General features: G+C 33.0%; 55 protein-coding genes and 4 pseudogenes (1 of these 59 running past the window's edge). 17 read left to right on the top strand and 42 right to left on the bottom strand.

Annotated elements, in window-relative coordinates; translation table 11 throughout:
• From JOOMADRAFT_RS17495 to JOOMADRAFT_RS17485, 3 genes are all read right to left on the bottom strand, one after another.
• On the bottom strand, nucleotides 1-1,767 hold the 5' portion of the coding sequence (locus tag JOOMADRAFT_RS17495) for a TonB-dependent receptor (RefSeq protein ID WP_008615772.1). The gene continues 903 nt to the left of window position 1, outside the view; the window shows 1,767 of its 2,670 coding nt (coding positions 1-1,767); its start codon is at nucleotides 1,765-1,767; the stop codon falls past the left edge of the window.
• 11 nt (nucleotides 1,768-1,778) lie between these two features.
• The gene (locus JOOMADRAFT_RS17490) at nucleotides 1,779-2,576 is read right to left on the bottom strand and encodes a GLPGLI family protein (protein WP_008615771.1); all 798 of its coding nucleotides are present in this window, start codon (nucleotides 2,574-2,576) and stop codon (nucleotides 1,779-1,781) included.
• 97 nt (nucleotides 2,577-2,673) lie between these two features.
• Nucleotides 2,674-2,892, bottom strand: a complete 219-nt coding sequence (locus JOOMADRAFT_RS17485; RefSeq protein WP_008615770.1) for a hypothetical protein — start codon at nucleotides 2,890-2,892, stop codon at nucleotides 2,674-2,676.
• 202 nt (nucleotides 2,893-3,094) lie between these two features.
• Between JOOMADRAFT_RS17485 and JOOMADRAFT_RS17480 the strand changes: the two genes are divergently transcribed.
• The 4 genes from JOOMADRAFT_RS17480 (at nucleotide 3,095) to JOOMADRAFT_RS17465 (ending at nucleotide 7,420) form a co-directional block, all read left to right on the top strand.
• On the top strand, nucleotides 3,095-3,433 hold the full coding sequence (locus tag JOOMADRAFT_RS17480; RefSeq protein WP_008615769.1) for a PadR family transcriptional regulator: 339 nt from the start codon (nucleotides 3,095-3,097) through the stop codon (nucleotides 3,431-3,433).
• Entirely contained in the window at nucleotides 3,430-4,026 is a 597-nt protein-coding gene (locus JOOMADRAFT_RS17475) for an HAAS signaling domain-containing protein (RefSeq protein ID WP_008615768.1), read from the top strand. The genes JOOMADRAFT_RS17480 and JOOMADRAFT_RS17475 overlap by 4 nt, the downstream gene beginning before the upstream one ends.
• A 106-nt stretch (nucleotides 4,027-4,132) precedes the next feature.
• On the top strand, nucleotides 4,133-6,685 hold the full coding sequence (locus JOOMADRAFT_RS17470) for a carboxypeptidase-like regulatory domain-containing protein (RefSeq protein WP_040880261.1): 2,553 nt from the start codon (nucleotides 4,133-4,135) through the stop codon (nucleotides 6,683-6,685).
• Nucleotides 6,686-6,697: 12 nt separating this feature from the next.
• Nucleotides 6,698-7,420 carry a GLPGLI family protein gene (locus tag JOOMADRAFT_RS17465; RefSeq protein WP_008615763.1) on the top strand — a complete coding sequence of 241 codons (723 nt, stop codon included), beginning with the start codon at nucleotides 6,698-6,700 and terminating at the stop codon, nucleotides 7,418-7,420.
• Between the two features lie 169 nt (nucleotides 7,421-7,589).
• On the opposite strand, the gene JOOMADRAFT_RS17460 is transcribed toward JOOMADRAFT_RS17465, so the two are convergent.
• The 7 genes from JOOMADRAFT_RS17460 to JOOMADRAFT_RS17440 all read right to left on the bottom strand — a co-directional run bounded on the left by JOOMADRAFT_RS17460 (nucleotide 7,590) and on the right by JOOMADRAFT_RS17440 (nucleotide 15,276).
• Complete coding sequence (locus JOOMADRAFT_RS17460) at nucleotides 7,590-10,244, bottom strand: TonB-dependent receptor (RefSeq protein ID WP_008615761.1); 2,655 nt, start codon at nucleotides 10,242-10,244, stop codon at nucleotides 7,590-7,592.
• On the bottom strand, nucleotides 10,244-11,020 hold the full coding sequence (locus JOOMADRAFT_RS17455) for a GLPGLI family protein (RefSeq protein ID WP_228482309.1): 777 nt from the start codon (nucleotides 11,018-11,020) through the stop codon (nucleotides 10,244-10,246). The genes JOOMADRAFT_RS17460 and JOOMADRAFT_RS17455 overlap by 1 nt, the downstream gene beginning before the upstream one ends.
• A 99-nt stretch (nucleotides 11,021-11,119) precedes the next feature.
• On the bottom strand, nucleotides 11,120-11,299 hold the full coding sequence (locus JOOMADRAFT_RS20235; protein WP_008615748.1) for a hypothetical protein: 180 nt from the start codon (nucleotides 11,297-11,299) through the stop codon (nucleotides 11,120-11,122).
• A 173-nt stretch (nucleotides 11,300-11,472) separates the two neighbouring features.
• Complete coding sequence (locus JOOMADRAFT_RS17450) at nucleotides 11,473-12,138, bottom strand: response regulator (RefSeq protein WP_008615747.1); 666 nt, start codon at nucleotides 12,136-12,138, stop codon at nucleotides 11,473-11,475.
• Between the two features lie 15 nt (nucleotides 12,139-12,153).
• Nucleotides 12,154-14,136 carry a tetratricopeptide repeat-containing sensor histidine kinase gene (locus JOOMADRAFT_RS17445; RefSeq protein ID WP_008615746.1) on the bottom strand — a complete coding sequence of 661 codons (1,983 nt, stop codon included), beginning with the start codon at nucleotides 14,134-14,136 and terminating at the stop codon, nucleotides 12,154-12,156.
• A 97-nt stretch (nucleotides 14,137-14,233) separates the two neighbouring features.
• Complete coding sequence (locus JOOMADRAFT_RS20230; RefSeq protein WP_008615745.1) at nucleotides 14,234-14,404, bottom strand: hypothetical protein; 171 nt, start codon at nucleotides 14,402-14,404, stop codon at nucleotides 14,234-14,236.
• Between the two features lie 254 nt (nucleotides 14,405-14,658).
• Nucleotides 14,659-15,276 (bottom strand): LytR/AlgR family response regulator transcription factor, encoded by a 618-nt coding sequence (locus tag JOOMADRAFT_RS17440; RefSeq protein ID WP_228250550.1) that lies wholly within the window; start codon nucleotides 15,274-15,276, stop codon nucleotides 14,659-14,661.
• Between the two features lie 329 nt (nucleotides 15,277-15,605).
• On the opposite strand from JOOMADRAFT_RS17440, the gene JOOMADRAFT_RS17435 reads away from it, so the two are divergent.
• Together JOOMADRAFT_RS17435 and JOOMADRAFT_RS17430 are read left to right on the top strand one after the other, a co-directional pair.
• Nucleotides 15,606-15,989: a hypothetical protein gene (locus JOOMADRAFT_RS17435; RefSeq protein WP_008615741.1), complete on the top strand. Its 384-nt coding sequence runs from the start codon at nucleotides 15,606-15,608 to the stop codon at nucleotides 15,987-15,989.
• Nucleotides 15,990-16,004: 15 nt separating this feature from the next.
• Nucleotides 16,005-17,174: a hypothetical protein gene (locus tag JOOMADRAFT_RS17430; protein WP_008615739.1), complete on the top strand. Its 1,170-nt coding sequence runs from the start codon at nucleotides 16,005-16,007 to the stop codon at nucleotides 17,172-17,174.
• Here the strand turns inward: JOOMADRAFT_RS17430 and JOOMADRAFT_RS17425 are convergent.
• The 16 genes and pseudogenes from JOOMADRAFT_RS17425 to JOOMADRAFT_RS17355 all read right to left on the bottom strand — a co-directional run.
• Nucleotides 17,155-18,897, bottom strand: a pseudogene (locus JOOMADRAFT_RS17425) (efflux RND transporter permease subunit); the annotation flags it as partial. The gene JOOMADRAFT_RS17430 and the pseudogene JOOMADRAFT_RS17425 sit on opposite strands and share 20 nt — an antisense overlap.
• 99 nt (nucleotides 18,898-18,996) lie before the next feature.
• Complete coding sequence (locus tag JOOMADRAFT_RS20775; RefSeq protein ID WP_394359004.1) at nucleotides 18,997-19,176, bottom strand: DUF6660 family protein; 180 nt, start codon at nucleotides 19,174-19,176, stop codon at nucleotides 18,997-18,999.
• A gap of 207 nt (nucleotides 19,177-19,383) precedes the next feature.
• On the bottom strand, nucleotides 19,384-20,715 hold the full coding sequence (locus tag JOOMADRAFT_RS17420; RefSeq protein WP_008615736.1) for a tyrosine-type recombinase/integrase: 1,332 nt from the start codon (nucleotides 20,713-20,715) through the stop codon (nucleotides 19,384-19,386).
• Nucleotides 20,716-21,170: 455 nt separating this feature from the next.
• Nucleotides 21,171-21,368 (bottom strand): annotated as a pseudogene (locus JOOMADRAFT_RS20005) (DUF4138 domain-containing protein); the annotation flags it as partial.
• Nucleotides 21,369-21,453: 85 nt separating this feature from the next.
• Nucleotides 21,454-21,762 carry a type II toxin-antitoxin system RelE/ParE family toxin gene (locus JOOMADRAFT_RS17415; protein WP_008615735.1) on the bottom strand — a complete coding sequence of 103 codons (309 nt, stop codon included), beginning with the start codon at nucleotides 21,760-21,762 and terminating at the stop codon, nucleotides 21,454-21,456.
• Complete coding sequence (locus JOOMADRAFT_RS17410) at nucleotides 21,762-22,025, bottom strand: addiction module protein (RefSeq protein WP_245547716.1); 264 nt, start codon at nucleotides 22,023-22,025, stop codon at nucleotides 21,762-21,764. Before JOOMADRAFT_RS17410 ends, JOOMADRAFT_RS17415 begins: the two co-directional genes overlap by 1 nt.
• A 4-nt stretch (nucleotides 22,026-22,029) precedes the next feature.
• Nucleotides 22,030-22,446, bottom strand: a complete 417-nt coding sequence (locus JOOMADRAFT_RS17405; protein WP_008615733.1) for a hypothetical protein — start codon at nucleotides 22,444-22,446, stop codon at nucleotides 22,030-22,032.
• 68 nt (nucleotides 22,447-22,514) lie between these two features.
• Nucleotides 22,515-22,910, bottom strand: a pseudogene (locus tag JOOMADRAFT_RS17400) (DUF4138 domain-containing protein); the annotation flags it as partial.
• A gap of 194 nt (nucleotides 22,911-23,104) precedes the next feature.
• Nucleotides 23,105-23,518 (bottom strand): hypothetical protein, encoded by a 414-nt coding sequence (locus JOOMADRAFT_RS17395; RefSeq protein WP_040880253.1) that lies wholly within the window; start codon nucleotides 23,516-23,518, stop codon nucleotides 23,105-23,107.
• Nucleotides 23,519-23,914: 396 nt separating this feature from the next.
• Nucleotides 23,915-24,718, bottom strand: a complete 804-nt coding sequence (locus JOOMADRAFT_RS17390) for a DUF4138 domain-containing protein (RefSeq protein ID WP_008615732.1) — start codon at nucleotides 24,716-24,718, stop codon at nucleotides 23,915-23,917.
• Nucleotides 24,719-24,804: 86 nt separating this feature from the next.
• Nucleotides 24,805-25,752: a conjugative transposon protein TraM gene (traM, locus tag JOOMADRAFT_RS17385; RefSeq protein ID WP_008615731.1), complete on the bottom strand. Its 948-nt coding sequence runs from the start codon at nucleotides 25,750-25,752 to the stop codon at nucleotides 24,805-24,807.
• 11 nt (nucleotides 25,753-25,763) lie between these two features.
• Complete coding sequence (locus JOOMADRAFT_RS17380; protein ID WP_008615730.1) at nucleotides 25,764-26,378, bottom strand: conjugal transfer protein TraK; 615 nt, start codon at nucleotides 26,376-26,378, stop codon at nucleotides 25,764-25,766.
• A 24-nt stretch (nucleotides 26,379-26,402) separates the two neighbouring features.
• On the bottom strand, nucleotides 26,403-27,245 hold the full coding sequence (locus JOOMADRAFT_RS17375; protein WP_008615729.1) for a hypothetical protein: 843 nt from the start codon (nucleotides 27,243-27,245) through the stop codon (nucleotides 26,403-26,405).
• Nucleotides 27,246-27,248: 3 nt separating this feature from the next.
• Nucleotides 27,249-27,842, bottom strand: a complete 594-nt coding sequence (locus tag JOOMADRAFT_RS17370) for a hypothetical protein (RefSeq protein ID WP_008615728.1) — start codon at nucleotides 27,840-27,842, stop codon at nucleotides 27,249-27,251.
• A gap of 8 nt (nucleotides 27,843-27,850) precedes the next feature.
• Nucleotides 27,851-30,259, bottom strand: coding sequence for a TraG family conjugative transposon ATPase (locus JOOMADRAFT_RS17365; protein ID WP_008615727.1), 2,409 nt, complete (start codon nucleotides 30,257-30,259; stop codon nucleotides 27,851-27,853).
• A 271-nt stretch (nucleotides 30,260-30,530) separates the two neighbouring features.
• Nucleotides 30,531-30,818: a hypothetical protein gene (locus JOOMADRAFT_RS17355; RefSeq protein WP_008615726.1), complete on the bottom strand. Its 288-nt coding sequence runs from the start codon at nucleotides 30,816-30,818 to the stop codon at nucleotides 30,531-30,533.
• 254 nt (nucleotides 30,819-31,072) lie between these two features.
• Here JOOMADRAFT_RS17355 and JOOMADRAFT_RS17350 point away from each other — a divergent pair, with 254 nt between their 5' ends.
• Nucleotides 31,073-31,870 (top strand): GIY-YIG nuclease family protein, encoded by a 798-nt coding sequence (locus JOOMADRAFT_RS17350; RefSeq protein ID WP_083833520.1) that lies wholly within the window; start codon nucleotides 31,073-31,075, stop codon nucleotides 31,868-31,870.
• A 324-nt stretch (nucleotides 31,871-32,194) separates the two neighbouring features.
• On the opposite strand, the gene JOOMADRAFT_RS17345 is transcribed toward JOOMADRAFT_RS17350, so the two are convergent.
• Complete coding sequence (locus tag JOOMADRAFT_RS17345) at nucleotides 32,195-32,707, bottom strand: hypothetical protein (RefSeq protein ID WP_008615725.1); 513 nt, start codon at nucleotides 32,705-32,707, stop codon at nucleotides 32,195-32,197.
• A gap of 172 nt (nucleotides 32,708-32,879) precedes the next feature.
• Here JOOMADRAFT_RS17345 and JOOMADRAFT_RS17340 point away from each other — a divergent pair, with 172 nt between their 5' ends.
• The 4 genes from JOOMADRAFT_RS17340 to JOOMADRAFT_RS17325 all read left to right on the top strand — a co-directional run bounded on the left by JOOMADRAFT_RS17340 (nucleotide 32,880) and on the right by JOOMADRAFT_RS17325 (nucleotide 36,119).
• Nucleotides 32,880-33,752 carry an AraC family transcriptional regulator gene (locus tag JOOMADRAFT_RS17340; protein WP_008615723.1) on the top strand — a complete coding sequence of 291 codons (873 nt, stop codon included), beginning with the start codon at nucleotides 32,880-32,882 and terminating at the stop codon, nucleotides 33,750-33,752.
• A gap of 18 nt (nucleotides 33,753-33,770) precedes the next feature.
• Complete coding sequence (locus JOOMADRAFT_RS17335; protein WP_008615722.1) at nucleotides 33,771-34,355, top strand: Crp/Fnr family transcriptional regulator; 585 nt, start codon at nucleotides 33,771-33,773, stop codon at nucleotides 34,353-34,355.
• 77 nt (nucleotides 34,356-34,432) lie between these two features.
• On the top strand, nucleotides 34,433-35,230 hold the full coding sequence (locus JOOMADRAFT_RS17330) for an alpha/beta hydrolase (RefSeq protein WP_157136789.1): 798 nt from the start codon (nucleotides 34,433-34,435) through the stop codon (nucleotides 35,228-35,230).
• Nucleotides 35,220-36,119 carry an EamA family transporter gene (locus JOOMADRAFT_RS17325; RefSeq protein WP_008615719.1) on the top strand — a complete coding sequence of 300 codons (900 nt, stop codon included), beginning with the start codon at nucleotides 35,220-35,222 and terminating at the stop codon, nucleotides 36,117-36,119. Before JOOMADRAFT_RS17330 ends, JOOMADRAFT_RS17325 begins: the two co-directional genes overlap by 11 nt.
• 46 nt (nucleotides 36,120-36,165) lie before the next feature.
• On the opposite strand, the gene JOOMADRAFT_RS17320 is transcribed toward JOOMADRAFT_RS17325, so the two are convergent.
• The 6 genes from JOOMADRAFT_RS17320 to JOOMADRAFT_RS17295 all read right to left on the bottom strand — a co-directional run bounded on the left by JOOMADRAFT_RS17320 (nucleotide 36,166) and on the right by JOOMADRAFT_RS17295 (nucleotide 40,588).
• The gene (locus JOOMADRAFT_RS17320; protein ID WP_008615718.1) at nucleotides 36,166-36,828 is read right to left on the bottom strand and encodes a P-loop NTPase family protein; all 663 of its coding nucleotides are present in this window, start codon (nucleotides 36,826-36,828) and stop codon (nucleotides 36,166-36,168) included.
• A complete protein-coding gene (locus JOOMADRAFT_RS17315; RefSeq protein ID WP_008615717.1) occupies nucleotides 36,825-37,367 on the bottom strand; it encodes a hypothetical protein in 543 nt (180 codons plus the stop codon). Before JOOMADRAFT_RS17315 ends, JOOMADRAFT_RS17320 begins: the two co-directional genes overlap by 4 nt.
• Nucleotides 37,368-37,371: 4 nt before the next feature.
• Complete coding sequence (locus tag JOOMADRAFT_RS17310; protein ID WP_008615716.1) at nucleotides 37,372-37,650, bottom strand: helix-turn-helix domain-containing protein; 279 nt, start codon at nucleotides 37,648-37,650, stop codon at nucleotides 37,372-37,374.
• Nucleotides 37,651-38,087: 437 nt separating this feature from the next.
• On the bottom strand, nucleotides 38,088-38,930 hold the full coding sequence (locus JOOMADRAFT_RS17305; RefSeq protein ID WP_008615714.1) for an RteC domain-containing protein: 843 nt from the start codon (nucleotides 38,928-38,930) through the stop codon (nucleotides 38,088-38,090).
• 92 nt (nucleotides 38,931-39,022) lie between these two features.
• Nucleotides 39,023-39,823 (bottom strand): AraC family transcriptional regulator, encoded by an 801-nt coding sequence (locus JOOMADRAFT_RS17300; RefSeq protein WP_040880248.1) that lies wholly within the window; start codon nucleotides 39,821-39,823, stop codon nucleotides 39,023-39,025.
• Between the two features lie 96 nt (nucleotides 39,824-39,919).
• Nucleotides 39,920-40,588 (bottom strand): hypothetical protein, encoded by a 669-nt coding sequence (locus tag JOOMADRAFT_RS17295; protein ID WP_157136788.1) that lies wholly within the window; start codon nucleotides 40,586-40,588, stop codon nucleotides 39,920-39,922.
• 340 nt (nucleotides 40,589-40,928) lie between these two features.
• Here JOOMADRAFT_RS17295 and JOOMADRAFT_RS17290 point away from each other — a divergent pair, with 340 nt between their 5' ends.
• Nucleotides 40,929-42,614: an AraC family transcriptional regulator gene (locus JOOMADRAFT_RS17290; protein WP_169313499.1), complete on the top strand. Its 1,686-nt coding sequence runs from the start codon at nucleotides 40,929-40,931 to the stop codon at nucleotides 42,612-42,614.
• Nucleotides 42,615-42,766: 152 nt separating this feature from the next.
• Here JOOMADRAFT_RS17290 and JOOMADRAFT_RS17285 read toward each other — a convergent pair whose 3' ends face one another.
• Nucleotides 42,767-43,798, bottom strand: a complete 1,032-nt coding sequence (locus JOOMADRAFT_RS17285) for a hypothetical protein (RefSeq protein WP_008615700.1) — start codon at nucleotides 43,796-43,798, stop codon at nucleotides 42,767-42,769.
• Between the two features lie 327 nt (nucleotides 43,799-44,125).
• Here JOOMADRAFT_RS17285 and JOOMADRAFT_RS17280 point away from each other — a divergent pair, with 327 nt between their 5' ends.
• From JOOMADRAFT_RS17280 to JOOMADRAFT_RS20810, 4 genes and pseudogenes are all read left to right on the top strand, one after another.
• Nucleotides 44,126-44,668 carry a hypothetical protein gene (locus JOOMADRAFT_RS17280; RefSeq protein ID WP_008615698.1) on the top strand — a complete coding sequence of 181 codons (543 nt, stop codon included), beginning with the start codon at nucleotides 44,126-44,128 and terminating at the stop codon, nucleotides 44,666-44,668.
• On the top strand, nucleotides 44,655-46,469 hold the full coding sequence (locus JOOMADRAFT_RS17275; protein ID WP_008615696.1) for a tetratricopeptide repeat-containing sensor histidine kinase: 1,815 nt from the start codon (nucleotides 44,655-44,657) through the stop codon (nucleotides 46,467-46,469). The genes JOOMADRAFT_RS17280 and JOOMADRAFT_RS17275 overlap by 14 nt, the downstream gene beginning before the upstream one ends.
• A gap of 3 nt (nucleotides 46,470-46,472) precedes the next feature.
• Nucleotides 46,473-47,255, top strand: coding sequence for a LytR/AlgR family response regulator transcription factor (locus JOOMADRAFT_RS17270; protein ID WP_008615695.1), 783 nt, complete (start codon nucleotides 46,473-46,475; stop codon nucleotides 47,253-47,255).
• A gap of 44 nt (nucleotides 47,256-47,299) precedes the next feature.
• Nucleotides 47,300-47,536: pseudogene (locus JOOMADRAFT_RS20810) on the top strand (IS1182 family transposase); the annotation flags it as partial.
• Nucleotides 47,537-47,731: 195 nt separating this feature from the next.
• Here the strand turns inward: JOOMADRAFT_RS20810 and JOOMADRAFT_RS17260 are convergent.
• The 8 genes from JOOMADRAFT_RS17260 to JOOMADRAFT_RS17220 form a co-directional block, all read right to left on the bottom strand.
• Nucleotides 47,732-49,258: an ATP-binding protein gene (locus JOOMADRAFT_RS17260; protein WP_008615693.1), complete on the bottom strand. Its 1,527-nt coding sequence runs from the start codon at nucleotides 49,256-49,258 to the stop codon at nucleotides 47,732-47,734.
• A complete protein-coding gene (locus tag JOOMADRAFT_RS17255) occupies nucleotides 49,259-50,056 on the bottom strand; it encodes a hypothetical protein (RefSeq protein WP_008615692.1) in 798 nt (265 codons plus the stop codon). It abuts the gene before it with no gap.
• A gap of 5 nt (nucleotides 50,057-50,061) precedes the next feature.
• On the bottom strand, nucleotides 50,062-51,306 hold the full coding sequence (locus JOOMADRAFT_RS17250) for a DNA methyltransferase (RefSeq protein ID WP_008615691.1): 1,245 nt from the start codon (nucleotides 51,304-51,306) through the stop codon (nucleotides 50,062-50,064).
• Complete coding sequence (locus JOOMADRAFT_RS17245) at nucleotides 51,306-53,561, bottom strand: hypothetical protein (RefSeq protein WP_008615690.1); 2,256 nt, start codon at nucleotides 53,559-53,561, stop codon at nucleotides 51,306-51,308. Before JOOMADRAFT_RS17245 ends, JOOMADRAFT_RS17250 begins: the two co-directional genes overlap by 1 nt.
• A 1-nt stretch (nucleotide 53,562) precedes the next feature.
• A complete protein-coding gene (locus JOOMADRAFT_RS17240; protein ID WP_008615689.1) occupies nucleotides 53,563-53,793 on the bottom strand; it encodes a hypothetical protein in 231 nt (76 codons plus the stop codon).
• 979 nt (nucleotides 53,794-54,772) lie between these two features.
• Nucleotides 54,773-54,988 carry a hypothetical protein gene (locus tag JOOMADRAFT_RS17235; RefSeq protein WP_008615688.1) on the bottom strand — a complete coding sequence of 72 codons (216 nt, stop codon included), beginning with the start codon at nucleotides 54,986-54,988 and terminating at the stop codon, nucleotides 54,773-54,775.
• A 9-nt stretch (nucleotides 54,989-54,997) separates the two neighbouring features.
• Entirely contained in the window at nucleotides 54,998-55,639 is a 642-nt protein-coding gene (locus JOOMADRAFT_RS17230) for a DUF4145 domain-containing protein (protein WP_008615686.1), read from the bottom strand.
• A 287-nt stretch (nucleotides 55,640-55,926) separates the two neighbouring features.
• On the bottom strand, nucleotides 55,927-56,232 hold the full coding sequence (locus JOOMADRAFT_RS17220) for a helix-turn-helix domain-containing protein (protein ID WP_008615684.1): 306 nt from the start codon (nucleotides 56,230-56,232) through the stop codon (nucleotides 55,927-55,929).
• A gap of 995 nt (nucleotides 56,233-57,227) precedes the next feature.
• Here JOOMADRAFT_RS17220 and JOOMADRAFT_RS17215 point away from each other — a divergent pair.
• Nucleotides 57,228-57,656 carry a carboxypeptidase-like regulatory domain-containing protein gene (locus JOOMADRAFT_RS17215; protein ID WP_040880241.1) on the top strand — a complete coding sequence of 143 codons (429 nt, stop codon included), beginning with the start codon at nucleotides 57,228-57,230 and terminating at the stop codon, nucleotides 57,654-57,656.
• The last annotated feature ends 15 nt before the right edge of the window (nucleotides 57,657-57,671 follow it).

Raw genomic sequence — 57,671 nt, 5'->3', positions numbered from 1 at the left:
TTTTGAAATATCAGAATTCAATAACAAGCTTTCATAAATCACAGGAACACTTAATTTAATATCAAATTTTTCGGCCAGTGAAAAATTATCCTGTAAATGCAGTGCTAGTAAGTTTTGGCGGTAGCTAATATCGTTATTGAAATTTTCACTATCATAATCATTCAAACTTGAATTTAAATTTGAATTTAGATTTCTATAAATACCAGATACTTCAAATCGATGTACTTTTTTAGCACCCAGTAATTTTATAGCTAAAGAGGTATTCTTTTGAGAAAGATCGAATCTTTGAAATAATTCATCTGAATTAAAATTTTCCATTCTTTCATATCTGGGCGAGGATAATAAAAGATGCTGTGCATTATTATTAGACGTATAATTTAAATTTGTTTGGAGTGCATAAGAAGAAGAAAACCGTTGAATGTGTGATAGGTTTAAATAACTTAAATCGCTTGTTTGGTTATCCTTGGATAAAACAGAGTCAGAAGCCATCGTATTAGTCCTTATCGTTTGATTTAGACTTCCCGACGGAGAATCCCTAAAAAGAATACCGGTAAAGGAAATCGCAGAAAGGCTGTCCAGATCATAATCGAGCTTTATCCTAGCCATTTTCTCCCGCTTTCTTTTTAATACTTTACCATCCTCGGTAATAGTCAGCTGTTGCTCTTCATTTAAAAATGTTCTTTCCGATAAAAAGGGCATTGAATTTCTGTCGGCAAAATAGTAGCCATACATATTCAACTTTAATTTATCTGAAACGGATGTATTTAATTGTAAAGCCTGAAGTTTAGCTTCATTTTGTAAATAACGCCGCTTATCTATGTTTGGAATATAAATCTCTCCATTGGTAATGGGAAGGCTTATATCCCGTGAACTATTAGTTGAAGTGGATTGATTATCCAACAAACCTATATTAGACTGAAAATCTGTATCATTAATTACATCATTACCAATATTGTTTAGATTAGTTATCGATCCTATTTTTAAACCATTTATAAAAGAAAAAAGAGTCGCGTTTGTCGTATAGCGTTCCTTCACTCCTGCCCCAGCTTCTATGTTCCCAAACAATGATGCCCGAAAATTCTTTTTAAAGTTAAGGTTAAGAACAACATCATCGGATTTTTCAATACCACGTAATAATTTTTCATCGTTATGATGTTCAATGGCTTCTACACTTTTAATAAGTTCAGGGGTAATATTTTTAGAAAGTAATTGGTAATTTTCAGAAAAAAAATCGTCCCCTTCCACCATTATTTTTTTTATTCCTTTACCATTGAATGAAATAGTCCCTTTATCAGATACTGTAATGCCCGGTAGTTTTTTTAAGACATCTTCAAGATTTCTTTCGTTTCCTTCTGCAAAACTTTCAATAGCATACGCGGTAGTATCTTTTTTTATTCTAATAGGGGGAGTATTTTTAATAACAACTTCCTGAAGCTCTAGGGCTTTATCATATAATTTCACAATTATTCCCGATTGAACGGAATCAGCACTAATAAACCGCTTTTTAAACCCCAACTGGTTGATTTCTAAAATCAATCCCCGATTCTTAAGGATTAATTCAAATTCACCTAATTCGTTGGTTTGTGCAAATGCAGAAATAAGAGAATCATTCTTTACGTCAATTGCAAGAATATTTGCATAAGGAATAGGATCATTTGACTTTGCTGAAATAACGCTACCGTTTACTGGAAATTCTTGCGACCAACACCCTATTGGGAAAGCACAAAAAAGTAATAAACAAAAAAGTAGATTTTGCTTGATGATCATTTACTTTCGTGCTACTTTTCTATTTCTGGATAAAATTTAATATTTACGCTACCATCATTTTCCCTAGCAACGGTTTCCATATATTTTAAGTATTTATCCTTTTTTTGCTGATTGGTTTTTAAATATTCCTCTAAGCTTAGCATATTCTCCTCTTCCACAGGAAATTCAAATTTCTCTGATGGAATTTCTGCTGGAATTTTAAGTTCTTTTAATTTGAACATAAAATCGAGGTTTTCGCTATAAGCTTCTAATATTGCTCCTGGCAAGCCATAAAGTTTCCAAGGGCCTACCTGAAAAGGAATTTTAGGGGTAAACCATACAACCCAATTCCTACCCTTGTATGTAGCAGTTGCTTTTGTGCAATTATAATCACCAATATTTTTTTTCTCATTGGTTATATTCCAAGAAATCTTTTCTAAATCTTCTTTTACATTAACGTAACTTGATCTATTAAAATAAGTAACCCTGCTTAAAATATAGTTATTTGATTTATCTTTAAGATAAACCCATCCAATGGGATCCCAGTTATCTCTTGGGACTTCTGTCTTTTCGTAATTACCATCAGAATCGGTTTGTACACGGGTAACGTATTTATTTTGTAATTGTTGATAAACAGAACTTTTTGGATTAAAATAGAGGGTTCCTTCTTGGATAATATACTCATAAGGATAGCCATTCTCATTAGGTGGTGAAGCTACAGAAGACTTCCCTGAATAGGCAGTATATTTTATATAACCTTCATTGTTTTGCGAAAACAAGGAAAAATTCAAGCAAAATACAAGTAACGTGAGTACAAATCTAATATTCATTAGCTTTTGGATTTGATTTTATAAAAATAGTAAGGCATTTTTAAAATAAAAGGGCATCTTAAGAGAATGCCCTCTTATCGCTATTAAACTGATGGATTTAGCTGGTAGCTGCATCACAACCAGCACCAGCTATTTCTGCTGCTTTCTGGAAAGTGTCGGCGGTTCCCGATGCCGATGTACCATTACCACAATCTAAGGTAACTGTCTTTTTTTGTAGAACTGTTACATCAACTTCTGGATTTTCGGCTTCAATACTTGAGAATCCAGCTGTACTAAATAACAATGCAAACGCTGATAGGTAAACTAATTTTTTCATAATTAAAATTTTAAAGATTAATAATTAGCGGATATTTTCTCCGCGATACTCAAATTCTTGGCCAAGAACTTAACTAAAACTATTAATATTAATCCATAATCATCTTGCAAAAGACCACGTTTAGTGCGTGGTAAAACCACGTTCTTCTTAAAAATGCCACCTAAGCATTGTATTACTATGTATATTGTTTTACATTTGTAAAATGAATAAAAGTTTTGTTCTTCGTTGGCAATCTCAAGTTAAGAAAGGGACGCTTACATTTATCGTTCTTAATATCCTTGATAAGAAAGGAGAGCTTTATGGATATGAATTAATTGAAAATGTAAAGGATAAGACTTCTATTATTATTGCAGAGGGGACATTATACCCATTAATGAACAGACTTAAAAAAGAAAAGCTGGTCACTTCAAAATGGGTAGAGCAAGAATCAGGAATTCCTAGAAAGTATTACTCGCTTACAACGACAGGGCAAAATACTTTACTTGAAATGAAAGACTTTTGGAAGATGTTGGAAAAATCAATCAATACGATATCTAAATGAAAGAGATCACGTTTAAAAATAAAAGTTCAACTTTGATTTACAGGGATTATTTAAATCGTCTCAAGAAAAATTTAAAGCACTCTTCTGCTAAAGATCGTAAAAATATATTGATGGAGTTTAATAGCCATATTTTTGAAGGAATTCAAAGATATGAGCATACTGGAGTTAATGAGACTGAAAATTTAATGGAGGTGTTGAATAAATTGGGGGATCCCCAAGATGTTTTAAAACCAATGATCGCTGAAAAAAAATTAGAAGAGGCTACAAGGACTTTCAATCCTATTCACGTTTTTAAAGCATTGGTCTTAAATATTACTAATGGGGTTAAGTATATTTTCTTTGCGTTTCTTTATTTAGTGCTCATTGGCTTCTTATTCGTCATTGGTGCCAAAATCAGCAATCCAAAAGAGGTTGGCTTATATTTTAAGGACGGAGGATTTTATTTATTAGGAAAAATGAAGCCTCAATTAATGGAATCGATAAACGCAAAAGAAGTCCTGGGAAATTGGTTTATTCCATTTTTTCTTTTGCTAACAATACTTTTATACATCATCGTAACTTTTTTAATGCGAATTACTGCTAGGAGAAAGTAGAATCAAATAATATAGTAATCGTATGATATTTTTTGCTCATATACATAGTAATACAATGTACTATTTTATAAAATGCTTTAAACTGAGTTTATCAGTAACCTTCCTTATGGCTTCTACCACAATATTTGCTCAATCCAATCAAATTGAAGGGACTGTAAAAAACGAAAACAATCAGATTATAAACGGAGCTTCTATAGTTCTATATGATGGAAATAAAAATATTCTTGATTACTCTATTACTGATCAAGATGGAAAATATTCTATCAGCTCAAAGATTCAAGTTGATAACTATTTAGAAGTTTCTTACCTAGGCTATAAAAAGAAAATAGTTAAGCTTCTTTCAATTAATACTGATAAAGCTATTATCTCTTTGGATATCACCTTAACCGAAGAAAAAAATCATTTAGATGAAGTTGTATTACTAGTTAAAAAAGAAGAAAAGGATACTGTAAATTTTGATCTACAAAAATTGAATCTTCAGGATAATGATAAGCTAAAGGAAATACTAGAGAAACTACCAAATTTACAGGTAGGAGAAGATGGTGTTTTAATATATAAAGGAAATAATATCAATAAAATTCTGGTAAACAAAAAAGAGACTTTTGAAAATCAAAATAGTCTAGCCTTAGAAAATATTGAAAATAGACTTATTGAGGGCTTAAGTATAATTAATAATTACCAAGATGAATTTTCTGTTGATTTCGATTTACAAGAAGAAACCGTTTTGAATATCGAAACTAAAGAAGAATTTAAAAATGTTATTACAGGGGATTTACAGACGAAATATGGGCATAAAGATAAATATGAATTCAAGGGTTCTGGTTTTCTATTTTCTGAATCGCTCAATGCTTTTTCTACAGCAAATTTCAATAACATAGGCAAGACAGTGGTGAACTATAGGGAATTAGGAGCCGTATTCAACGAAAAGCAAAATTTTTCAATCTATTCACAAAGATCATTGCAAGCCTTATTTTCTACTAACGAAAATCTTAGGAAAGATGAATACAATAGTATCAACCTCACCCTTAAAAAAAATTCATCCAAATTCAAGTCAAGCTTGCTCCTCTACTATATATCTCCTAATAGGATAAACAGCACAACACAACAACTTTCATCTTTAGATGATACACCTCTATTGGAAGGAAATAGTGCTTTACAGGCAAAATCAAATTCCTACTTGGGCTATTTTAAAAGTCAATATAAAAAATCCAAAAATACCGTATTTACTATACAAGGTAATCTCAATTTCATTAACGCTGACGATAAAAATACAGAAAGAAATATTCTATATAACAATAATCAAACTACCGAAGAAAATAACCTCTTTTCAACTTACAATTCGAAAATTTTTTCAGGATTTGCTCAGCTTGCAGTAACCAGTAAATTATCAGATAAGATCATATGGAATTCAGAAGGAAGTCTATTTGTGGAAAAAAATAAGCTAGATGATGACATCTTCCTTAACGCTAATTTATATCAAACACAATATTTTGATTTTTCAAAATACAACTATAATATCCAATCCTCTTTATCATACAATCATAGTGACCAATTTACCCCTTCCATAATAATTGAATATAATGGTCAAAAAAGCCAACTCGACAATGATGATTTACCATCAATATTACGGAATGTTCATACTACGGATATTATTACAAAAATAGCAGGAAGAAATGTATTCGGTAAAATAAACTATTCTCTATCAACCGGAATCAGACTAAATCAGTTTGAATTAAACAACTCAAAATCAATTGAGGAGTTTTTAATCCCATTAAATATGGTTTCCGAATATGAAAGAGATGTATGGAGAATCGCTGCAAGTATAAAAAGAAGTTTTGAATTCAATGATCTTTATTATGGTCTAATAACCCTCCAACCCTTTAATCGGATCGTTCAGGGTGATATAGGCTTACTTGAAAATCTTCGTATTAAAAATAATTATCATTTAGGTTACTATTATAACAACATATTTGACGCTGAATCGTATTCAATTTCAACGAATTATAGTGATATAAAAAACCCTATTGAACTTCAATTTATTAATCAGGAGAATGGTATTTCAATTCTTAGGGCTTATAAAACTGATTACTCTAAAAAATTTAATATTAATGGTAAATATGCTAAGACCTTATTCCCTATCAATTTTCCTCTAAATACTAGTGTTGGTTTAAGTTATCTAAAAGAAAAATTTCCAGCTTTAATAGCGGATGGACAAGAAGTACTAAGTAAACAAAACGCTATTTCACCAAAATTTGAAATAGAAAGTCTAAATGATTTTCTCTTGAATGTACGGCTTTCATCTAGCCTAAAATACTCTAATAACAGAGTAGGCAATAATAATTATTATTCGAGATATAGCAGATCTACTGCATCGCTACTTCTTAAGAATAATAAATGGGATGGAAAGCTAAGTTTCATTTACGACGATAACCTGGTAGATAATCAAAAATTTCAAAGAAAGAATATAAATCTTGATCTTTCTTATACCTGGCAGAAGTTGACGTTTAGTTTGGAATCTAGACATCTATTTGAACTACTTAACATATTCCAGAATGAAGCTTACAATTTTGAAATTTATTCTAATGAAGGCGTTGTCACTACACTGATTAATAATGCCTCTCTCAACTATTTAATATTAGGACTTAAGTATAACTTTTAAAAAATGATCAAAATGAAAACAACAAAAATCTATCTATTTTTATTGACATTCACTATAAGTTTAGTGATGAAAGCTCAGGAGAGCAATGAAATTCTACAGGTAAAATATACTACGAATAGTGTATCCGAATTTTTAGTGAATATGCTTAAAAAGCAGATTCAAGATCCTGACGAATATAATAAAGTAATGCAACTAATGTCAGAGTATAAAAACTATAATACTTTATATTATGACAAAAAGAGTAAAGAATCATTATATGTTTTAGATTCTATCCATAAAATCCCTGGGGTAAGTGTATCCGGGTATACTGAGTTCATTAAAAAAGACGCTGATGGATCTTTAAAAGGCAAAGAGGTTTTTATGGAATCTGAATTTTCATTTACAGGAAATTCAAAAGACCTTAAATGGACGATAACGTCTGAAAAGAAAGACATTGAAGGATATAGTTGCACTAAAGCAATTTTAGAAAATATGCCCGGATTATACGTTTGGTTCACGACTGAAATTGCAATAGATGCTGGCCCCTATATTTTTTATGGTTTACCGGGCTTAGTGTTAGAGGCAAACAGTTTTTTTCAAAATGTTTCAGTTACTTCGGTTTCTTATACCCAAAAATCTGAGTTTGATTCAATGTTTGAAAAAGATAAATTCAATTTAAATGAAAAAGCTTATTCCCTCGAAGAGATTTTTGTTAGAAAAAAGAACTTTAAGAATAAAGTGGAAAAAGGAAAATAAACAATTCGTCAAAAGAAATATGATTAATATAAATTCCCTGGAAGAATTAATCTCTAGGGAATTTATTTTATTACCCCAATAAGGACTCTGATTTAAAACAGGTTTAGAACGAATAACCGTTGGGAGGCAAAAGCTATATCCTTATCAATTAATAAAGAATAAGCGGCTATTAAAACCTATATTTTACACTGAAAAAAATATAACGAGGAAGTAATCTGATATTTGATTCATACGTGGTGAATTCGTCAATTACTACCGTGCTAAAATTCTTTTCATTTCCCAAATTATTGAAAAATAATTTATACGAAAAATTAGAATCTGGCTGGAATTTTAAAGTACTGTTTAAAAAATAATAGGAACTATTTGGCATCTTATAATAATCATTCTTGATGTTCAAATTCCATTTTTCAGACAGTTTATAATTCAAAGCTAAAGAGTAATTGCTCCATTGAGTTTTTGATATTACATTGTTATAATCTGATTCGCTTAAATTTAAGTTGAATCGAAATCTAAAATTTAAGGGAATTTTAAAATAGGTTGTACCGGAAATCAAATAATTCGACGAATAGGTTTTTAAGTCATTAAAATCCTGTGAATTGGCCTGAATAGGTTGTATCCCCCAGTTTTGAGATGTTCTTAGATTTGTAGATAGGTTTAAATCATCAAAGAAAGAGGTAAAATCTAAATTAGCAGATATACGGTTAGAACCTTCAATAACTTGATAAGAGAAGAACCTAAGATTCTCTCCTATTTGATTTGTAGTCGAATAATTACCCTTAAAATCGTCGTATTTTATTCTAAAGGTAAGTGCTTGGGACTCTAACTCGTTAGCCCATTTATAATAGAATTTGTATACATCTTTTTCCACTAAATATATAGTATTAGTACCACGCACCAAAGAATTATAAGTATTTAATTGATAATTCTGAAACAATAAGTGAGAATCTGGAACAGCATAAGTATTTTCATAACCAAAAACAAAACGTCCTATTTTTAATTTTCGGAGATCTAAGTCTATTTGTGGATTAAAAATCCATTTCTCCTTTTCGTTAGAATCAGTGGTAAGGTCTAATCTTTCCATTGAAATCCCTAGTGTAAGTTTCGCTTTTTCTGAAAATTTATAACCGATACTTTCTTTTAAATTAAACGTTCTACGTTTATAATTTAAATCATTTTTTAGGCTATCTACTTCAAAATTTTCCGAGGGTGAACTTAACTTAGTTTGCCTATCTTCCTCAAAGATCTCATACCCTAAGGATAATCGATTAGTGAAATTTCCAAATTCTGAAAATAGATTGGTGTTAATTCCAAAAACATTTAGTTCATCTTTATTATTTTGATAAATTTTTGCCTTTTTGGTAAAATCAAAAAAATTGTTTAAGCCAAGAGAATTAATTGTTGCATCTTGGGAGAGTTGGGTTTGACCAACGTAGGTATAATTATGTAAAACTGTATTTTTCCCTAATGCATAGCTGTAGTTTAAGTGATTGTATAATGCGTATTCTTTCTTATTTAAATCTTGATTTACGCTATTATTATTGAAAATAAGTTGATTATCAAATTTTTCAGGTTGATTTTTATAAGAGAATAAATTTCTAAGGTACGAGCGCTCTCCTCCTGTATATTTTATTTCCAATTCTCCTGAACCAATACTATTTTTATGGTCAGTATCACTATCTTCAATATATTCCACAGGATTTTCTTCTACATTAAAAATAGATCGTGAATAAAAAAGTTGTCTTTGATTATCTTGAGCGAATGAGCCGGTAGCACGTATTTCAATATCCTTTTCAATTTTTGTTACTAATCCTATCGAATTCAAGAAAGCTTTATTAAAAATACTTTGATCGTCTTTTAATATTTGGCTTTCGTTCTTGTTGATCGAAAATACAGATTCTATTTCTGGTTCTATCTCTACTTCACGATATGCCGAAGTTAAATTTAGGGAAGATGGAGTGCCTTTTAATTGATCTACTGCCTTGTTTCCTAAATTATTGTAATCCCCCAGATAAAAGAATTTTATTTTTTTTCTCAACAAACCAATATTGGCAGTACCTCTAATCCTTTCTTCTAAACCAGCTCCCAAAGAAGCGTTTCCAAACCAGACGTTTTTAAATTCGTCCTTTAGTTCTAGGTTTAATGCAACATCATCAGAATCCAATACTCTTGCCAAAACAGGATTATCCTGAAAATTATCTATAATTTGTACTGCATCTAAGGTTTTCGCATCCAAATTTTTAGAAAGGACCTGATAATCATTAGCAAACATATCATCTCCATCGATCATAAGTTTCTTTATAAATTTACCGTGAGCTTTAATAGTTCCATCTTCGAGTACTTCTATCCCAGGTAGTTTTTTTAGAACATCTTCAACATTTTCTTCAGATTGATCTATAAATGGAGCGGTTTTTAATGTGGTAACATTACCATTTGTTGAGATTTTTTCATCCGGCTTTAGAACTACCTCATTTAAGTGTTCTATTTTATCTTGTAGAATAAAAGAAAGAGTATATCGCTTTTTATCAGTATTAAGAGCTACTTTTTGAATATGTTCTTCGAATCCGAGCAAATTAACAGCTATGTCATAGCTATCAGAAATTAAATTTGTTGGAGAGATATTGAATTTAAATTCCCCAGTATTGTCCGTATATAAATAATCTATGATTTCATTCTCAGAATTTGAAAGTACTATACTGGCATTTTCCAAAGGTTTATTACTCGAATCAGTAACTTTACCTTCAATAATAACTTGTGAGTTTACACTCCATAAAAGAAATAAAAAAAAAATAAAAAACAGAAGAAGTGTTCGGTACCCTTTTGCCATTATTCAAAAGACTCTATATAAATATCACTAAAAACTGGTTTTTTAGGCTTCTCAGATTCTTTTCGTTCAGCTCTTAAAACCATTCTATTATAGGCTCTTTCTATACTGTTACGCAGCATATTTTCAAAATCTTCAATGGTTTGCCATCCCTCGTCTTCTCCTTTTGGTCTTTGTACTTGAGAAATATGAGCTTCGTTTTCCGTGGGATATTCTAAGCTTTTAAAATAAATTAACATTTCGTCTCGTTCATCACTAGCTTCTAGTATTAATCCTGGCAATCCTTGTAATTTCCAGGGGCCATACGGTAAAGGAACCTCTAAAGTATACCAAGCAGTATAAGTACGCCCTCTAAATTCGCCTATGGCTTTATGCGCCTTGAAATCACCTATTTTCTTGGTCTCAGATTTTAACTTCCAATTTATAACCGGTTTTTTTTCTGCTATATAGATATTACCCCCAAAACGTTGGCTCCACCATAAACTATCTTTTTTTCGGTTAAAGAAAACCTGTTCTCCATATCTAAATGTTTTATTACCATTATAAGCCACCACTTGCTCCCCTTCTCCTCGATATATTGATTTATTTTGAGAAGTTGCTTCTTCCAGAGAATCTTTTGCAGTTACGTAATAAGATTTTTCCTTATTAAATACCAAATAAGCGTTTAAATCGGGACCGGCAGCACTTTTCATTCCCGGACTTTTTATTTGCCCATAATAAACAATACCTTTTTGACTTTGCATTTGTTGGGAAATGCAAAACAAAAAAATTGATAACATAAAATATTTCATAAATAAGATTCTTTATTTAAAAAAAGTGTACAATCTGAAAAATTTCAAATTGTACACCATTTAACTATAAGTTTTTATCACTTAAAATTAGTCACACATATCCCAGGCCTCTTGAATGGAATCTGCCTCCCCTGCATATACTCCATCACAATAGACAGGGAAAGAAGCAGCCTCTTGACGAACTTCTTTTTTGACTTCTGTTGGAGTAGATGCATACATTGATGAGAAAAATACACCCATTATTCCTAAAAATACTAACTTCTTCATTTTAATAAAATTTTCATTAACTCTACTCTCTTTATAGGATTTTCGAGATTCTCCCCTACACGCGTGCTAGTTATTTATACAAAACTATAAGAAGGTAGAAATAGTACCCTGATTTAAACCACATTTAGTATGTGGTAAAACCACGTTTAATAAAAATGAAAAAGCTGTTTGATTTATATATATCCACTTTCTCTCGCTTTTTCTAATAGCGCCTTATTTCCCTGCCCGCTAACTCCAAAAATTTCTTTTAGTTTTCGCTTTCTGTCTTCGACTGCCCTTAAAGAAAGATGTACATATTTCGTTAGGTCTTTAGTCTTTGTTCCCAAAGAAAGCTGATAAAGCATAATTCTATCTACTTCATCTATTAAGGAGGTATTCAGACTAATCTCTGAATGGAGTAATTTTGAAATTTTTGATCCATAATATGGTGGGGCAATAATAACTTTCGACAAACATCTTTTGAGCTCTTCTGAAGTGGTTTCCCCTTTCATAAGGAAACCGGCAGGATTAATATTCAGTAGTAAATTGTGAAGCCGAAACGGATCTGCCAAAACGGTTAGGATTATTATTTTTACTTCAGGAAGTTCTTTTTTTATTTTAATTCCCAAATCTTCACCTGATAGTATTTTATTATTCCCCTCAATAGGAAAGTTGATATCCAAAAAAACGATATCAAATTTCTTTCCCTTTAAAATTTCCCAAGCCGTATCACAATTATCAGCAGTTTCGACAAAAATATCATAATCTTCAGATTTTATTTTAGAAAGTACATTTTTATATCCTTCTAGGATCATATGATGGTCGTCAACGAGTAAAATATTTATCTCTTCCTTCTTCATAACAACACTGTGTTTCTATATTTTTACTACAAGCTTTATTAAAGTACCTTCAGAACTGGTGGTAATCGATAATTTACCTTTCATAGTTCGGCTTCGGTTTTTCATATTTTTAAGGCCTATCCCAACCGAAGAATGATCAGGATCAAAGCCTTTTCCATTATCTCTTATTTCAATAATCAGTCTGTTTTTTAATTTATTGATACCTACTTCTACCTTTGTTGCCTGCGAATGCCTAATCGTATTGGCAATGGCTTCCTGTATGATTCGGTAACTATTTATTTTTATATTATCCTCAATAGATTCCCAATCAATTGGATGGGGAATTTTTAACTGGACATTGATTCCCTCTGGTTGCTTACTTAAAAATTGTTCCAACAATAATGTAAAGTCTACATCAATTTGCGAATCTTTATTAAGTTGATGGGAAATCAACCTTATTTCTTCAGCAATTTTTTGAATTTCACGAATATATTCCACTCTTTTTTGCTTGCTTTCCTTATCATCATCGTCATTTAAAGAATCAAGGCTTATCCTCAATCCAAATAAACTTCCCAGAATTCCATCGTGTAATTCCCTCGATATACGCTGCTTTTCTCTTTCGCGTTCTTCTTCAATTATTTTTTGCTGCGATAATACCAAATTATATATCTCCTGGCCGGCTTTTTGTTTTTGCGAAATCAGCTTATTTTTTGATCGCTGATCATTAATGATATATAACAGTACAAAAATAAGAAAAACCGTTAAAGATATAATTGATATTCTGATCATTTGTTTATTCAGTCTTTCTGTCTCCGAAATATATTCATTGGTCTCGAAACGTATTCTTGCAAATTTATTTCTTACTGCCCTTTCCCTTTTTTGGAGGCTATCGTTAATCGCTATATAGCGTTTAGTATAAACTAATGCACTATCTTTTACTACCAAGGAAAGAAAGCTCAATGAAGCGAGTAGATCCCTGGTATTTTGACTATTCCTCGCAACTTTTTTTGCTGCTAGGGCATAATTAATGGCTTTGGCCGTATCTCCCCTTTGTAAAAAATAATCAGCTAAATGTAACTGGTTGACACTAATTCCGGCCTGTAAATCAATATCTTTCCTTATCTGTAAAGCCTTTACAAATTGTTTATAAATTCCCATCGTATCCCCTAAATGAAGTTTTGCATTAGCTTCATTATCAATGAGCATTGCATATAATTTAGGGTCTGAATTTTCTATATTTTCATCAAAGCTCAACGCTTTTCTAAAATATTCAATTGCTTTGGTATAATTGCCTTGATTATGATACACAAGGCCTAAATTATTCCATATGGAGGGCAGGTACCGGTTAGCTCTAGACTTTTGAATATACTCTATACCTTTTTCATAATAAAAAATAGCTTTATCATATTCTTCCAGTTCATTTGATACGATTCCAAGATTATTATTGGCTTGGTATAATAATTTAAATTTATCTAAAGGCTTTAAAAGCGTAATCGCATTGGTAGTAGTAACCTCACTACCTGTATAGTCCCTAATATTTTTCTGTATAATCGCCATATTTAATAACAGGCTTCCAGAATTGAGATCATCATCTAAACCTTCGTATATTTTATGAGCTTTATCGTAATAATAATAAGCACTATCTTCTCTATTATTGGTATGGTAAAATTGTGCCAAATCCCAATAGGTTCCGGCAGTGCCTATAGAATCTTTTAAAGAAATAGCTATATCCCTAGCTTGTTTATTAACTTTTAGAAACATTATCGAATCTTTTGACTTTAGATAGCGAAACGATAGGTCAAGAAACATTTTATTTTTTAAGCTATCCTTATCTTCTCTAATAGCTGTTTGATAGGCCTTATTCAAGTCGTTTTTTTGATCAGGGCGACTTTCTGTATTTTCAGTTTTTGATAGAGGATTTTTTTTTACTAAAATAGTTTCATTCTTATCATCCTTCTTGGTACAAGACGAAAAAAAGCCCAGGAGAACAACAGCTAATATGACAAGATAGGATTTCACAAATAAACCTCTAGAGATAAGAAAATGGTAAATTTACAAAAAATAATAGAAGACCTTGCTCATCACAAGGTCTTCACAAGAAATCTAACTTTTAAGATTAGTCTCCATCGTTTTCTTTTCTCTCTACGACTTCATCATCTTGATCTCCTGTACTAGCAGTAATTTTTTGGTTTTCACTTATCGAATTATCGGGTAATTCTTCCGGCTCACAGGAATAAGCTATCAAGATTAAAAAAGTAACACATAATAGGTTTTTGAAAGTTTTCATAGTTTGATGGTTTATGATTAAACAATAGTTTTGCGACCCTAAAGACCGCGGAATGGCTTAGTGTTTAATCACGCGTGATCGAAACCGGATAGATTGACCAGTTTCTTAAGAAGCTTCTTTCTTAAACCAAGAGAAAATTACTTCAAAGAATCAAGTAAAAATATTATATACCTCACCGTTTAGTAGAATGATAATTTCTGTGAGGTGTTGATAAGTATGTATGAGCAATTGAAGATTTATAAAAATCCTGAAGTTCAATTAAAAGAAATAGCCTTTTGTTCCAACAATTCTTCAATAGTCTGAAGGTTATGCCGGTAAGATCTTGAAAAAGGTAGGCTAATTTTATTATGATCTAAAAAACATTTCAACTTTCCAAAATTGATTCTGGAGATATGTTTTTTGTTGATGATATAGCTATGGTGAATTCTAACAAAACTATCGGGTAATATTTTTTCAAAGGATTTTAAAGTTTTAAAAGCACTGATTGTTTTTCCCTCTATCATTACAAAATCTGTAGCGTTATTATCGGCTTTTAAGAAAAGTATTTCTTCTACTTTTAAAAGCGTATAATCTTTATAGGATTTTAGGCATAAGGTATCGTTTAATGCATATTGTTCACTCTTTAGCAACTGAAGGATAATTTTACGAATTTCAAGTTCTTTCCCTGGCTTAAGAATATAATCATAGAATTTACCTTTTAAAGCTTGATATGCCTTAGATATATCCTTGGATAAAGCGATATATTTAGGTCTGCTAAAAATATATTCATTGATTTCTTTGCAATAAGAAAACACGTCTCCAATCTCTTTCTTAGGATAAGAATCTAGGTCAATAAATACAACTTCAGGGGCAAACTTCAATATAAAATTCATCCCCTTTTCGTAGTCATTAGTTATCCCTAAGCATATAAATTCAGGAAATTCTTTAAATCTCTCACAAAGGTTTTGTGATGTTATATCATCGCTATTTATTATATAATAGGAACCTCCCAACTTTTTTAGTTCAAAATTAGAAACACCTTACTCGAAATGATTTGGATTTGCCACATATTTTACGTGGTATACCCACGTAATTAAAAAACAAAAACGTGGAAAAACCACAGTAAGCCCGTGGCTATTAAGTTTTATATGGATAGGTGATGTAATAAATTGCTTACAAATATAAACTTCCCCTATTAGGGACATTAAAAGTGTTATCTAAAATGAATAAAAATTTCACCAATAAGTATAGCCATCAATTGATAATAATCTTGATATGTTGTCTTACTTCCTGCAAAGCCTTGGAATACGGACATAACTATCCTGCTACCAGTAAATTTAATGATATTGAAACCTTAACGTATAGCAAAGAGGATTTTATTACTACTTATGGTGAGCCTACCTGTAAGACCATAGAAACTTTAGATAATATTCCCAATGAAAAACTTTTCTATGTAGAAAAGCTCAAAAATGTCGTGGTCACTACTCAATTTATTTTTATTAATGATACAATTAAAAAAATGGAAATATTCAAAATTGAAGAAAATATTCAGCCCTATATGGATTCCCTAAGACGCGAAATCCGAATTAACAGACTCAAAGAATAAATAAAAACCAATATTATGAAAAACAAATTACAATTAGTTTTTTTATGCTTATTTTTAATAAGCATTTCGTGTACTACCGAAGACCCAACTGAAGACATTGAATCAAATGAAAAAATGTCTACTGAAATCAATACTCAACAAGAATTAAATTCTCAAATTCAAGTAGTTGATAGTATCATCCCGCTTAATGAAGAAGACTTCCCGAAAATTGCTGAAAATTCTCAGGCAATGGTTGCCAGTAGCACTTGGGATGAGTTATATCAATTAGATGGAGTGAAGTTTTTTCTTAGAACACAAGATAGTTATCTTGGAAAAAATTCGTTACAAACTCACGGTCCCGGTGCTGAAATAACTTTTGAACCTAACTCTGATTCATCTCCTGCACAGTTATTTTATCTTGAATTTTTGCCTGCATCTAGTGGGATCCAGTACCTATTGTATTCTTATCAAGAGAATAAACCAATTGGCATTGGTGCCTACGCAAGCGATCCTGACACTAAGGTACTCTATACTTCTTCTAGCGCTAATCCTAGCAGTTACTTTGGGTTTTCGTGGGATTTTATCAGTAGCAACGGAAAAGGTTACAAAATTGAAAATCGAGACATTATTTTCCAAGGATCTTCAGGAAGCTTTTGGGATATTTATTATGGGGTAATCACAAATAGTCAGGGAAATGTCACGCTTTCTAAAGATAATAATACGTTCTATCAAAAATTTAATATCATACCAGACGATGAATTCACTATACTTGATATGGATATGGATATTGACAATGCACAAATTGTTTCATCTGAACCAACTGTACTTTCTCAAAAATCAATCGAAAACCCAAGTGATAATACAGGCTCAAGAACCATTACTTTTACGGAAACGCAACAGGATCAATATAATTTTAAAGAATCTTCTAGTGTATCTTATCAATACACAGCAAATGTTAGTGCAGGGTTTAGCTTATTCAAAGTTATTGAAGCAAATACCTCATTCACGGTTACCACAGGTAATTCAACTACCTTGGAATATGGAAATAGTTCTACCAAAACAATCACTTTATCAGACAGCTATACGATCGCAGTTCCACCACACACTAGATCCCTATGTTCTTTTAGAGCAATGAAACACTCGGTGAGAGTTCCATATACAGCTACTTTAAAAGGCTTAGAACACCATCGCCTTCATCAATACTAGGGATAAATTCTCCACCCATTTTACTGAAAGTAAATCCGGCACCCACAAGTAATAATACCGCTATCACCAATACGATAATACGATGGTTCAAAGATTTTAAGATCACCGGCTGATAGCCATTATTTATTCGGTTCATCATTCCATTGCTGAAAACAGAAATTTTATCCTCTACTTTATGGAACCAGTTCTTCTTTTTTGTAACCGGTTTCATTGTAAGCGAGGTAATCATCGGCACATAGGTTAGGCAAAGGATAATGGCACCGAGTACGGCAAATCCGAAGGTAAAAGCCATCGGGCGGAACATTTTTCCTTCAATCCCTGTCAAGAATAAAATAGGGGTAAATACGATCAGGATGATGATCTGTCCAAAGAAGGCCGAATTCATTACCGTACTACTCGCATCATAGACTACTTCGTCCATTTGTGGCTGGTCGAAATTTTGTTTACCGGCCTTGATGCGTTTTTCGATTTCGTGAACCGTTCCTTCGACAATAATAACGGCCCCGTCAACGATAATCCCGAAGTCGATTGCCCCGAGGGACATCAGGTTGGCCCAGACCCCAAAAGCTTTCATCAAAATAAAGGCAAACAGCAGGGAAAGCGGAATTAATGAAGCGGTAACCAAGCCTCCACGGAAACTACCGAGGAGCAACATCAATACAAAAATGACGATAAGTGCCCCTTCAATCAGGTTTTTCTCGATAGTGGCCGTAGTCCTTCCTATAAGCTCACTTCGATCTAAAAAAGGAACGATCTTAAGTCCTTCCGGTAGCGATTTCTGCACTTCTTGTATTCGGTCTCTTACCGTATTGACTACCGAATTAGGGTTGTCGCCCCGTAGCATCAGCACCATACCTCCCACAGCTTCGTGACCATCTTGGGTAAAGGCTCCGTAGCGCACCTGATTTCCAAAATGCACATTTTCGGCCACGTCTTTTACCAAAATGGGCAGGCCATTTTCGTTTCTGATTACAATCTGCCTAATATCGTCCAACGAACGAGCCAGGCCTTCACCACGGATAAAATTGGCCATCTTGTTTTTTTCAATATAGGCACCACCTGTATTTACATTGTTTTCTTGTAGGGCATCGAAGACTTCCGTCATTGTCACATCCATTGCGTTCAGCTTGGCGGGATCGATAGCGATCTCATATTGCTTGATCTTTCCTCCAAAGGCATTGACTTCCACAACACCTTCCGTTAGGGCCAATTGGCGTTTTACGATCCAGTCCTGTATGGTTCGCAGTTCGGTAGGGGAATATTTGTCCTCGTAGCCTTCCTCAGCTTTCAAGGTGTATTGATAGATTTCCCCCAATCCGGTAGTAATAGGTCCCATTCCGGGACTGCCGAACTGTTCGGGGATCTCGGACTTGACCTCATTGAGTTTTTCCGCAACCAATTGACGGGGCAGGTACGTGCCCATATCTTCTTTGAAAACAATGGTCACCACCGAAAGCCCAAAACGAGAAACGGATCGAATTTCGCTAACGCCCGGCAGATTGGCCATCGACAACTCTACGGGATAGGTTACAAATTGCTCGATGTCTTCAGTGGCCAGGTTGGGCGACTGGGTGATAACCTGTACCTGATTATTGGTAATGTCGGGCTGTGCACCCAAATTAATGGTGGACATTGAATACAGACCTACTCCTATTAGGGTAAGTACCAATAGTCCAACGATAAGCTTGTTCCGAATGGAAAAAGCGATGATTTTATTAATCATAAAAGTTGAAGATTTAATTCAGTTTTTGAAATGTAAAAAAGTGGCCAGAGGAATCTTGACCTGTCAAAAAGGATATAGCTATCCTATAAAAAAGCTGAATTAAACCCTGGGAGGATCTAAAAGGGATGAAATAGGCTCTTCGCCCAAACTTTCAAAATGAAGAAAAACCTTAGATGATATTTCTGTATTAATAGGTTTAAAATTCACTGAAGCAAATTCCACCGTATGTACGTGACAGCAATGGCAGGTACAGAAGGGGGGGGCAAAGCTCAGAGGCACTATGGTTATGATCTAAATTATAAGTAGCCATTACCTCTGTTTGTGAATTATCGCAAAAAGCATCTGTATCAGAACAGGGAAACGCATTAAGCGTCAATACATAGAGAGCAAATATGAATGTTAATAATTTCACATTACAAAGATAACCAAATTGTGATGCACAGGGTGTGCAAAAGTCAATGATCAGCTTTGTAACTTCATTAGGTCTCAAAAATTAATAACACTATCCAAGGCATCATCCGCATCTCGGTGAATAAAATTGGCTTGATAATTCAAAGTGGTTTTTAAATCACTATGACGATAGAGCTTTTGTAACATTAATGGATGAATACGATCACCCGCTATATTACCAAAGCTATGCCTAGCGATGTGGTTAGATAAGTTCTTATCAATCTCACATTCTTTTGCAATTTGTTTTAGGCATTTATTAAAGACTTTAGTGACACTTTTCGTTCGTATATAGATTTGTTCAGCATCATTAGTATCCGTATTTCTAAGGAATGGAAAAACATAACCTTTATTAAGTTTTTTCTCTTTTTTATAATGTTCCAAAATTTTTTTTGCCTTCGCAGGAATTTTAAGGCTGAGTGCTTTTTCATTTTTATTCATTATATAATAAAGTCGATTATCTTTAAAATCCGACCATTTTATTTTCACAACATCAGAAATACGAATTCCGGCAAAATAAAAAGAAAATAACCATACATTATGAGTGTGCCAAATAGAACTATTTTTCTCCAACTTTAGTTTTTCTATTTTCTCGATCTCTTCCGTACTTAGCCCTATTTTATTACCAGAACCAATTCTAATTTTCTCCTTATCACCAGCAAAGGGATAAAATTTTCGCTCAATAATTCCTTCCTTAATAGCTAAATTGAAAAGAGTTCTAATTAAAATAAGTTGATTAGTAATAGTTCTGGTTTTTTGCCCTAAATAAGAATGACAAAATGTTTTATATTTATTAATGAAAACTTCATCAATATCCCGGAACGCTAGAGCCTTACTATTTCTAAAATAAGCAACACCATCTAACCAGCTATATTTGTTAAGTCTTGCCTCACTAATTCGGTGCAAGCGGCGCTCATTGATTGACTTAATAATGGCTGATTTATTCTTATTCCTTTTTAGATTTAAAAATTCCTCGAGGTTATAAAGAATAGATAGTTCAGCTTTAGCGACGGAAAATGTTCCTCTTTCATATTTTTCCATTATACGCTCTGCGGCTAGTTCAAAAAAGGATTTCTGTCCATAGGTTCCTTTTAACTTTTGCTTTACCTGCTTTGGGCTAACCTGATCTTTTGATTCAAAAAATATGTCATTCACTTCGCTCAATTTCTTCATTAAAAAATTGTTCAGCTTTTGTGAATTTGGATGACTTCTCTTTGCCTTTCCTGCCTTTTTATCCCAATCCTTCTCGAAAACATATTGACCAATCCACTTATAATTGGTTTTATAATTTTCACTAATTCTCAAAGCAAGAGGAATTCTACCATCCTTTCTCATCATATTCTTCCTTAAAACAATCTTGACATTGGCCATAATCTTTCATTAAAAATCTATATAAATATAAATAATCAATTTAAAAACTAGTACAGAATAAGTACAGAATAATTTGATTTTAACACTATTTGAATAAAACCATAAAATATGTAATTAACTGATAATCATATTTTTTAATATATTTTAGTTTGTTTCATATAGCTATTTGAATAGGTTCATAACCCGGAGGTCTCGGGTTCAATTCCCGATCTCGCTACGAGGAATAACAAGGGTTTCAATTTCTTGAAACCCTTTTTTTATGCATTAATTCTGCTAAGGTAAAACATAGGTAAAACATTTCACTTTTTTCATATTATTTGTTTAATATTGATTTTGAATGATAAACCAGGTCTTTTTTTGAATCTTGTGAGCAGATTAAAAGATCAAGATTCGCCAATAAAATTAAATTACTGACGAACCTTGAATATTTTTAAACAAGTAATAACGTGTAATCTTCAAAGTCTAGTTGACAAAATCACCTTCCTGCTCCCATTCAATTCCTGTAATTCCACCAATAATTTTTCTTTGTCTCCCAATACATATTTTGGCAGTACATATACAAATCTAAGTGACTGACCATTCCATATCTTATTGGGATAATTACAAATGTATATCGGTTTCATTTCAAGTCTTTGGTAAAAAGCTTTTCGCTTCGCTTACAATGCGGTGACGCGCGGAACAAAACAAAAGACAGAGGATTTTGAGGAACGATAAAACTGGGTTTTGTTTTGTGGGGATTTATTTCTTGATTCTTTCCCTAATTATTTCGGGATTTCTACGTGTGTGCAAAACTCCAAAAACTATGATTTGCTTTTGTTCTTCTTCAACTAAATAGAAAATTGCGTAAGGAAAACGAGTTACCAAAGATTGTCGTAACTCTTTATATTTCCGTTGATAATGTTCTGGATATTCGCCAATATAATCGATTTCTTTATTGACTTCTATTTTAAATTCTTGGGCTAATGTTTCACTTTTTTCGTGATACCATTTCTTTGCCTTTCGTAAATCTGTATGTACAATTGGCAGTAACTTAATTTTATAACTCATTACCAATCGTTCTTTACATCTTTCCAATCCAAAACATCATTGGGATTGTTTTTATAGCTTTCTAAACGATTATCTAATTCTTTTTTGTGTTCCGTAGAGATTTCTTGGTGCTCTTCTTTTTCACGCTTTAAAACACGCTCCAAAGTATCGATAATGCTTTCTCTGTCAATACTGAACAGTTCTTGTATAAAATGATATTTTCGTGCTTCTAAATCCATAATTTCTGTATTTCGAGTATAACAAATGTACAATTTTTGTTCCATATTTTTAATCCTCATAATGGCTTTTCTCGTACAGAATATCCAATAAAATATATTCTTCCTCTGCTTTAGTGTTAGTAACTGGTTTGTAATAGAATTTATAATGAGTCTTTTCTATATCCGATTCTATTTCACGTTCGTTTTCCGGAAATTCAAGGAAATCTGAATTTTGAATAAAATCACTAAAAATTTCCTCGATTTTCTGTGGTCTATTGGAAACAATAACGTCCACATCTATTGATAGTCTTTTGGGAGAAGAAAGTAACAGTACCTCCCTTAAATATATAATATCCAGCCTACTATTTTGAAGATGTTCCAACAAGTATAGTGCCCGTACTACTTTTTCGACTAGTATAGGATCGGATTTATGTTTTATTGCAACATCATCTATCCATTTTATTGTTAATGAATCCGGGTGTATCATTGTTCTAAGATTCGGCAGTAAAAATAATTTACTGCCGAAGTTTAATATTTTTAATCCATCTATAATTTTTAAAGTCTAGTTACCAATTTGACTTTTCTCCCCCCATTCAATTCTTGCAATTCCACCAATAATCTTTCCTTGTCTCCCAGTACATATTTTGGCAGTATATATACAAATCTAAGTGACTGACCATTCCATATCTTATTGGGATAATTACAAATGTATATCGGTTTCATTTCAAGTCTTTGGTAAGAAGCTTTTCGCTTTTTATTCCCACTGACACTGTAAACTTTTAAAAAATCAGTTTCAAAAGTAATACCCGAAGTATTGGATACTTCCATAACTAAATAAGTTTCAGATTTGTGATAAACCGTTTTCTGAAGCTGTAGTTTAATTCCATTCCTTTTTTAAGACGCTAATCTTTTGGGGTTGGTTTTAAGTAAGTCAGTACTGAAGTATTTATAGTTCCCTAACCTTTTTCCATACATTAGTGACCTCTAAAACTCTATTAGGCGGTAACCGTGGTAAATTATTATATAGAGTATTCCTATTAAACGAAGGTAAATATTACCATTTTTTACCTCTGTTTTGGTATTCGAGTGTAAATATTACCTTCGTTTATGCTAGATTTAAGAGGTTTCATAAAATGAGTTCATGTTTACTCCAGTATTTCCCATTTCCCCCGTGTACCTCCAACACGTTTGATTTTTCCTTCTTCTTTTAATTTATCCAAATGATATTTGACCCCATCTTCCGTTATATCTTCCAAAGCAAGTGCCAACTTTTTTCTACTCATGGTTGGATCTTGCCGAAGTAACTCTACAATTTGGGTAGTTATTTGGGTAGTTATTTGGGTAGTTATTTGGGTAGTATTACTATTTGATTTTAATGGTATAATAGTTCTGAAAATATCGTCTTCAATAAATTGTGGTTTGGCACCAGGAGAATAAATACTAGAATACTTAAAGGTGTTTCTAATTCCAGAACCCAATTCGTCCACACGCCCAATTTCCTTAAAAAATTTTGCAATCATCGGATTTTTAGGAAACGGAGAAAAGTTGACGGGGTTCATTAATTCCTTTCTAAACAAAACACATGCTAAGCTACAAAACTGTTACCGCCAACTATAAAACAAATTGAAGTTTAATAAAGCACAAAGAATCAAAGTCCGGTTTCTTGGCATTGATGAAAACCATAAGTCACTTCTAAAACTTGCAAATTATCATTATTTATCAAGTATTTTTCACGTATGCAAAGATTACTGAGATTAAAGGAGCTAGTCATGTTGTGTTTCTTTCACATCCCAAAGAAATTGCAAATATTATTCTTTCCGCTACATTTTAAGTGAACACATCAATTAAAACCATAAAAAAGGACTCTCTTTAAATTATCTTATCCATGATTATATTTATTCGAATTATAACAAAAATTATAAATAACAACTTTCCTCAAATATTTAAGTATTTACCTAGAAGTGACAGGATTTTAAAACCACCTTCCTACCCCCATTCAACTCCTGCAATTCCACCAATAATTTTTCCTTGTCTCCTAGCACATATTTTGGCAGTACATATACAAATCTAAGTGACTGACCATTCCATATCTTATTGGGATAATTACAAATGTATATCGGTTTCATTTCAAGCCTTTGATAGGAAGCTTTTCGTTTCTTATTCCCGCTGACACTGTAAACTTTTAAAAAGTTAGTTTCAAAAGTAATACCCGAAGTATTGGATACTTCCATAACTAAATAAGTTTCAGATTTATGATAAACCATTTTCTGAAGCTGTAGTTTAATTCCATTCCTTTTTTTAGAAGCTAATCTTTTAGGGGTGGTTTTAAGTAAGTATTTACTGAAGGATTTATAGTATACCATACTTTTCTCCATACTATCCAATGCTAACTGTTTTGGTTTTGATTTTACAGAAAGCGGTACTTCAGTACCTATACTTTCTGTTCTTGACACAAAATAATTTAGTTTAGGTAGCTGTTCTGCATATTTTAAAATATATGAATACACCTGCCCATCATCAGTAACAACTAACAAATTACTTGCTTCCCCACGCTGCGCTTGTAATAACCCGAAATACTGTTTTGTCTCCCGATTATAGGTAAACACAAAATGAGAAGCCCCTGTAATTCCTTGACGGATAGCCTGTGGAAAAAACAGCGCCACACTTTTCTTATTATTAGCATACAATGTATCAAATACAACTTGTGCATGTAAAGAACTTGATACAATTAAGGTTATAAGTATAATTATTGTTTTCATGTCTTTATATTTAATGTTTTTCAAATGTCAAATGAAACATCCATACAATCATCTCTTTATATGCTCAAGAAATAACAAAGAATGTCTCATTGCTTGAGTTTTAATATTAATTGATAATTGTCTATTACCGTCACCTTCACTTGTCGGTTACTCCTTCTTAAAAGTTGCTTGATACCACTTACTTGTGGTACTCCAGCTAGGTTGATATCATCTACCACATCACCAACGACTTGTTTTCGTACATCCTCCTGAAAACTGTTTTCTATGTAAATTCCTTTACTACCATCATCCAAATCATACGCTTCAAATTGGACGGCTCGTCCATTAAGGTTTTCAATTTTTAAGATAGTTCGGTTTGGTTTAAAACTTACAAAACCATACAGTAAGGTATTTTTTTCAAGAGTGATTCCATCTACTTTGGCAGATTTGGATAGCCGCATACGTAATCTATAATCTTGCTTTACGGTTTGCGTACCGTCTACTCGCACCCATAATTCTTCATCTGTATTACGTATATGTTGCTCAACGTTTTCTTCTGGATTTGAAGCAAAAAAGAGTTGATGTTCCAAAGCCATCGCTTTCATTTTCACTTCCATCGCTTTAACAGCTTTCTTGGTTAATTTCACTTGTCTTTTGGATAGTGTATCCCTAACAACAGATACTTCGTAGGCATTTTGGAAACGCTGTAGTTTTTGGTATCGCGAAGCACCTAATTGATAGACACTATCGATCATTCTTTTTTTCATTGTATCCGATAGCTGTTTGTCATAATAGCCCGCACTATCCAGGTACTTTTCCTGATAGACACTTGGAGGTACTGTCTCCTCTTCTCTCTCTAAAGCGTCTACGGCCTCTAATCGTGATTCAAATTCTGGTGTAGTTTCCTTCAGTTTTGGAACTTCAACCGATGCTTTCCCCACACTAGGCTCTTGTGTTCCGCCAAAAGTCAAAATACCATAAGCTCCTATAAACAGTAGCACACAGAGCACTAACCCCATGAAAATCAACTTCTTTTTATCTTTAATCATGTCCATATTCCTAAAATTTAATTCGCTAGTTTTTGCAAGCTATTTTCATAGAACTCGGTTATTAATAGTCCGTGTGGGTTGTGGGGAAAATTCCGTTCGATTCGCAAAAGCTTTCCTGTAGTTATCAGCTTATAGTGATCGGTTACCGTCCCTCTTTTAATTTCAAAGCGTACCTGGGTTTGAAATTTAAAAGGCTTCGTATCTAAATCCACTTCGGTATGTATTTCGGTAACCTTTTGTACCAATGCATATTGCAGCAGACGGTTATATACGCCTTCCGCTTTCTTTTGCTGGTATACTTCATCCACTGAGGTATCTCCCAGCCAAAGTGCTTTTGCTATTTGTTCTTTGTAATTACTCGCACTCAACTGATAAAAACACCGATGAAAACGTGCTAAATGTGCCAGCGCTTCTACTTTTAAATTCGTTCGCTCTTTGGCTATCTTTAAAGGAATTACTTGCCCTTCTTGACTTACCACGAAGGCATTTCTTAATGTTTCTTTATGAAGTTTGATAACTACTAAAATAGAAACCACTGAAGTTATCACACTTCCAATAATAGAAGCTAGTACAATCCATCTGTTTTGTCCCAGTATCTGATAGATATTTTTATAAGGGGTTTTAAGTTTCATAAGCCATTATTTTTTTCTAATTCGTTAATTCCCAACAAACAGCCTAAACACAAAAGAAGTGGCTCTTTTATAAAGTTTAAATTTGATCAGCACAATAAATCCAATGGTTGCAAGTTCAATAAATGGTGCAAAAAATTCTGATCCCCAATCAGTTCCAAAAAGAGCATTCCAAAAGTTCCCACTGATCTCTCGATAGAGATTATTCACAAAGACATTCACTAAGAAAAAGGCTGGAACGAGCATGTACACCCCTGCATAAAGCTTAAAATAATTATAGGCTAAGCCTCTAAACTTTTCAAAAACTGACAAACTAATTACCAATGGGAAAAAAGCCTGCATAATCCCCAATAAAAAATAGCGCTCTGCTAAAAACAAGGGATAAATAAACAAGTCCATTAACCACAGGAAGACTGACAGGATAAAGGACAAAATTTTCATCCCATAGAGTGGCGTTACTAGGGATTCATACAATAACGCCAATGCCTTTTTGGCGGCTTCCATAGCGCCCACCTCCCGCTCTATCTCTACATCCTGCAACTGCAAAGGAAGGAGCGCTGGAGCCATATCCTTATAATTACTTTCCACAGCCACTAAAACAGCATCAAAAAAACCGAGTATTTGTGATGAAAAAATCACCAGTAATACAATTGTAAAGTTTTTGACCAACTCTCCAGGAGAAAGTCCCCAAGTATAGCCATCGCGGTCTACAACCCCTTCCTGGTATTTTTTAAGTATATTGATTAAAAACAAAAGCACTGCAAATGTTTTTACCCCAGTAATGGTATACCTTGAAAAATCACTGTCTTTAATTACCTGAAAAACAGCATCCACATATTCGAGCCCTATATTTAAAAGAATCCATTGCATCCGTTAATAGTTAGCGATCCTACTGTTAACAGTCGACTGTAGTTTCCGAAAAGAAATGATTTCTTGGTAGCGTCGCATTTTATTTTCAATCTCTGCCACCATCTCCTTGGATTCTTGTTCTTTCTCTTGTAAAAGCTGCACCCTATCAGCATCCGTCATTTTTAATAAATCGCTCGATAGAATCTGTTCCACATAATCTAGACTCGCTACGGCGTTTATCATAATAGCATCAAAGGAATCAGCTATCCGCCCTACTTCATCAGGTTTGATATAAGGAGAACTTAATACATCACTCAAATCTGATTGCACCATTTCAAATAACCTTTGGTTGTTATTGGTGAGTGCTTTTAAAGCATGAAGTTGTCGAATTACCGAATTGACCTTTTCCAAATTTTCTTTTTGTTTCTTTAGAAAATTAACGGTTTGCATCAATTGCGAGGTTTGTTTCCCAGATTCAATCAATTGTTTTGCCAAACTGATAAAGTTGGTATTATCATACACAGGCATGCCTTGGCTGTTGCCTGCAGTCGGCAGGTATAAAAAACTCAAGATCAATAACCCCATTGGATAGCATCGTATTTTCTTTTTAGTTTTCATGAGTACATCTATTTTTGATTACATTTTACAAAGCGTTCTATAGCCTCTTCCATCGACCCTAATTGATCATACAACCGCATGATTTCATCACTTTCATTCCCATCGGTCAAATAAGCTGCGTACACCGCTGGAGGAACTTCCAACCGAAACACATTGCTCTCCTTTCCTATCTTTATAAAGATCTCGGTGTATTTTCGGTCTCCGGTAAAGTTGTTTTGAAGGGAGGAAAGCTGATTTAAATCATGGGCAGCGAGTTTTAGCCTTTTGATGAGCTCCTCGTACCCTTTTTCATTGCGAAGGCTGTAAATGACTTGTGTATTTTCCAAAATACTAGCCGAGGTACTGTTCTTTGGTAATTGATTGATGGATTGCAAAATGATTCCAATAGCTCCATTTTGTTTACGAATGGCTTGGTAATAAAATTCCACGCTCTCCAATACATTTTTAAATTTTAGTTGTTTAGCAAACTCATCAAAAAGAATAATTCCTCGTTCGGAACGGTTTCGCCAGATGGTACGCTGTACAGCAGTTTTGATTAATTTAAGCATGACAGAGAGCACCTCTTTATTGTCTTTTACTTCATCCAGTTCAAAAATGATTAGGCGCTTGTCTTCGATTCGAAAACTCTGATCTTCATTTTGACTAAAAAGAAAACCGTAGAGGCCACCCGCTACATATTCGGATAAGATATGCAAGAATTGATACGGACTAAAGTCTGTTTCTCGAAGCCCGAGATCAGCTAAGATTGTTTCCTTTTGCGCTTTAACAAATTCATATAAACTAGCCAGGGAATGTCTTTTTCGTATTTTTTGATAATAATACAATAGTACTTTCTTAAGCGCTACTTCTTTACTTTTAGAAGGGACGGCATCTCCTGCCATGAGCTCAGAGAGAAACACCATCAAATCTTCCAGTCGTTCAGGTGTTAAATCTGCTTCACTAGCCATATAAAATGGATTGATACCTAAATTTTTCCCTTGTTCATAGCGCAATACCACATGATCCTCAGGATATAATTTGGCAAATTTGGTATAAGAACCACCCAAATCGATGATGACCAGACGAACACCACTTTCAAAATATTGACGTATGATATTATTGGCTAAAAAGGACTTCCCTTCACCTGTTGGGGCAAAAATGGCAAAGTTCCGTGCTTTGATCCGCTTCTTATGCGTATCCCAGACATCCTTTACAATCGGAATATTAAACTGTCGATCATTAAAGATTATCCCTGTAGCATCTGATTTGTAGTTGGTATTGTTGAGCAGTAAACATAACCCGTGCTTTAAATCCGTGACATACATATCTGCATCTGAAAAATTAGATGAAAAGCAACAGTAACTATTCAGTAGGTAATTCTTTTGTTCTTCTCCCTTTGGATAATAAGGAATGATATCCAGCTCCTTAAAGGCTGTCTTTATTTTAGCTCCTATATTCCTTAGATTTTCAGCCTGCTTTTCCCAATACAACACATTAAGATGCCCACGAATAATCCGGGCATTGTCATCGGCATTGATCTGATCTAAGATGTGCTGGATTTTTCCCAGTACCACTTTGTTTTGTGACCCAAAATTGGAGCTTTTATGAAGTGCTTCGACTTTCTTATCAAGCAACTTGCGCCACTTGTGTTTATCATCCAAGTACAAGATTTGGTTAACCACATGGTTTTCATTAAGAGTAAGCCCTAAACCATCAATAAATCCTTGATGAAATACAAAATCGTCCGTAGTGAATTTATCATTGGTTATACTAGACTGTACACTTTCACCAAAGCACAATTCGCTGTTAACAGCTAGGATATCAAAATAATGTTCCCCACTGTTGATAGGTTGTTTGCTAAGAAGTGTATCGGTATCAAACCCCGTATTAAATCCATTAAAATAATTATGGGTTAAACTTTCTATTTGTGAAGCCTTAAGCGGTACAATTTCTATTTTTCGACTGTTATTGATAAAAGCAACCGAATCGTTTACCGAGCCGATAAAACTTTTCACGTTATCATCTAATTCCTGAACGATACTTTTTGAAACACTTCTAAAGGGATTGACATATTTTGGATTGTTAAGTGCCTTGTTTTTGGTTAAAATAAAGAACAAAAAACAAGTATGCTCCACATAGCTACGTCCTTTAAAGTATGTATGTGTTGCTTTTTCTAAAAATGTTTTATTAGGGAGCTGTTCTGAAGAATAGGCTTTTTTAAGGTATATATCCTGCTTATGAACCACCGTTCCTACAGGTAAGGATTTCAAGGCTTGAAACCAAGTACCATGTATCTCCTCAAAGTCCTTTTCTGATAATGAATAGATTTCCAGTAAGTTCACCTCATAACCTAGAACCACATTTCCATTGTTGGCAAAAATTATATGGTCTTCAATCGCTACAATTGGCCAGTTTGTTGCTATATCAATTTGCTTCATAATCAATTTTGGAATTTCGTTTATGACTCATACGATCAGGAAACACACTCTTTATTTGAAAGCAATTGGGATTCTTGGTAAACCAACTCAAAATGATATACAATACACTATTAAAAATCAAAGTACCCACAACCATCCCAAAACTGAAGGAAAATATAATGACTAACAGCGAAGCCACTATGCATATCATCAGTACGGCAAATAAGGAAATGGGCAGCCCAAAAATGACCGCCTGTTTCCGAATGTTTTTATAGACTTCGAATCGTTTCATTTATACTACGATGGAGATTAAATAAGTAAATATGCCAACGACAGCGCCAGCAATAAGGACAAAGACCAACACACGAGTAATCCCCTTTTTAAGATCAGCATTCTCTCCAAAGAAATGTCCTGCATTGAATAAGAATCCCACCAAGAATATTACTCCAAGGATTATGGGGAATATGGTTCGAATGGTATTTGAAATATCATTGACTGAATCTTCAATTCCACCAATCTGCGCTAATATGGTATTGGAAATCAGCAGGAATAATAGCGTGAAATAAGTTGCTTTTTTCATAACGGAACGGTTTAAATTTTTGATTCGTTTTCGTTAGTAAAAAAGTACAACTATTAAACACTTAAAATACTTATAATCAATTATTTGTGAATAAAATACAGCTTAAAATCAATTGCTACTATTTGATAATAAAATGACTTAAACTATAGGATTTTTGAGAAGCTATTTGTTGATATGTACGGATGCCGTATTTTTACAATTGGAAAAAAAGGGCGATTTTGAGTGTACTAAACACAATCTTTTTATAAACAACCATAAAAATACGCATTGCAATCGATATACATGATCAAATAGCATCCTTACCAAAAGCAGCTGGTGTTTATTTTTTTTATGATGCTAAAAAAACTATTATATACATTGGAAAGAGTATCAATATCCAACAGCGTGTAAAACAACATTTTTCAGGGAAGGATCGCAAATCTCAAAAGCTACAACACTTTACTAAGTATGTGAGTTATAAGCTTATGGGAAGTGAACTTATATCATTGCTCTATGAGTCACATCTTATTAAAAAACACCATCCTATTTACAACCGTTCGCAACGCCGAAAAATTTATCAATATGGGTTGTTTCTATCGAATACGAATGGATATCAAGCCTTAACTATTGGAAAGATATCCTCAACGTCCAAAGTAATTACTACGTTTTCCACCCTGAATGAAGCCAAAGAAATGCTTTTTCGCATTACAGAGAAATATCAACTTTGTCAAAAAATTAATGGGTTGTATAAAACAAAATCATCTTGTTTTCAATACCAACTCAAAATGTGCTTTGGTGCTTGTCTATCCATGGAAGCTCCAGATAGTTATAATCAGCGTGTAAATGAATTTGTAAGCAAAACCAAGCTTCAAGACTACACGAGTCTAATCGAGCTAGAAGGGAGATCTGAAGATGAATTGGGATTGGTATACATTAAAAACGGGAATTATAAAGGCTTTGGTTTTTGTCCAATGAACACTCCAAAACAAACGCAATTAAAGTTTATAACCCCATATGAAAACAATCGTGATATTCAAAGAATCCTAGTGCGGTATATAACCAATCGACCCTAAAAGAATTCAGCTTCTTCAAATCCATCCCATTAAATACCCACCCGTAAGCAGCGATGTCCTTAATTCTCATATTAACTCGGATACCTCAGAAGTCATAAAAGAAGTAAGTCATCAGGAATTAACGTAGACTAAAAACATATAAATACAACAAAGTATATCGGGAGAAATACAAACTTTATGTAAGGAGCAAAAACTTTAGTATTAGCACTAGTCTAGCTATTACTCATAATCATTAAAAGCTCAATATCAAATCATGGCTTTGGTTATGCTAAGGAAATTAAAACAGTACATTTGCTTTTAGATTACTGAAACGAGTAACAAAGGCTAATTAGTTAATTTAAAAATTACAGTTGGCAAGTTTATCTTTTCTAAAGATGATTCAACGGAAACAACTTCAAATCCATTTTCTTTAATCAATTCCAGAGTCTCCTTTCTAACAGCTAGTATCTCACCATAAACAACATCGTAGTTTTGTTGAGAAGCAATAGCTTTCACCTTTTCTAATAGTGCGTTAAGACCAGATGTATCCGTATAAAACATTTTGTTTATAAATAGAGGTCTATCTACATTCTTAAATAAAGTTCGCTTCTTTGGGGAGGTATTCAATTCTATACTCCCTATGGGCTGTTCTTTATTAAAAGCCATTATAGTTTGCAGCGTAAAATCGTTTTGACTATGAACAAAGGTATTTTTCTTAAAAACTGTATTTAAATAGTGATTAAGCTCTTCTTGCTTATTTTCATCTTTATACAATGATGCATATGTTTTTTTAGCTTGAAGAATAATCCAGTTGGCATATTCATCTTGAAGTACTGCATATTTTGTTTTGATTTCCATCAGTTGCTATCTTATTTTTTAATCATATAGTTATCTCTAAAAGTTTAGACCTTCTACCTATTAAATAAAAAGGTCTTTGCTTTATATCTTCAAAATTACAGCGATGCACTGAGAGTCATGTTGGATAAATAGTGTAATTATTTGTACTTTTAGGACATGTAATAACTATTTTATGAATGAAATTCCCATTATTGATATTCATCAAGTCGAAAAAACTGAGAATGCAACTAATTTTCATATCAACAGTTTGAATAAACACCTAAAAGAAAATGAAGAAAAATTTGCCGCCTCCCATAAGCATAATTTCTTCATCTGTGTTTTGTTTACAAAAGGTAGTGGCAATCATCAAATCGACTTCCATACCTACGCAATTCAACCAGGAAGTGTATTTTTTATAAAACCTGGACAAACACATCATTGGGAATTTAAAACTCAACCAGAGGGGTATATTTTTTTACATACGCAAGACTTTTACGAGAATCCTTATTTGAAGGAAAAACTGAATCAATTCCCTTTTTATAATTCAACTAAAAACCCTCCTCTTTTAATCCTTTCACAGCAAGAAATTGATGATATAAGACCTCTTTATGAAGAGTTAATGCGTGAATATAATAATAATTCAAGCTTTAAAAACTTAAAAATATTTAGTCTTATTACTCATATGTATATTGAATTATCAAGAATTTATATACCTTCAGAAAAAAAGATGAGAATAGTTACCCCAATCCATATGGAGATCATTACAAAGCTTGAATCCATTCTTGAAGCACATTATAAAAATGAAAAATTACCTAAGTTTTATGCTAGTAAATTATTTGTGAGTACTAAACATTTAAATAGAATTATTAAGACTTCCCTTAACAAGACGACCACCGACTTAATTACGGATCGAGTGGTGCTTGAGGCTAAACGGCTAATGGTGCATTCTAAAAATTCATTAACCACCATTTCTCATGAATTAGGGTATCAAGATTACGCTTATTTCTCAAGGGTCTTTAAAAGAAAAACAGGAATATCGCCAAAGAAATTTATAAAGGTGATGTAGCACTAATTTTTAAAACACATGGTCTTGATTCAAAACTTCAAAAGAGAACTAACTAAATATTATCCATTTTCTAAGGATGTCCTAGATGCTTTTATAGCTATACTAAACCCTCGAACGTTAAAGAAAGGTGACTACTTCTTAAAACAAGGTCAAGTGCCAAAATCTTATGCTTTTATTAAACAGGGATTGTTTTCCTATTATCATACCTATGAAAATGGAGATGTGGTTATTAAAAAATTCTTTTCAGAAAATTCATTCATCGCTTCCACGGCTGCATTGATCCAAAATGAGGCTAGTTTATTTTCAATTCAGGCATTGGAAGAAACCAAGCTACTGGAATATCAGAATACTGATTTTAGACAGATCATGAAAAAGTATCCAGAAATTGCGTACTTCCACATTAATTACTTAGAGAAAAACTGGGTGGTGGCCAAAGAGCCTTTAGAGATAAATTTAAAATACAAAACAGCGAAAATACGTTATGAGCAATTCCAAACTGAATATGCAGCCATTGAAAGTCGTTTGAAACAACACCAAATTGCATCTTACCTCGGAATCACGCCAACCCAATTAAGCAGGATTAAAAAAGCAATCAAAAAATAATTTGTTTTCTCAACATATGTAAATGTTTTAAGAAAGATGACTCTCTACTTTTGTGGATGCATTTAAAACAAGCAAAAGTGAAAAACTCAATGGTATTCTTTGCCTTTATACTTCTAATCTGTCCAAAGGCTTTTTCTCAGCATATTGATACGCTAGAGGTGTATAGTTCGTCGATGAAAAAAAACATTAAGACTATTGTTATTACTCCTTCAAAAAGTAAAAACACGCCAACAGTTTATATCCTGCACGGCTATAGTGGATATCCAAAACGGACGCTAAAAAAAGATATTCCTTCTTTATTGGAGCTTAGCTTAAAATATAAGATGATTTTTGTTTTACCTGATGGGAATTATGATAGCTGGTACATTGATAGCCCAATAAAAAATTCGAAATATGAAACCTTTATAACAGCAGAATTAGTTCAGTATATAGATGATAAATATGATACTGAAAAATATCAAAGAGCCATTATGGGATGGAGTATGGGCGGTCACGGTGCTCTATATTTAGGTGCTCGACATCCAGAAATTTTTTCAGCAATCGGAACTATAAGTGGGGCGATTGACTTTCTTCCTTATGGAGAAAGATATGGAGTGCGCAAAGTTTTAGGTCAGAATAAAAATATTTGGAAGAATTATACGGCTATTTCACAAATAGAGAAGCTACATAACACGAACCAAAAAATACTGATAAGTTGTGGATTTGATGATCCTTTTATTGAACAGAATAGAAAACTTCACGAGCAACTAATTCAGTTACACATTCCACACAATTATGAAGAAAGTCCTGGAAAACATAATGCAAAGTATTGGTCGATAGCAGCTAAAATACAACTTTATCACTTGAACGAAACTTTCAAAAACAATGAACAGTAATATAAAAGGTCTTTTTTACATAGCATTTGGAGCATCAAGTTACGGAGTATTGGCCACTTTTGTAAAGTATGCCAACAATAATGGTTTTGGTACAGGAGGACTTACGTTTTCTCAATACCTTTTCGGTGCTTTACTACTTAGTATAGTATCGGTGTTTTATCCACACAAATCCAAGAGCTCAACAAAGAATGTAGTTGTATCAAAACATCCTAAGCTAAAATTGATCCTTTTCGGAACGACCTTAGGACTTACCAGTAGTTTTTACTACCTATCCATACAATACGTTCCTGTTTCTGTGGGCATCATTTTGTTGATGCAAACCATCTGGATGGGCGTGGTTTTGGAGTTTTTTATTGCCCGAGAGCTCATTAATAAAATCAAAATCATAGGTGCTATGGTCGCTATTGCAGGCACTGCATTGGCAGCCAAAGTTTTTGAAACAGATTTAAACATCAATTTTACAGGGATAGGATTCGGTTTATTAGCAGCATTAAGTTATACAGGAGCCATGTACGCTTCTAACAAAGTTTCTCTGGAACTTCCCATAATTACTCGAAGTAAATACTTGGTATATGGTGGCCTTCTAGTGGTCATTTTATTTTGGAATGTTCAAATTCTCAATGAATTTAATTGGTTACTATTTCTAAAATGGGGCGCTTTTCTGGGATTATTCGGAACCATTCTTCCCCCTATTTTATTCAACAAAGGCTTTCCTGAAATCGGTACTGGGGTGGGAAGTATAATTGCTTCTATAGAAATTCCAGTTTCAGTTTTTAGTGCTTATGTAATCCTCCAAGAAGAAATCTCTGTATTGCAATGGGTAGGAATCGTTATCATTTTATTTTCAGTGGTACTAATTAATTTAAAGAAAGTTAAGAAATCCGATTAATTCCAAACTCATTTCCCTTGCTTTATTTTTATAAAATAGATTCTTTCTATTTCCGCTTATCCCCACTCCCTTTATCAAAAGCTACCAGATTAAAAAGTTCACGCATTCGACTGCGCACACGATTTCCATACCGTTCTTCCAGCTCTTTCGCATTTAAATTAGTGGTGGCATGTGTTTTCACCTTATGTCCCAACAATAGTTCATGTCTAGACAACAAGATTTCTCCCAACACATTACAATCCTTTCCAAAATGGCGTCCTATAGGCTCTACTCCTAGATCATCAAAACAATAAAATCGGTGATCTCCATATTGTTCAATTATTCGATACCCGATATTGTTAAATCCGAAAACAATATTTCGAGAAGGAATGAGCTCATACGGCTTTTGATGGGGTACTAAATGGCGCATCAGTTTCATTAAGCTGGTTTTTCCACACCCTACAGGTCCGGATAGTAAAAGCCCTTTTCCGAGATCAATTCCCAATTTCTTGCAAGAAGCTTCATCTCGGATATAATACACAAAAAGCTTGTATAAAATAGGGTGATCTTCGTTGTAAATCTTAAACTTCTTTCCAAATAAAAGTTTCCCTTTGGCATCAAGGTATATCAGCATTTTTTTAAAATCATACAAAACGAGTCCCCCACGAAATTCACCCAGATGAAATTCAACACCTCCCTCCTTTATGATATGTGGTTGATATTTTCTCACAATGGCTCGTTGTAATTTTTATCCGTACTAATCTTTAGGTGATCCAAAAATTGGCCAACAGGCTGCTTGGTTTTATTTGTACGCAATTTTTTAAATTTAGAATTTTCAATAAAATTATGTTTGCCCATATTTTTATAGTTTTCTAAAGTTTGTATAGGTTTGTTAATAGATACCACGGCTGGTTCATTACTTGTCCCTATATTGGTACGCCTAGGGTACATAACTTGTCTATCGGTTGTCCCAAAAATGGTCATGCAAATCATACTCCCTTTAAATGGATTATGTGAGGGGTTGTATTGTAAATAGCCCCAATAATCTAGTTCTTTTATACACCGATGATAGGTAGTCTTGGATCCTATCTTTGAAAGTAGCATGACTTCCCCTCTTATTACATGAAAACTTCGCATAAAATGAGCGGCATTCCACAATTGGAATAAAGCCATATATAAACTAATATGTGTCGGGTTTAACCGATTATCTTCGGTGAACTTTTCATAGGTAGCATTAAGCTGTTTAATGTAATTTACTCCTGCTGCCATACGCTTAAAATCCGTTTCTGATTTTATTGTTTTCCAACACTTGCATAATTTCCTTGTAATCATAATACAACACCCCTCCTATTTTGGTATACGGCAGTGTCCCATTGATTCGTAAATTTTGTAGTGTCCCTGGTGAAATTCCCAACAGTTCGCGAACTTCATTGGATTTGAGCCACTTTTTAGAAGGCGTTCCGTTTTGTTCCTGTAATACTTGTTTGATTGCATCCAACAGTTCCAATTTAAACTGATACAGATCTTCGGTAGTAATAATTGTTGCTCCCATAAAATTTATGTTTTTAAAAACAAAGCCGCCATTTGTAAACGTATTTATAAACCAATGACGACTTTGCGTTGATTTAGCTCACGAACATTCATTTTTTATTAATTAGGTGTTCGTGAAATTGAAAATTTGCTTACCAAATTAAAATTCAGCTGGGCCAATCTTCGATTTGACTTTCGTGATACAAATTTGGATGGAGTCTATGAGAATCTTTCGGTATACGTTCGTAGTTACGAATACATTTTAACACATTTTATTTGGGGTACTTTCGTTTGATATGGCTTACCTATTAGCAAGAATATGTAAGAAATCCAATCCATTTTCATCTTGTTTGTATGCGCAATAAAAAATCGTAGTGCCATCGTAGTTACATACCAATTTTCTATAAAACACCAATATAGTATCCCTAAAAAATACCATTTTCACTAAATTGACATACACTATAAAGCATCGTCTTCTTGCATTTTTTCTTGTAAATCAGTTACCAATTCTTGTAGAAAACGTGCCCGATTTCCTTTGCGAGCCTTCATCTCTGCATAGGTTTTATAAAAATTACCCAAGTTGATATGAAACACTTTCTCAAAAATAACAGCGATACTTTTTAAGTCCTCTTTACCGTGATTAATAGCACCATTGGAATACAGCGCATAAGCTAATTCTATAAGGGCTGTTTTAGAGGCCGTCCACTTTAGTGTTTTCCCTTGAACTCCCTGTAAATGGGTATGGTTTGCTTGCAACTTTAAGTGCTGGCATTCAACTTCTATAAACCTAGCATACAATTGCGTGGTTTTAATACGTGTCCATAACATATCATATGGGGTTGAAAAATCCCTATCCCAGTATCGGTTTTCTTTTAAATTAACATGGACTTTTTTTAACTTTCTTGTAAAATAGTATTCATCCATATCACTACGATTCCGTTGCATATAATAAATCAGTTCTCGGTGTTTTGCGTAAAACTTATTGATTTTACGCAATTCTTTTTTCAAAAATTGTTGTTGCTCATCAACATCGAGTTGTGGTAGTAGAAGTTGGTACGTTCGTACTTTATAGAGGTAATACAAATAAGATTCTGGAGGTGTTTTTTGCATTTTAAAAAAATGGATTTCTTCTAATTCATTTTGAAACCCATCGAGGAGCACCTTTCGTTTAAGGCGCTGCAGAGATTGATAGCATAGCTCAATTCCTTCTTCTAATTGATCAAATGATTTGAAGGATGCTAATTGTAATTCGTTACATTTCTTTTGAAACCGCTCAACAATTTCCTGATACGTTTCCACCATTATCTTTCATTTAATAGTGATTTATGGAAGTGCTTACCCTTTTTTACAGCAGTACGTCCCCTCTTGTTTTCCTTAGGTTAAAAATTGTATAGCTACATTCTTTTCATAAAAGCACTCGGTGACATCCCTGTATACTTAGCGAAGAAAGCTGAAAAATGATGCACCGAACTAAATCCCATATTGGCTGCAATTTCTTTGAGAGACTTGTGGGTATAAAACAACTTTTTAGACTCCAAAAGGATGGTATGCACAATAAAATAGCGTGGAGGCTGCCCACTTATTTGTTTGACGACTTTTGACAAATAATTGGTACTTATACATAGCTTCGCTGCATAGTATCTGATACGATGCGCTTTGCCTTTACTTTCTTTTACTTCCATTAGAAATGCTAAAAACAACTGCGTTTGTCGCGAGGCATTTGCATAAGGTTTTGGCGTCAAGTTTTCATACAATGCAAAAAACAATAACTGCCAAGCCATGGAAAATGGTTCTTCATCCATTTTCAAAATAGATGGTATTCTTTGTCTTCTATACCATAGATAGCCCAACAATCCTACCATTAGATGTTCTTGTTGCTTGTCTAAAGAAATGACAACAAGACGCTTCTTCGTGCTATATAAAAACAATAACGGAAACGATATTAAGAACCGTTTTATGTAATCAAGACTACTGACAGCTACATATGCCAACTGCACATGACCATGTATGTTAAGGGTAAGAAAATGAGGAGTTTCAACAAGTAGACACTGTCCCCTTTTTAGGATTTGCAGATCCTTATTAATATGCACTGTTAGTTGACCTGCATGCACCAAACATAACAAATAACAGTTGTTATATTGTTTTGTAAATGCTACGTCTCCTTGGAATTGGATTATAAAAAAATCCATAGCCATTATTAAATGTGGGTTTTACCTCCATCTGCTGTAATAGGTATATTATACAAAGGGTTAAAACAGTATTCATAACTGCTTTAACCCTTGTTTATGTAATCATTCGTTATCATTGGCTACACTTAGGATGAGTGCATTGTGAATCCCTTGCGCATTGCTTTGCAAATCCCCTTCTAACCAATTGTATATGTGTCCAATGGAAATATTCCAATCCTCATCTTCCCGACCTCCACCATCATCATCGTCATCACCTCCCTCACTCAGAACACTGGGGGTTGGTACCTCTTTATTTAGCTCGGTTATAAACCATAAAGTCCCCAAGAGCACTCTTTTGTCCTCTGAAGTGAATAACGGATCTTTATCAATTTCACCCCTAAAACTATCATATAATTGGGGAAGTCCACTGAAATCTTCAGCTAGTAACAATGTTTCTGTCATTGCCCGCATACGATCTTTAGCTAATATACTGAGTTGTGAATTATCCAGTATATCATTGAATCGAATCTCTGTCGAATCCCTTGAAACGGGACTAGGCAATTGCCAAAGATACTCTCCAAATGTGTCTGTACAAAGTGCAGCTATCGCTTCATATTTTTGAGTAGCGACTAACGATCCTGTTTGTGCTCCTAATAACTCCTCCTGAAGCTGACTATAATAATAAGCCAATGAATCTGTTGCTCCAGATGTAGCAGTAACCAAATACGGTGTTTTTAAGACTTCTTCTTCTATCTCTACGGATTCCTTGCTACAAGAAACCAGTATCGTCATTAAAATGAAATAGGTTTTAATTGTTTTCATGCTTTTTAGTTTTTGTAATACTGAAACTTCTATTCTTGTTCAGTTTACCCGGGTAAGCAGAATGGCAGTCATGACAAGACTACCTGTTGTTTTTGAATTCCCCGTAAAACTAAAAGCTTGAAATAAGGCAAACAATCACTTCTTATTTGATTTTCTGAAAACCAACTATGATTTTCAGAAAATCATACGCCTACAAAAACCACCGAATTACTGATTTTCAAAGATTTATACTACTTTTAAGGTATTAAATACTTTTTACCACTTTACTATCATAGTATGCTAAAATACTATGGTCAAATCAACCGATACAATGAAATACTACTACTTAGTCTTCTTATGCCTATTTCAATATTGGGGATTCTCCCAACAAAAAAAACTGATAGCCCCTGTACCTTTAACGAACCGTTCCTACGATATCCTTTTTGATAGTATCAAAAATTCGGATCCTTTAAGTGCACAACAACGAGGTTATTTAAAAGTCTTTTTGGAAAAAGCTAAGCGTGAAAACAATACTGTAGAGATTGTTAATGCATATAAAAACTACCTCCATCACGGAACAAAGAATTTACAACTAGTCTATGCTGATAGTATGATTTTAACCGCTACCCTTGCCAAGGACACAACACTTATAGGAAGTAGTTACCTCACCAAAGGAATTGTCTATTATGGATTAAAACAACATGACAAGGCATTGGATTATTATTTAAAGGCTAATGAGCTCTTAATCAATTCCTCAGACACCTACCTGACGTACAAAACAAAATACCATCTGGGCATGGCTAAATATTTTCTAGGGTATTACCATGAAGCTGTTTCTTTATATCAAGAATGTCTGGCCTTTTTCAAAGACTCCTATCCTAGGCCGTATCTGAATACATTACATTCATTGGGGCTTTGTTACAATCAAATGAAAAATTACGCATCAGCTTCTGACATAAATACCCTCGGATTAAAGGAAGCTAAACGTATGGACATGTACGTTATGGATTCTTATTTTAAGCTCTCCGAAGGCATCAATCTATTTGATAAAGAGATCTATGCACCATCTCTCAAACGTCTTAAAGCCTCCATTAACGATTCCATTATTCTTAAAGACAGTACCAATTTGAGTATTGCCTATTTCTTCATTGCCAAGAATTATCTAGAGCAAAAACAATCAGACAATGCAATAGCATACCTTCTAAAGGTAGACCGTATCTATGAAGATACTGGATACCTCCGCCCTGACCTTAGGGAAACCTTCGAATTATTAATTAATTATTACGACTCTAAAAACCAACCCAAAGAAAAGCTTTATTATATTGAAAGACTGTTGGAGTTTGATGACTTGATCAATACATATTATAGATACCTCTCCTATAAAATTCACAAGGAAAGTATCTACACAACTCAAAAATTACGGCAGGAAAAACAAAAAGCAGAGCGGCAACTTTTTATAGAAAAACACGGTAAGAGGATCTTGTATTTTGCACTCATTTTAGTAAGTATTCTCCTCATTTTTATATTTAACCGTCATCTCTATCTAAAAAAATTATACAAGAAGCGTTTTGAGCAATTAATGGCAACCAACCATAAACTTCCATTAAAAAAAACTTCAAAAGAACACCATAAAAAAACAGATTATCAATTAAACCTTGAAGTAGAAGCTGATCTCTTACAGAAATTACACAACTTTGAAGATAAGAAGCGATACCTGGCTGACGATATTACGCTAGCCAAAGTAGCTGCTGATTTTGATACCAATACTAGATACCTATCCCAACTAATTTTAAAACATCGAGAAATGCGCTTCAAGGAATATGTCAACAGCCTTAAAATAGCCCATCTGATTGATCTATTAAAATCAAATACCCTTATCCGAAACTATAAATATGATGCCTTAGCCAAAGAGGTAGGATTCACAGGAAAACAAGGCTTTGTAGCAGCGTTTAAAGCAAACACAGGCATTACACCAGCATTCTTTATTGAAAAATTAAGTACAAAAAGTACCCATTAAAAATTAAAGCCTACTAAATATACTTTATATAAGTGTAGAATATTTAGTTCTTAAAATACACGTAAAAAAACAATACTACGAAAAAAATGGTCAGATAAGGAAACTAAATTTCCCTTCTGACCAAATTTATTCTTTCATCAAGTAAATACCTATTAATGGGATGATTTTGTGTCCAGCTGATAATTTGCTTGAATATCCTCAGCCCCTGGGAAAGGAATATCATTTAATTCACACCAAGTTTCAACTTCTCCAGTTAATACTACTAGTTGTCTCTGAATATCTCTATCCGAAGGTCTTACTCCGTGGTGATGTCCTTTAAAATACACTTCCCAATCCGTTTTTACGGTTCCTTTGTATTCCTTACCCTCATAAACTTCATAAGTTAATCTAAATGAATAAGTATAACCTTTTTGCAAAGAAGACATAAGAGAAAGTCCTGAAGAAACTGATTCAGTCGAATCAATTCTATTTATAGTAGCAGGATTGATAAGTTCTGAAGCCACAGATGGTATAAGCTCTTGATTTTTTGAATTTGCATCTTTTAAAAGTTCAAAAATCTCTTTCGATCTTTTGATAAAATCTAAAAGTTCTTTATCATTAAAATCCATTTTCATCAATTGTTCCTTATACGCTTGTAAAAAAGTATTGAATGTTATTTTATCAACATCAACGCTAGATTTTACGGCAGTAAAAGTCATTGCATTTTCAATTGCAGTTGTAATTCCAGTCGCCTCTATTCTTCGCTGCCAGGCCATAATATCAAACCTTGTTATTGAAAGTCCATCTACTATTATATAGTAAGAATGCATTTCTGATTGTGTACCTTCTCCAGCACCTAAAATAGCTTCTAAGCCTCCAGTTACTAGTTCTCCAATGCCGTCAACTATTCCTTCTGCATCGCCACCTATAAATTTTTTCACCGCCCCTGTAACAGTTTCAACTAGGGTTCCAGCATTTTCGGATACATAAGCTCTTGTTTCTCCATGAAAAGCTAGTGTGTTAGTTATTGGAATTGTAGGATTTTCAGGTGTCCCAGCAGTTCTAAGCATCTGTTTTAAAGATTCTTTCTGCAAAGCATTTTTTTGCTCTGCTAATTCAAAAAGTAAATTAACTGCTAGCGTCAATTCTTTTTTCTTGTCTGGTGTTGGATCCAGTGATTGGATTGCATCTCTTAAAAATGACATAATATAAAAATTTTGGTTAATAATTGCGGTATCCTTTAAATTTGAAATCTTTCGAACATTCCATTTTTGTGAATAACCTTTAGGTAAAGGTCATGTGGATTCGTGGGGAATAGAAAAAAGATATGTCAGTGAGGTATAATTTTTAGTAAGTGACTCAAAATATCGAGTAAATGAAAAAATGACAGAATACATTTTAATAGTTCTTTTAAAATAAAAAGAGCGCTCAATTCGAGAACACTTATAAAATTGACGAGGTAATTTCTTACATCTTAAATAAATTAAGTAAATTTGAAGAGAAGCGTATCCAATAATTAAAAACCTACAACTATGCAAGTACAAATAGTCCTGAATGGGAATGAATCCACAAGTTTCCCTATTAATATGTCTGAATTAGAACAAGTTTTACAATCTTGTGAACTTGGTATAGGTACCTCGTATAAACCTATTGAAATTGATGATTTCATCTACATTAGAAATACATTTCCTGAAATAAAAGAAAACACCACTATCGAATTGTCTTTAAAGAAGGAAGCAAGAGAAAATCATTTAGAAATAAAACTCATATGTGTAAAAGTGGTGAATATTGGAATCACTTTCAATCAAAGAAAAGGGATTAATAATGACAATTGGAATAAGATATTTGATTGTGATCAAAACAATGTTTTATTCAGTCCAGACGGAATTTTATACGTGAAGCCAGACCCCTCCGAAATTTGTAGGTTAAAAACAAAAAGTCCCGAAAATTCTTTTCTAAGTTATAGCATTCTTTTTTCTGCTGAAATAAAAGATCCCAATCATAATGAATTAAAAAAAGAATACTTTTTTATTATAGATCCTTTAATTAAAGTAAGTTCAGGTGTTGGAATATAGAAACAGTTTTAGAAATAATCACTTTTTCTTAATCAGCTTCCTCCTATTTATTTTTTGTTTGATTTCCTATAACGCAACTTCACAGGATAGAAAAAAAGCAGATAGTATCATTAACCTATTAAACAACAAAAAGCTCAGTTCCAAACAAAAAGCTAAAGAATTAAGTGTACTGGCTTATTACCATCCAGATTTAGATTCAGCTCTTTATGTAGCAAAACAAGCACTTATTTTAGCCAAAGAAAATAAATCACCCATCGCTATTGCTGAATCCTGGGAAGAAATCAGTCATGTTGAACGTCGTTTAGGGAATAATGACAAATCTTTAAGTGCCACTTTAAATGCTTTAGAAATTTATGATTCTTTAAAGTTGAATGAAAGAAAGGGTGCTTCCTATAATCAATTGGCAAGTAACTATATTTCAGACGGAAATCCCAGAGAAGCAATTCAATACTTAAAGGATGCTTACCTAATATATAATGATGCAGCAAACAATCGAAAAAAACTATATACCTTATTAAACCTTGGGGAAGCTTATCGCTTATCAGGATATTTAGATAGTGCCCAGGTTTGTTTTAATAAAGGATTAAAACTAAATCAAACAAAAAGAGATCTGATTGTCGAAGGGTATGCTTTTGGCAATCTAGGAATGATTTACGCTGCAAAGGGCATGAATTCTTCTTCCAAAGAATTCCTAACTAAAGCCATTACTATTTTGGATTCCTTAGGAGATTCATATTCATCCACCATATATTTAATTGAACTTGGGAAGGTCTACCAAAGTCAAGATAGTTTAACGAAATCTAAAGACATCTTCTTAAACGCTTTGAAAATTTCAAAAAGTATAGGACTAAAAGAGCAGATTAGAGATCTGAGCCAAATACTCTCTGAGTTTTATTCTCATCAAGTAAATTATAAAGAGGCGCTTTATTATCAGAAACAATTTCAACTGTATCAGGACAGCTTAGTTAATAAAGAGAATATTCAAAGAATCGAAAGGATAAAAAGCGGCTACGAAATAGATAAAAAAGAATCAGAAATTAAATTATTAGGAAAGCTTAATTCCAATCAAAAAAAGCTTTTAATCATATTAAGTCTAGGGTTAATCATTCTTTTTTCCTTGTTATATCTTATAACAAGGGCGCATAGAAAAATCAAAATGATTAATAAAAATTTAGCTATCCAAAAGAATGAACTGTATCAGAGAGAACAAGAGAAAATTATACTATTGAGAGAATTGAATCATCGCGTAAAGAATAACCTACAGATGATTTCTAGTTTATTAAGTCTTCAAGAACAAGAACTATCTGGACATCCCGCTAAAGAGGCAATATCAGAAGGCAAAAACAGGGTTGAAGCACTTTCCTTAGTTCACCGTAAGTTATATCAGGATAAATTAGGAACCTATATCCCATTAAAAGAGTACATTACGGAGCTGGTGGAAGGTCTATTCTATGGTTATGGTGCTACTTTTAGCCCAATTTTTCATATTCAAAAAATAAATCTTAACATAGATAAAGCAGTGCCTTTATCTTTAATCGTAAATGAAATTATTATAAATGCCTTAAAATATGCATATCACAATATAGCAAATCCCGAATTAAAAATTAATGTAGTTAAGAGTGAAGCAACAATTTTTTTAACTATTCAAGACAACGGAAATGGGTTTCAAATAGGAAAACTGGAGACAACAGATTCGTTTGGGATAAAACTAATCTATTCACTTGTTAAACAAGTAAATGGTACTATCAGTAAAAAATCAAACTCTGGTACTATTTGGGAAATTTCATTCGAAAATTCATAAACAATGTCCAATACAGCAAATAAAGTTAGCGTTCTAATTGTCGAGGATGAAGCCATATTAGCACAAGATATATCCTTGCAACTTTCAAGAATGGGTTATGAAGTATTACCTCCAGCTCACAGTGCAATAGATGCATTAAAAATACTCCAGGGTAACTGTATAATTGATATTGTTTTGTTGGATATTATGCTCGGTGAGGGAATCAATGGAATTGAATTGGCTAAAATAATTAACATCCAATATGATCTCCCTTTTATCTTTTTAACTTCTCATGCAGATAAATCGATACTTGAAAAAGCTAAAAGCGCTGCCCCTTATGCTTATATCTTAAAACCTTTTAATGCCTATCAGGTCAATATTGCCCTAGAGCTCGGACTAGTTAATTATTATAAAAGAAAACAACTCATATTAGAGAAAAATCAACATAATACCTCCAAAGAGAAAGAAGATAAAAGAACAGTACTTCATATAAACGACAGTCTTTTTCTTAAAAAAGAGAATCATTTTGAGAAGGTTGTATTAAAAGAAATTTTGTTTTTGGAAGCAGATAGTAACTATACCACTATCAATACCATCAATGGTAATTTTTTATATTCCACAGTTTTAAAAAAAATAGAAGGGCAACTTCCTTCTAGATTCTTTAAACGGGTACATCGAAGCTATGTAGTTAATATAACTGCCATAAAAGGATATGAAGGGAATACTCTATTTATAAATAATCGAAAAATCCCTGTAAGCAAGAATCATAGAGAGAAGATATTCAATCTTTTACCTAAAATAAAATAAGTAATTATTTCTTGCATTTATATTCCACTGTTAAAACAAAAAATACCATAACCCAATTTATGGGACTTAGAAAGGTCAATACTATTGGCATTAAACAAGCCAATAAGTGTATGCAGCTCTCTGCCATTGCCTACAACCTTAAAAAGTATTTAAAGTTCACCCAAAAACATGCTAAAAGTGAAGTGGGAAGCTTAAAAGTCTCGTCTTCTTTTTTAAAAGCCCTTCAAAAACATATTTTATGCTGTTTTAAGTTCTCTAATTTTAACGTACAACTTAATTAGATCGTAAAATAAAAGCCCTTAAAAGGGCTTAAACCTATCTTGTTTTATAAAATTAATGGCTTGTGCAACCATTGTTACCTGTAGTGCTCTTCCACAAACTTGCTAGAGTTAGCAGAAGATATACTCTTTTACAGTTTTGGTGGCAAATTGGCTGGAGCAACTGGAAATGTTTATGGCTTTAAGCGCTGGCATATATCAAACTTTGTTTTTGTCAATTATAAAAGGTACTCTCATTAAGTCATCTTTGATATGCTTTATCGTGTCTGGTTGCATTGTCGATTTTATAAAGTAAGCTTTCCATTCAGATACTGCATCATAAACACATTGTCTTAAATAATTTAGAATCCCTTTTGCTCCATCAAGTTCATTCCAAAAAGGATGATTTTTGTTTACAATTACAATTACGGTGTCTTTATCCCCAATAGAATCATTAATAACATATGGGTCATTTGCAGACATTCTATCATCTATGTATAATTTTATCGTTAAACCTGCTAGTTTTATAATTGTAGGTTCTGTTGATTCGACTATTGCTTTTTCTATTTGTTTATTTGAGTCAAGAATTAAGGAGTCTGGAGGAACAACTTTAGAAAGAACGATATCGCTTAGTTCTCCGGAATTTAGTTCGGATATTAATTTATCAACTGCAAAATCAAAGTCTTCATCAGAAGGAGCTCTTTCATCGACAGCATTTTTACGGAATTCATTCGCTACTTTTCTTAAATCTCCTATTTGCTCTAAAATTGCATCATCTAAATCGTCCATTTGAGTACCTTCCCAAAGAATATTATCCTTGGTGTGACTTACTTCAAACCCTTCTAAAAAGAGTTCTCCTACAAGTCTTTGGTTTACAAGGTTATTAATGCCTCCTTCTTGTTCTCCAAATATAGTTTCAGGTTTATAACCATTGGGAGGACTTTGAATTACTCTATTGCCTTGAACAAGAGCGAAGCCACCTTTACTTCTGCTACCATTACTCAATACTCCTGCCCAACCAGTTACATTCTTCCCATCAATTTCAAGTTCAAAATCCCTTTTGTAGGGTTGTCTTTCTGAGTTTTTTACAAAATCATCATCTGAATAACCATTCCATTCTAATTTTTCATCATTCCAGAAGAGATCAAGCATATCTGAAGATATATCAAACCTGTATATCGAAGATAAATAAGACTTAATCTTACCTATTGTCATTCCTTTAAACCTTCGTCTTAAATTACTGACTTTGATAATTGTATAATGTTCATTTATCTCTGCATCTTTATCTTGAATATCTAATGCCAAATTTCCATCGGCTATTGTTTCTATATTTAATGTTATTGAATATTCTTTTTTTTCTCCTAACTTTTTAGTTGTGATAGTCCACTCATCTCCGAGCCAAAAAGAAGCTGTTTTCATTCCAAGACCATAACGACTTCTTCCTGAATTATCATTTGGTGGTAAACCAATTTGAAATGCTTTTTCCAATTCTTCAAATGACATTCCCATTGAATTATCAATAATCTCAAAAAAATCATCCTTAATATTGGTGTCTTTATGGTAGTTTATATGAACACTTAAATTTCTTTGTTCTTCCTCATAAACTATATCTAGTACTTTTTGATTGTTTAGATATGCTTGTGTGGAATTATCTACATATTCAGCAAGTGCAAACCATATACGATAAGCTAATCGTTTATAAGAATTAATAATATCTGATGTAAAATTTATTTTTATTTGTCCCATTTAATTAATGTCTAAATAATATTCGTTTTTGTTTGAAATATATAGCATATATTTTTTTTCAAGTTGTAAAAAGTGAGTCCGACCTGCAATTACTATATAGGTCTTTCCATTATTTTTTGATATTTTCCACTTAGTTGTTTTCCCTCTAAAAAATACAATTATATCAGAACCATTAGATTCGTTCACAAAAGTAGGAGTATAAATCTCCATTGTGTTACTAAGTCCTTTGACAAAAGAACAATGAGATTTATCTCTATAGATAAATGGTGTGTCGCCAGATATTCTATATAATTCTAGACCATTTAAACCTTTGTAGATTTGAAATATACTTAAATAAGATTTATATTTTTTAATAGCAATTTCCCATTGCGGTTTAGGTTCATTTACAATTACCATAACCTTTGGTGGAATCTGGTCAATCATTTCTTCTAGTTTATTTATATCTAAAGAATTTTCTTTTGAATTAATATATTTAGCTACTTTTTTTGGAGCATAATATCCAGTTGAAAAAACTCTAACTTGTTTTTCAACGTGATCATCCCAAGAGTGTCTTCCCATTTCTGCCTCAATGATATACCATTCTTTGTAGTCATTTCTGACCATAGCTAAATCTGGTTTTGAGTTTTCTCCAAGACTAGTACTCACTTTTAATGAAAATGGTATACCAGTAAAATCGGGATATACTTCGTGCATCTTTGCCAGAAAAGTATCTTCAAAATGTTTTTCATAGAATGACAAAGGGTCTATTTCATCATACCATTCAATATTTGTATCTAATACTTTCGATTTCCCAATCATAAAATTTATCCTAAAAAATGTTTTGTGCTTTCTTGAATTAATTCATATGTCACAGTTTTTTCTCCGTTTAATCGTTCATTATTTATAAATGGATTTACATCGGAAACTATGACTATTCTATCTGTTGCAGTTGCTTTCCCTTTTGTTTCTCCCCAGATACGAGTTGTCTTATCAACTCCTTGTATATAATCAGAGAAAACCCAAGTGTTTTCAAAAAGATTATTTTCTTTAATCATCATTGCAAATTCACGCGCTAAAGGAATAACGCTTGTTGAAGAGCGTGCAACGTCTCCAATTACAAATACAGCAACACCATCTGGTTTCATCATTTCTTTAAATTGGAACGCTGTTTCCTTTGCGAACTTAACCCATTGATTAATGTTCAAATCATCATCTAATTTTTCAGATACTTCTTTTGGGTCAGATTCTAAAAACCAAGAACGAATCCAATTCTGTTTAGCATAATTTACAATTCCCAAATAAGGTGGTGATGTCAGAAGTAAATCTACTTTACCTTTATATTTCGAAACCTCTTTTGAGTTTAGTAAGTTTTTTGCGTCACATTTAAATATATTAGATTCAATTTTAGGTGATTTATGTTTTTTAAAAACACGGTCAACCTTTTCTTTTAAAATACTGAAAACGTTTCTGTATTCACGACTTAATTCTTTAGTTTGGACAAATCGTCTTACATAATCTGGTGACATACTAAAAGTATTAGGCATACTTATAGAAAGATAACCTGAAGTACCATCTTTTCTAACACCACCGTGCATTATTCCTAAAATTGCTCCAATAATGAATTGGTCAATTTTATCCTCTGAATTTAAGAGTTCTGATTTTAAAAAGCATAATTCGGCAATGGTTCTCGAATGAAAAATCAAATGTATTTCTTCAGATTCTCCCTCGGCCTCTGGAAAAAAAAGAGCATAATCATAATAAGATTGCAAGTCATTGATTCTATTAATTACATCTTCTTTTTTTATCTCATTACTTTTTGCTTTACTAAGTGCAAGTGCAATAGGGTTTAAATCTGAACCAAAAGATTTTCTACCGAGCATTCTACTTTCTAAAATAGTAGTTCCTCGACCTGAAAAAGGATCAAATACTAAATCATTTTTGTCTGTAAAATATTTGATAAAATAGTTAGCCAAAGAAGGTGGGAAAGCACCTAAATAGGAACATAAAGAATGTAATGGGTCTGAATCATTTTTTTTTGCCCAAGGTGTAATGTATTCTTCTACCATCATTAACTTTCCGATTCTTTATTAACATTTTCTGTGATTATCATTTCGAAGAAATCTGAAATCATACCGCAAACAGTTTCACTTGCATTCATTAATTCAAATTCTTTCAGCTTTTGATACGATTCTTCTGGAATTTGTTCATCATCTTTTGAAAGAATTACATCAGGTCTATTTTTATCAAGTATAAACGCATAGAAAGAAATGTGTTCCAGGTATTTGTTCTTAATATCTTGAACAGCTGCATCATTTGTTCTTTGGGCTCTAGCAACAAGTTTAGTTAGATTTTTATTTTCTTCCGAAACGGATATTATTACTTCATCTTGACTGCTGTTTACAACTGCAACATTATTTTCATCCCATTCATTTTCTTGATAATATAAGTGGTCTTTATCTATAAATTCAACTCTAATATTTGGGCTTTTATTTTCCCCATCTTTATTAGAGTTTGAATTTTCTGGACTTTCAACTGCAACTACTTCTATTGACGAACTAAGAGATTTTTGTCCTGTTGGTCTTAATTCTAATGTTATTTCTCCTTTTTCTCCAACTTCTGTATCTTCATTTGTTTTAAAGTAGACGATACCATAACCATCACTAACATTTGCTGTTCCAGTATATGAACCAAAAGATTGCGATTCTATGAATGCTACAAAAGTTTCTGTTTTAGCAAAGTAATTTGGATGTGCGTCAGTTTTGAATTTTATAGAAAATGGTTTGTTGGGATAAACTTCTTTAGGTGATTTCGTGGTAATTTCAAAAAATGTTGGTGGGTCAGTAAATGGAATTTCCGGTAATTTATTTGAAGAATCTCCATCATTAGTTCCGCTTGAAGTTGTGACACTTGTCCCACTTCCCGAGCTTTGAAGATATGTGTTTATTCTTCTTGCCAATCTTTTCTTTAAACTATCTAGTACTTGCGAATCGTCTTTTGTGAAATATCGCTGTTTTCTATTTCTATCAAGCTCTTTTAGTTTGTCATCAGCGTCTAAAGTTGCAATAGTTAATTTTCTCAACTCTTCAAGTATGGATGTATCTCGAAGTGATTCTCTTGTACTACTAAAAAGCTGTCTTTTAGAATCATTATCCATATGGTCAGCCTCTATTTGAACTATAAGATATCGGTCTAAAAACGGTAGTTTTAGGTCATTTTTAATTAGACCGTTTAACATTGTACCTTGTTTTTGTCCGTTAAAGGTTATAACAATTGGTTGAGAAACAGTCGTGTAATTCTTTATTCTATTTTTGGGGTCTTCTCCTAATGAATTTAGAACCCACCAATAAATTGTTACGTTACCAGTTTTGAATGTTTGCCTTACCTTGTTTTTGTATTCTAAATTGTCTGTATAGGTTAATAACCTATTATTTCCTGTGACAGTTCTATTTTCTTTTCGGTTTTTTCTTCTGTCTGAAATAGTAAATGGTAAAATAGGGTCAAACATATAGTTGTGAGCTAAATACCAAAGCGAGTTTGAAGGTGTAGTAATTTTACCTTTGAATTTCCCTAAATCCATTAATATATGACGAACTAACGTTCCAGGTTCAAAAGTTTCGTCATCAATTTCAATAGTAAATGGTTGACCAGTCGATTTCTCAACCATATACTCGTACCATTCGTGCTTATCTTTATCTAAGTCTCCTTGGTTAATACGAACTATTGTAAATGCTACTTTTTTTTTCTTTCTCCCATCTTCATTAAAAAAAGGTTTTGAGATAATAATTGTATTGTTATTGTAAGATAGAGCAGTAGAGCCACCCTGTCCATAAGCTCCCATTAAATGCAACTTACCAATTTTATTACTACCATTTAAGGCTAAAATTGTATCTGAAAATTGTTCTGGCTCTAACCCAATTCCTTTATCACGAATTTCAACTGTTGGTTTTTCATCTATTCCAGAATCGTAAAGTGTAACGCTAATTAAATCGGACAGAGTTTCAATTCTTTTATCTCTAGCCGATTTAATACTAGATATCTTACCGTCTTCAATTTCAAACCACTTTTCAGATGCTCTGCGTGGTGTTCTAAATCCATCAGGTTCTCCTTGATTTTTCCATTCTTTTTCTAAAACAGCATCTATCGCGTTTGTAATTCGTTCTGTAACTCCAGCTGCTGGGTCAGTTCCTATGTTTATTGTTGCTAAGTTGTTTCTTCTTTCTCCAACATCTTCCCAACGAATTTTTGAAAGTCCGATTTTTTGAATTAGCTCTCTAACATCTTTTGGTGTATAGGCTGTAATTAAGTCTTGGTATATATCTTTCATATTAAAAGTTAAAAGATTCAGTATTATTTTTGAGGTTCTTCTTGTATTGAATCTCCATTGTTTTTAGTTCCTTTTTAATTGCTTTGACCATTTTATTTAAGTCTTCTTCGTTATACTCGTAATTATTAATATTAGAGCATTTTGAAAGACTGCGGATTCCTTTAAGGATGTTTTCCACACGCCTTGAGGCTACTCGTTTAAATCGGTCTTCTTTCTTTTCAGAATTATCCATATTTCAGATATTCATTAATTAGTAGTAGCAAATATAAAAACATATACTACATAATATTAAATATAGTATAATAATTTGAGTGCAGAGGCTAAAAAATAGCTCCTTTATATTTTAGAGAGTTGGAGTAAGTGTTTGGGGAAAAATGAATGTGCTATTTGTACGGTGGGCTTTTTAGCTCGATGTTCAATGCTTTGCACGATTTATCAGCATTACAGTTAACGGTTAATGTCGAGTAAGAAAAGAGAGTTTCACCCTTCCCCTCTCACCGTACGTGATGGTCTCTCATCATACGGCTCTTCTTACTTGATATACAAAAGTAGCTCATTCTTTTTTCAAGTTGGCAGCATGTATATCAAATTAGCTAACCCCTTTGCTCCACTCCAATTACAGGAGCTTCTTCACTACTACGAGTTAGTCCACCCCTATACCAAGCATCTCTATTTAGCCTCTAGTTTGCGCTATTGTGTTTTTCACTGCATCTTGGAGCAGGTTCCCGAGTTCAGCTTATAAGCCCGAATAAAGGTCATGCCTACTAAATGACGCCTGCCGCTTAGCCAGTAAATAGGTAACCGCTAAACTTATCATGTTTGTCATACTTCAAACACTTTTGACAGAAGGTTGCACTTTCTCAACACTTCATAAGAGGTTCATTTGCATTCATCTCCTTTATTCATACCTGACCACGCTCGTGGCATAGTCGTTTCCATAACGCTCAATACCTTGGCTCTTTACCAAAGCACCTTATGGGGGTTTGATGCTCTCCCCTGTAGAACAGCACCAGTGGGTCGGTTCCACCATCTTTTAAACAGCTACGTAACGAATTTCAGCCGTTCGTTACTCTCAGCACACATAAGAATAGTTGCGGGTTTACGTGCGAGGATTTTCCGCAGGAAAATCAGACATATTAAACTTTTAACTACCTTTGGTTAAGTCCTAAATCGAGCAATTATTTTTATACATCTTTGTTGGCAATAGTATTTTAATAATGATTATTCCGAGTTCTTTTTCCAACTATAAATGTTGGTTCAGCACATTTTGAAATTGATGTTAAGGCAAAAACGGCTTTCTTTTGCTCATAAGTGTCTTTCACTAAAGTTGAACATACTGCTTCATTATTCTCAATTTTTTCAATTGTCCAGGCTACTGTTGAGTTTGACTTATGAAAAATGTTATCTCCAATTTTAAATTCGCTCATATATCTGTTTTAATTACTATATTTCCTCATAAATAAGTTAACTCCTTCAATTGCATTTAAAACTCTTTTCCTGTCGTTTACTTCATCAAAGTTTCCGTGTGTCGCGTCATTCCTTAAACCAACCCAAGAATTAATGTCTTTGAAATCTTGTTTTGTTATAATATTCTCTTTTTTTAATTTTTGAGAAATTGGGTCAATGGTTTTTTTAATTTCAGATATGTCAACTTCTTTTTGTCCACATAATTGCTTCAAAAACTCTTCAAGTGATGCTCCAAGTAATATTGCTGAAGCAGCAGGATGATATTTTTTATCATTCGCTAAATTTACTGCTTGATTTAAAAAATCACTAATTATGTCAATTTTCAGATTGTAACTTTGGCTTTTTTTAAGGTCAAGATTTAATTTTAAATAACCTTTGACTGAACTTAAAACAGAACTTGCTTCTATTTTTTTACTATAAGCAAGGTCAGAATAATTTTTGTTATAATTTAACAACGAATTATAAAATTCTGTATCTTTTCCAATATAGTTTCTTACAAATTGAAGACTTAATAAATAAAAAGAATTTGCTCTTTCATCCGCGCTATCATCTCCAGTTGGATAAAGTTTCTCAATTTCTTCTATTTTCTCAATTAGTTTGGTTGTTTCCATATTATTGCCAATGATAGCAGTAAAGTTAGTGGCCCCTATTCATGCTAATATATTTTGGGTCATTAACTTTAATGCATGTTTTAAGTTGTTTTATTTTAATTTTAACTTTTCTATAAAATTAGGAATAAAACCATTAATAGTTTACCACAAGAAAACAATAAACTCCTTAAGCATAAAAATTACTGAACAAAGAAAACTAAAAATTAAATATTATCATTACGGAAATCCTCAAACACATAAAAAGCCAATCACATTGAATTGGCTTTCTATATATTAATTTTTAATATTCATTCTGGAATATCTACCCCATATTTATCTTCAAATTCCTTAAAAAGTACTTTTAAGGAATATTTTTCATGCCTACAAATATTATATATAGTTGAGATGGGTATATTATATCCTTCTAAGGACTTTAATTTACTTATAGTTGAAGAAGATAGTCCTACCATATCGGAATATTGATTTTGAGAGATACTTTTTCCCTCTTGATTCTTGGTAACCCTTAAAAATTTATCAGCAATAAAATTACATAAATGCTTGTTTATTAACGCATTTGTTTTATTTAGCTTTTTTTTATCATTTTTTATTGCCATTCATACTACTTCTATACTCAAATGAAATAAATAATCAAAAAATAACCGTTCGCTTTAGCGAATGATTAAATTATTTTTATTATATTCGTTTTTGAATAACATATATTTGCAATTCTTCAAATAGAAAAATATTAGAAGTAATTGCTTTGAATCTTGTATCGGAAAACTGGTAATTTTTAGACAACGAGATGATAAGTAAATTGGCTCACAACCCGGGTGTGGGCTCTCTTATCGTTGTCCGGTATACCAGTACCTCCGATACAATAAGTAGAGTTTCACACCCAATTATTTTATACTTAGAAACTATTACGCATTTTCATAGCATTTCTTCATCAATAGCTTTCTAGCATTGCATTTACAATGTTTTATATAATGAACCAACTAACTACCTCATTATGGTTTTGTTTATTGCCTTTAAACCTTTCATATGGTTTGAGGGTATCGGTCATGGACAGACTTTTTGTAAAGAAACCAAAAGGTCCTATTTAGACCATTTTTGTTACGGGATTGATGATATAAATTATTGATTTTGGCATACGATACAATATTATCTCGTAATCATACACTTCACGAATCACGGAAACCACCGTGTAAACTATTAGCAAGCTTAGAACGAATTTTTAAGGTTTCGCTGGCAACCTGAACTATCATACTTTGGTATGAAATTCAAACGGCGAAACTAAAATGTTTAACTAATTTAAATTAAAGTATATAAGAAGAAACAGTCAAAAAAAGCATCAACAATAAATTAGTTTCAAACTAAAAAAATAAGGCTCTCCGCCATTGTGGAAAGTGATCGGAAAGCCTTTGTATCAATTAAACGAAGTCTAACTAATAACATTTCAAAATTATGACAAAAAAAGTGTGTAATAAGAGATAAGTGTATACTATTATTTACCCTGCTTATCTTTTCAATTGGAACGTATTCCCTATTTGGGAATACCAGGGGTATTAATTTATTTGATTTAGCTGCATACCAACATCGGATTAAAGGAGTGGTCACTGATACCAATGGCATTCCTATTCAAGGCGTTAATGTAGAAGTAAGAGACGCCGTTCAGGGAACGTTCACTAATGAAGATGGCATCTTTTATTTAGAGGCCAGTCCTTCCGATGTATTGGTTGTCAGTTATATTGGTTTTAAAACCCTTGTAGTAAAAGTGGGAGATACCGAAGAACTTTCCTTGGTATTGGAAGAAGATATTACCGATTTAGGTGCTGTTACGGTTAATGCTGGATATTACACGGTATCTGAAAAAGAACGTACGGGGAGTATTTCTAAAATCACCGCTGCTGCAATTGAGGAACAACCCGTCACTAATGTTTTAGCTACCATGCAGGGACAGATGCCAGGAGTATTTATCACTCAAGATGGAAATTCTTGCCAAACTGACCCATGTAATCCTGCGAAAGTGACCCACTGAATCCTATTTAAAGTG

The organism is Galbibacter orientalis DSM 19592 (assembly GCF_000260115.1).
Classification (GTDB): domain Bacteria; phylum Bacteroidota; class Bacteroidia; order Flavobacteriales; family Flavobacteriaceae; genus Galbibacter; species Galbibacter orientalis.
This window is presented reverse-complemented; position numbering and strand designations above follow the sequence as displayed.

Bases quoted from the DNA above. Each gene is read 5' to 3' on its own strand.
- JOOMADRAFT_RS17375 (WP_008615729.1), bottom strand. From the start codon at position 27,245: ATGCAATGGATTCTTTTAAATATAGGGCTCGAATATGTGGATGCTGTT.
- JOOMADRAFT_RS17390 (WP_008615732.1), bottom strand. From the start codon at position 24,718: ATGAAAACAATAATTATACTTATAACCTTAATTGTATCAAGTTCTTTA.
- JOOMADRAFT_RS17355 (WP_008615726.1), bottom strand. From the start codon at position 30,818: ATGAAAAAAGCAACTTATTTCACGCTATTATTCCTGCTGATTTCCAAT.
- JOOMADRAFT_RS17300 (WP_040880248.1), bottom strand. From the start codon at position 39,823: ATGGCTATGGATTTTTTTATAATCCAATTCCAAGGAGACGTAGCATTT.
- JOOMADRAFT_RS17335 (WP_008615722.1), top strand. From the start codon at position 33,771: ATGGTCTTGATTCAAAACTTCAAAAGAGAACTAACTAAATATTATCCA.
- JOOMADRAFT_RS17380 (WP_008615730.1), bottom strand. From the start codon at position 26,378: ATGAAACTTAAAACCCCTTATAAAAATATCTATCAGATACTGGGACAA.
- JOOMADRAFT_RS17230 (WP_008615686.1), bottom strand. From the start codon at position 55,639: ATGGAAACAACCAAACTAATTGAGAAAATAGAAGAAATTGAGAAACTT.
- JOOMADRAFT_RS17345 (WP_008615725.1), bottom strand. From the start codon at position 32,707: ATGGAAATCAAAACAAAATATGCAGTACTTCAAGATGAATATGCCAAC.
- JOOMADRAFT_RS17245 (WP_008615690.1), bottom strand. From the start codon at position 53,561: ATGAAAGATATATACCAAGACTTAATTACAGCCTATACACCAAAAGAT.
- JOOMADRAFT_RS17475 (WP_008615768.1), top strand. From the start codon at position 3,430: ATGAAAGAGATCACGTTTAAAAATAAAAGTTCAACTTTGATTTACAGG.
- JOOMADRAFT_RS17490 (WP_008615771.1), bottom strand. From the start codon at position 2,576: ATGAATATTAGATTTGTACTCACGTTACTTGTATTTTGCTTGAATTTT.
- JOOMADRAFT_RS17465 (WP_008615763.1), top strand. From the start codon at position 6,698: ATGAAAACAACAAAAATCTATCTATTTTTATTGACATTCACTATAAGT.
- JOOMADRAFT_RS17420 (WP_008615736.1), bottom strand. From the start codon at position 20,715: ATGGCCAATGTCAAGATTGTTTTAAGGAAGAATATGATGAGAAAGGAT.
- JOOMADRAFT_RS17370 (WP_008615728.1), bottom strand. From the start codon at position 27,842: ATGAAAACTAAAAAGAAAATACGATGCTATCCAATGGGGTTATTGATC.
- JOOMADRAFT_RS17430 (WP_008615739.1), top strand. From the start codon at position 16,005: ATGAAAAACAAATTACAATTAGTTTTTTTATGCTTATTTTTAATAAGC.
- JOOMADRAFT_RS17405 (WP_008615733.1), bottom strand. From the start codon at position 22,446: ATGATACACCCGGATTCATTAACAATAAAATGGATAGATGATGTTGCA.
- JOOMADRAFT_RS17440 (WP_228250550.1), bottom strand. From the start codon at position 15,276: ATGAATTTTATATTGAAGTTTGCCCCTGAAGTTGTATTTATTGACCTA.
- JOOMADRAFT_RS17340 (WP_008615723.1), top strand. From the start codon at position 32,880: ATGAATGAAATTCCCATTATTGATATTCATCAAGTCGAAAAAACTGAG.
- JOOMADRAFT_RS17270 (WP_008615695.1), top strand. From the start codon at position 46,473: ATGTCCAATACAGCAAATAAAGTTAGCGTTCTAATTGTCGAGGATGAA.
- JOOMADRAFT_RS17450 (WP_008615747.1), bottom strand. From the start codon at position 12,138: ATGAAGAAGGAAGAGATAAATATTTTACTCGTTGACGACCATCATATG.
- JOOMADRAFT_RS17395 (WP_040880253.1), bottom strand. From the start codon at position 23,518: ATGAACCCCGTCAACTTTTCTCCGTTTCCTAAAAATCCGATGATTGCA.
- JOOMADRAFT_RS17310 (WP_008615716.1), bottom strand. From the start codon at position 37,650: ATGGGAGCAACAATTATTACTACCGAAGATCTGTATCAGTTTAAATTG.
- JOOMADRAFT_RS17410 (WP_245547716.1), bottom strand. From the start codon at position 22,025: ATGGAACAAAAATTGTACATTTGTTATACTCGAAATACAGAAATTATG.
- traM (WP_008615731.1), bottom strand. From the start codon at position 25,752: ATGGACATGATTAAAGATAAAAAGAAGTTGATTTTCATGGGGTTAGTG.
- JOOMADRAFT_RS17325 (WP_008615719.1), top strand. From the start codon at position 35,220: ATGAACAGTAATATAAAAGGTCTTTTTTACATAGCATTTGGAGCATCA.
- JOOMADRAFT_RS17435 (WP_008615741.1), top strand. From the start codon at position 15,606: ATGAATAAAAATTTCACCAATAAGTATAGCCATCAATTGATAATAATC.
- JOOMADRAFT_RS17470 (WP_040880261.1), top strand. From the start codon at position 4,133: ATGGCTTCTACCACAATATTTGCTCAATCCAATCAAATTGAAGGGACT.
- JOOMADRAFT_RS20235 (WP_008615748.1), bottom strand. From the start codon at position 11,299: ATGAAGAAGTTAGTATTTTTAGGAATAATGGGTGTATTTTTCTCATCA.
- JOOMADRAFT_RS17290 (WP_169313499.1), top strand. From the start codon at position 40,929: ATGAAATACTACTACTTAGTCTTCTTATGCCTATTTCAATATTGGGGA.
- JOOMADRAFT_RS17280 (WP_008615698.1), top strand. From the start codon at position 44,126: ATGCAAGTACAAATAGTCCTGAATGGGAATGAATCCACAAGTTTCCCT.
- JOOMADRAFT_RS17220 (WP_008615684.1), bottom strand. From the start codon at position 56,232: ATGGCAATAAAAAATGATAAAAAAAAGCTAAATAAAACAAATGCGTTA.
- JOOMADRAFT_RS17260 (WP_008615693.1), bottom strand. From the start codon at position 49,258: ATGGGACAAATAAAAATAAATTTTACATCAGATATTATTAATTCTTAT.
- JOOMADRAFT_RS17305 (WP_008615714.1), bottom strand. From the start codon at position 38,930: ATGGTGGAAACGTATCAGGAAATTGTTGAGCGGTTTCAAAAGAAATGT.
- JOOMADRAFT_RS17235 (WP_008615688.1), bottom strand. From the start codon at position 54,988: ATGAGCGAATTTAAAATTGGAGATAACATTTTTCATAAGTCAAACTCA.
- JOOMADRAFT_RS17250 (WP_008615691.1), bottom strand. From the start codon at position 51,306: ATGATGGTAGAAGAATACATTACACCTTGGGCAAAAAAAAATGATTCA.
- JOOMADRAFT_RS17255 (WP_008615692.1), bottom strand. From the start codon at position 50,056: ATGATTGGGAAATCGAAAGTATTAGATACAAATATTGAATGGTATGAT.
- JOOMADRAFT_RS17365 (WP_008615727.1), bottom strand. From the start codon at position 30,259: ATGAAGCAAATTGATATAGCAACAAACTGGCCAATTGTAGCGATTGAA.
- JOOMADRAFT_RS17415 (WP_008615735.1), bottom strand. From the start codon at position 21,762: ATGAGTTATAAAATTAAGTTACTGCCAATTGTACATACAGATTTACGA.
- JOOMADRAFT_RS17485 (WP_008615770.1), bottom strand. From the start codon at position 2,892: ATGAAAAAATTAGTTTACCTATCAGCGTTTGCATTGTTATTTAGTACA.
- JOOMADRAFT_RS17295 (WP_157136788.1), bottom strand. From the start codon at position 40,588: ATGACGATACTGGTTTCTTGTAGCAAGGAATCCGTAGAGATAGAAGAA.
- JOOMADRAFT_RS17240 (WP_008615689.1), bottom strand. From the start codon at position 53,793: ATGGATAATTCTGAAAAGAAAGAAGACCGATTTAAACGAGTAGCCTCA.
- JOOMADRAFT_RS17455 (WP_228482309.1), bottom strand. From the start codon at position 11,020: ATGTTATCAATTTTTTTGTTTTGCATTTCCCAACAAATGCAAAGTCAA.
- JOOMADRAFT_RS20230 (WP_008615745.1), bottom strand. From the start codon at position 14,404: ATGAAAACTTTCAAAAACCTATTATGTGTTACTTTTTTAATCTTGATA.
- JOOMADRAFT_RS17285 (WP_008615700.1), bottom strand. From the start codon at position 43,798: ATGTCATTTTTAAGAGATGCAATCCAATCACTGGATCCAACACCAGAC.
- JOOMADRAFT_RS17460 (WP_008615761.1), bottom strand. From the start codon at position 10,244: ATGGCAAAAGGGTACCGAACACTTCTTCTGTTTTTTATTTTTTTTTTA.
- JOOMADRAFT_RS17315 (WP_008615717.1), bottom strand. From the start codon at position 37,367: ATGGCAGCAGGAGTAAATTACATTAAACAGCTTAATGCTACCTATGAA.
- JOOMADRAFT_RS17480 (WP_008615769.1), top strand. From the start codon at position 3,095: ATGAATAAAAGTTTTGTTCTTCGTTGGCAATCTCAAGTTAAGAAAGGG.